44 protein-coding genes are annotated in these 43,395 nt (G+C 40.6%); 12 read left to right on the top strand and 32 right to left on the bottom strand.

The features are described from left to right. Positions 1-110: 110 nt before the first annotated feature. Positions 111-1,142: a DUF438 domain-containing protein gene (locus NR125_RS25010; RefSeq protein ID WP_009334635.1), complete on the bottom strand. Its 1,032-nt coding sequence runs from the start codon at positions 1,140-1,142 to the stop codon at positions 111-113. A gap of 209 nt (positions 1,143-1,351) precedes the next feature. Between NR125_RS25010 and NR125_RS25005 the strand changes: the two genes are divergently transcribed. Then, entirely contained in the window at positions 1,352-2,515 is a 1,164-nt protein-coding gene (locus NR125_RS25005) for a glycosyl hydrolase family 18 protein (protein WP_251175503.1), read from the top strand. A 47-nt stretch (positions 2,516-2,562) separates the two neighbouring features. On the opposite strand, the gene NR125_RS25000 is transcribed toward NR125_RS25005, so the two are convergent. The 3 genes from NR125_RS25000 to NR125_RS24990 all read right to left on the bottom strand — a co-directional run bounded on the left by NR125_RS25000 (position 2,563) and on the right by NR125_RS24990 (position 5,082). Further along, positions 2,563-3,474: a CBASS cGAMP-activated phospholipase gene (locus NR125_RS25000; RefSeq protein ID WP_034297065.1), complete on the bottom strand. Its 912-nt coding sequence runs from the start codon at positions 3,472-3,474 to the stop codon at positions 2,563-2,565. Between the two features lie 128 nt (positions 3,475-3,602). Further along, positions 3,603-3,869: a DUF1292 domain-containing protein gene (locus tag NR125_RS24995; protein ID WP_019379948.1), complete on the bottom strand. Its 267-nt coding sequence runs from the start codon at positions 3,867-3,869 to the stop codon at positions 3,603-3,605. A 115-nt stretch (positions 3,870-3,984) separates the two neighbouring features. After that, positions 3,985-5,082 (bottom strand): branched-chain amino acid aminotransferase, encoded by a 1,098-nt coding sequence (locus tag NR125_RS24990; protein ID WP_009334631.1) that lies wholly within the window; start codon positions 5,080-5,082, stop codon positions 3,985-3,987. Between the two features lie 434 nt (positions 5,083-5,516). Between NR125_RS24990 and NR125_RS24985 the strand changes: the two genes are divergently transcribed. Then, positions 5,517-5,822 (top strand): hypothetical protein, encoded by a 306-nt coding sequence (locus NR125_RS24985; RefSeq protein ID WP_009334630.1) that lies wholly within the window; start codon positions 5,517-5,519, stop codon positions 5,820-5,822. A 37-nt stretch (positions 5,823-5,859) separates the two neighbouring features. Here the strand turns inward: NR125_RS24985 and NR125_RS24980 are convergent, their stop codons facing one another. The 3 genes from NR125_RS24980 to desA all read right to left on the bottom strand — a co-directional run bounded on the left by NR125_RS24980 (position 5,860) and on the right by desA (position 8,731). Continuing rightward, the gene (locus NR125_RS24980) at positions 5,860-6,459 is read right to left on the bottom strand and encodes a response regulator transcription factor (protein ID WP_009334629.1); all 600 of its coding nucleotides are present in this window, start codon (positions 6,457-6,459) and stop codon (positions 5,860-5,862) included. After that, on the bottom strand, positions 6,456-7,592 hold the full coding sequence (locus NR125_RS24975; RefSeq protein WP_251157023.1) for a sensor histidine kinase: 1,137 nt from the start codon (positions 7,590-7,592) through the stop codon (positions 6,456-6,458). The genes NR125_RS24980 and NR125_RS24975 overlap by 4 nt, the downstream gene beginning before the upstream one ends. 95 nt (positions 7,593-7,687) lie before the next feature. Then, positions 7,688-8,731, bottom strand: coding sequence for a Delta(5) desaturase DesA (desA, locus tag NR125_RS24970; protein ID WP_019379944.1), 1,044 nt, complete (start codon positions 8,729-8,731; stop codon positions 7,688-7,690). 257 nt (positions 8,732-8,988) lie between these two features. On the opposite strand from desA, the gene NR125_RS24965 reads away from it, so the two are divergent. Further along, entirely contained in the window at positions 8,989-9,273 is a 285-nt protein-coding gene (locus tag NR125_RS24965; RefSeq protein ID WP_256816337.1) for a hypothetical protein, read from the top strand. A 55-nt stretch (positions 9,274-9,328) separates the two neighbouring features. Here NR125_RS24965 and NR125_RS24960 read toward each other — a convergent pair whose 3' ends face one another. The 4 genes from NR125_RS24960 to NR125_RS24945 all read right to left on the bottom strand — a co-directional run bounded on the left by NR125_RS24960 (position 9,329) and on the right by NR125_RS24945 (position 12,714). Continuing rightward, positions 9,329-9,985 (bottom strand): spore coat protein, encoded by a 657-nt coding sequence (locus NR125_RS24960; RefSeq protein ID WP_192908589.1) that lies wholly within the window; start codon positions 9,983-9,985, stop codon positions 9,329-9,331. Positions 9,986-10,098: 113 nt separating this feature from the next. Next, a complete protein-coding gene (locus NR125_RS24955; RefSeq protein ID WP_009334624.1) occupies positions 10,099-10,680 on the bottom strand; it encodes a hypothetical protein in 582 nt (193 codons plus the stop codon). 22 nt (positions 10,681-10,702) lie between these two features. Beyond that, positions 10,703-12,094: a DEAD/DEAH box helicase gene (locus NR125_RS24950; protein ID WP_009334623.1), complete on the bottom strand. Its 1,392-nt coding sequence runs from the start codon at positions 12,092-12,094 to the stop codon at positions 10,703-10,705. 176 nt (positions 12,095-12,270) lie between these two features. Next, a complete protein-coding gene (locus tag NR125_RS24945; RefSeq protein ID WP_009334622.1) occupies positions 12,271-12,714 on the bottom strand; it encodes a YndM family protein in 444 nt (147 codons plus the stop codon). 206 nt (positions 12,715-12,920) lie between these two features. Between NR125_RS24945 and NR125_RS24940 the strand changes: the two genes are divergently transcribed. Continuing rightward, positions 12,921-13,445: a ribonuclease H-like YkuK family protein gene (locus tag NR125_RS24940; RefSeq protein WP_009334621.1), complete on the top strand. Its 525-nt coding sequence runs from the start codon at positions 12,921-12,923 to the stop codon at positions 13,443-13,445. A gap of 46 nt (positions 13,446-13,491) precedes the next feature. Here the strand turns inward: NR125_RS24940 and NR125_RS24935 are convergent, their stop codons facing one another. Both NR125_RS24935 and NR125_RS24930 read right to left on the bottom strand, forming a co-directional pair. Continuing rightward, positions 13,492-13,953, bottom strand: a complete 462-nt coding sequence (locus NR125_RS24935; protein WP_009334620.1) for an SRPBCC family protein — start codon at positions 13,951-13,953, stop codon at positions 13,492-13,494. Positions 13,954-14,039: 86 nt separating this feature from the next. Continuing rightward, positions 14,040-15,032, bottom strand: coding sequence for an LLM class flavin-dependent oxidoreductase (locus NR125_RS24930; protein WP_256816332.1), 993 nt, complete (start codon positions 15,030-15,032; stop codon positions 14,040-14,042). Between the two features lie 209 nt (positions 15,033-15,241). Here NR125_RS24930 and NR125_RS24925 point away from each other — a divergent pair, with 209 nt between their 5' ends. Next, on the top strand, positions 15,242-16,375 hold the full coding sequence (locus NR125_RS24925; RefSeq protein ID WP_009334618.1) for a zinc-dependent alcohol dehydrogenase: 1,134 nt from the start codon (positions 15,242-15,244) through the stop codon (positions 16,373-16,375). A gap of 45 nt (positions 16,376-16,420) precedes the next feature. Here the strand turns inward: NR125_RS24925 and NR125_RS24920 are convergent, their stop codons facing one another. Together NR125_RS24920 and NR125_RS24915 are read right to left on the bottom strand one after the other, a co-directional pair. Next, positions 16,421-17,278 (bottom strand): deoxyribonuclease IV, encoded by an 858-nt coding sequence (locus NR125_RS24920; RefSeq protein WP_009334617.1) that lies wholly within the window; start codon positions 17,276-17,278, stop codon positions 16,421-16,423. A 3-nt stretch (positions 17,279-17,281) separates the two neighbouring features. After that, the gene (locus tag NR125_RS24915) at positions 17,282-19,858 is read right to left on the bottom strand and encodes a DEAD/DEAH box helicase (protein WP_251175501.1); all 2,577 of its coding nucleotides are present in this window, start codon (positions 19,856-19,858) and stop codon (positions 17,282-17,284) included. Positions 19,859-20,065: 207 nt separating this feature from the next. Between NR125_RS24915 and NR125_RS24910 the strand changes: the two genes are divergently transcribed. Then, the gene (locus tag NR125_RS24910) at positions 20,066-20,599 is read left to right on the top strand and encodes a YceI family protein (RefSeq protein ID WP_009334615.1); all 534 of its coding nucleotides are present in this window, start codon (positions 20,066-20,068) and stop codon (positions 20,597-20,599) included. A gap of 185 nt (positions 20,600-20,784) precedes the next feature. Here the strand turns inward: NR125_RS24910 and dacB are convergent, their stop codons facing one another. Beyond that, on the bottom strand, positions 20,785-22,269 hold the full coding sequence (gene dacB, locus NR125_RS24905) for a D-alanyl-D-alanine carboxypeptidase/D-alanyl-D-alanine endopeptidase (protein WP_009334614.1): 1,485 nt from the start codon (positions 22,267-22,269) through the stop codon (positions 20,785-20,787). Positions 22,270-22,530: 261 nt separating this feature from the next. Between dacB and NR125_RS24900 the strand changes: the two genes are divergently transcribed. Then, complete coding sequence (locus tag NR125_RS24900) at positions 22,531-22,788, top strand: YpbS family protein (protein WP_009334613.1); 258 nt, start codon at positions 22,531-22,533, stop codon at positions 22,786-22,788. Positions 22,789-22,837: 49 nt separating this feature from the next. On the opposite strand, the gene NR125_RS24895 is transcribed toward NR125_RS24900, so the two are convergent. The 5 genes from NR125_RS24895 to NR125_RS24875 all read right to left on the bottom strand — a co-directional run bounded on the left by NR125_RS24895 (position 22,838) and on the right by NR125_RS24875 (position 26,243). Further along, positions 22,838-23,155 carry an MGMT family protein gene (locus NR125_RS24895; protein ID WP_009334612.1) on the bottom strand — a complete coding sequence of 106 codons (318 nt, stop codon included), beginning with the start codon at positions 23,153-23,155 and terminating at the stop codon, positions 22,838-22,840. 66 nt (positions 23,156-23,221) lie between these two features. After that, entirely contained in the window at positions 23,222-24,031 is an 810-nt protein-coding gene (locus tag NR125_RS24890; protein ID WP_251175499.1) for an endonuclease I family protein, read from the bottom strand. Then, positions 24,028-24,993, bottom strand: a complete 966-nt coding sequence (locus NR125_RS24885) for a S8 family peptidase (RefSeq protein ID WP_019379936.1) — start codon at positions 24,991-24,993, stop codon at positions 24,028-24,030. The genes NR125_RS24890 and NR125_RS24885 overlap by 4 nt, the downstream gene beginning before the upstream one ends. A gap of 199 nt (positions 24,994-25,192) precedes the next feature. Next, a complete protein-coding gene (locus NR125_RS24880) occupies positions 25,193-25,705 on the bottom strand; it encodes a mismatch-specific DNA-glycosylase (protein ID WP_019379935.1) in 513 nt (170 codons plus the stop codon). A gap of 100 nt (positions 25,706-25,805) precedes the next feature. Continuing rightward, a complete protein-coding gene (locus tag NR125_RS24875; RefSeq protein WP_019379934.1) occupies positions 25,806-26,243 on the bottom strand; it encodes a peptidylprolyl isomerase in 438 nt (145 codons plus the stop codon). 164 nt (positions 26,244-26,407) lie between these two features. On the opposite strand from NR125_RS24875, the gene NR125_RS24870 reads away from it, so the two are divergent. Continuing rightward, on the top strand, positions 26,408-27,064 hold the full coding sequence (locus tag NR125_RS24870) for an MtnX-like HAD-IB family phosphatase (RefSeq protein ID WP_251175497.1): 657 nt from the start codon (positions 26,408-26,410) through the stop codon (positions 27,062-27,064). Positions 27,065-27,410: 346 nt separating this feature from the next. Here the strand turns inward: NR125_RS24870 and NR125_RS24865 are convergent, their stop codons facing one another. The 5 genes from NR125_RS24865 to NR125_RS24845 form a co-directional block, all read right to left on the bottom strand. Further along, complete coding sequence (locus NR125_RS24865; RefSeq protein ID WP_009334606.1) at positions 27,411-27,935, bottom strand: HD domain-containing protein; 525 nt, start codon at positions 27,933-27,935, stop codon at positions 27,411-27,413. A 21-nt stretch (positions 27,936-27,956) separates the two neighbouring features. Further along, complete coding sequence (locus tag NR125_RS24860) at positions 27,957-28,151, bottom strand: hypothetical protein (RefSeq protein ID WP_071159139.1); 195 nt, start codon at positions 28,149-28,151, stop codon at positions 27,957-27,959. A 177-nt stretch (positions 28,152-28,328) separates the two neighbouring features. After that, the gene (locus NR125_RS24855; protein WP_256816328.1) at positions 28,329-30,407 is read right to left on the bottom strand and encodes a transglycosylase domain-containing protein; all 2,079 of its coding nucleotides are present in this window, start codon (positions 30,405-30,407) and stop codon (positions 28,329-28,331) included. 131 nt (positions 30,408-30,538) lie between these two features. Further along, positions 30,539-31,513 carry a ring-cleaving dioxygenase gene (locus NR125_RS24850; RefSeq protein WP_019379884.1) on the bottom strand — a complete coding sequence of 325 codons (975 nt, stop codon included), beginning with the start codon at positions 31,511-31,513 and terminating at the stop codon, positions 30,539-30,541. A gap of 231 nt (positions 31,514-31,744) precedes the next feature. After that, on the bottom strand, positions 31,745-33,982 hold the full coding sequence (locus NR125_RS24845) for a DEAD/DEAH box helicase (RefSeq protein ID WP_256816326.1): 2,238 nt from the start codon (positions 33,980-33,982) through the stop codon (positions 31,745-31,747). Between the two features lie 180 nt (positions 33,983-34,162). On the opposite strand from NR125_RS24845, the gene NR125_RS24840 reads away from it, so the two are divergent. Continuing rightward, positions 34,163-34,336, top strand: coding sequence for a hypothetical protein (locus NR125_RS24840; protein WP_019379882.1), 174 nt, complete (start codon positions 34,163-34,165; stop codon positions 34,334-34,336). A gap of 6 nt (positions 34,337-34,342) precedes the next feature. Here NR125_RS24840 and NR125_RS24835 read toward each other — a convergent pair whose 3' ends face one another. From NR125_RS24835 to NR125_RS24820, 4 genes are all read right to left on the bottom strand, one after another. After that, complete coding sequence (locus tag NR125_RS24835; RefSeq protein ID WP_256816324.1) at positions 34,343-35,605, bottom strand: glycoside hydrolase family 18 protein; 1,263 nt, start codon at positions 35,603-35,605, stop codon at positions 34,343-34,345. Positions 35,606-35,828: 223 nt separating this feature from the next. Then, on the bottom strand, positions 35,829-36,515 hold the full coding sequence (locus NR125_RS24830; RefSeq protein WP_009334599.1) for a hypothetical protein: 687 nt from the start codon (positions 36,513-36,515) through the stop codon (positions 35,829-35,831). Positions 36,516-36,667: 152 nt separating this feature from the next. Continuing rightward, positions 36,668-37,246: a TerD family protein gene (locus NR125_RS24825; RefSeq protein WP_009334598.1), complete on the bottom strand. Its 579-nt coding sequence runs from the start codon at positions 37,244-37,246 to the stop codon at positions 36,668-36,670. Positions 37,247-37,362: 116 nt separating this feature from the next. After that, positions 37,363-37,944: a TerD family protein gene (locus NR125_RS24820; protein ID WP_009334597.1), complete on the bottom strand. Its 582-nt coding sequence runs from the start codon at positions 37,942-37,944 to the stop codon at positions 37,363-37,365. Between the two features lie 246 nt (positions 37,945-38,190). Between NR125_RS24820 and NR125_RS24815 the strand changes: the two genes are divergently transcribed. Together NR125_RS24815 and NR125_RS24810 are read left to right on the top strand one after the other, a co-directional pair. Beyond that, complete coding sequence (locus NR125_RS24815) at positions 38,191-39,120, top strand: 3'-5' exonuclease (protein WP_009334596.1); 930 nt, start codon at positions 38,191-38,193, stop codon at positions 39,118-39,120. A 150-nt stretch (positions 39,121-39,270) separates the two neighbouring features. After that, positions 39,271-40,173 (top strand): aldo/keto reductase, encoded by a 903-nt coding sequence (locus NR125_RS24810; protein WP_251157013.1) that lies wholly within the window; start codon positions 39,271-39,273, stop codon positions 40,171-40,173. A 50-nt stretch (positions 40,174-40,223) separates the two neighbouring features. On the opposite strand, the gene NR125_RS24805 is transcribed toward NR125_RS24810, so the two are convergent. Continuing rightward, a complete protein-coding gene (locus NR125_RS24805) occupies positions 40,224-40,712 on the bottom strand; it encodes a hypothetical protein (protein WP_019379879.1) in 489 nt (162 codons plus the stop codon). 292 nt (positions 40,713-41,004) lie between these two features. Here NR125_RS24805 and NR125_RS24800 point away from each other — a divergent pair, with 292 nt between their 5' ends. After that, on the top strand, positions 41,005-42,042 hold the full coding sequence (locus NR125_RS24800; protein ID WP_251157012.1) for a coiled-coil domain-containing protein: 1,038 nt from the start codon (positions 41,005-41,007) through the stop codon (positions 42,040-42,042). Positions 42,043-42,082: 40 nt separating this feature from the next. On the opposite strand, the gene NR125_RS24795 is transcribed toward NR125_RS24800, so the two are convergent. Continuing rightward, positions 42,083-43,033 (bottom strand): LysM peptidoglycan-binding and 3D domain-containing protein, encoded by a 951-nt coding sequence (locus tag NR125_RS24795; protein ID WP_256816321.1) that lies wholly within the window; start codon positions 43,031-43,033, stop codon positions 42,083-42,085. Positions 43,034-43,395 lie beyond the last annotated feature (362 nt).

The following is a 43,395-nucleotide window of genomic DNA, read 5'->3' as shown; positions in this document are numbered from 1 at the left end:
CATTGTATTACTTCTATTTTAAAATAAAAAAGACTGCAGACAAGCACGATTTTCATCGAGTTTGTCGACAGTCTGAAAGCTAAGAGTGGACGCTCTTAGCTTTTTTATGATTATAAAAGAATTCTTTTTTCTCCCTCGATTTCCTGGATTGGATTGATATTCTGTGTGAATTCCAGGGTTCCTGCATAGCTTCCGTTTTCATCCCTTACAGCAAAATAACGGATATAAACATATTTATCTTTAAATTTTATCCAGAAATCTTCAGAGTCCTTTCGGCCTGCCTTAAGATCCTTCAGCAATTCTTCCACAGCATGGACACTGCGGGGAGGATGGCAATTCTGCACGGTTCGCCCTATCACGGCTTTGGTTCTGGCAAAGATTCTTTCCTTTCCGTGAGAGAAATAGCGGACTACGTCTTCATGATCAATAAATGTGATATCAACAGGCAAATGATTGAATAATAGCTCCAGCTGTTTCAATGATAAAATGCCAGTTTCCATTTTGATATAGCCTTCTGATATTGCTTTCCCAGCAATCCCTTTGCGTTCGGGCTTCCATTCTCCTTGCGGGCCGGTCAGGCAGAAGCCAATCTCATCGCTCTCATGGGCAATCTTAACCCATTCATCTTCTGTAAGATTCTTTAAGGCCATAGGGAAAAGGATATTTTCCTCCCTGTAAATCATAGCGCTTATTTCATTGAAAATGAAACGCACGGCATTGGTGACCTTTTGCTTGTCCCCATCGTAATCCTCGAGCAGGTTTTTGGCATCCTTGATTCCATCCCTGATATAGTCATCGATGCTCCACATATTATTTGTTGGTCCATAGATTCCGTACTTCTCCAAGTATGGGAAAAGCAGATTTTCCTTCCGGCTGTAATGCTTATCAAGATCAAGCAGCAGGATGCAGTCTTCCAATAGTTTATATGCATTTTCCCCGTTATCCTCCTGGATGAACGCTTCGAGATGGACTTTTACCTTTTCCCTCAGATGCTTATCAATTGCCTTATTCTCCCGGATAAATGTATGTATGGGGTGTCCGGGCTGTTCTTCCGGCTTGGGAAGAGCGGTTTCGCCATTATTGTCCTGAGCAGGACTGCTGTGATGGTCCTGATGTTCACGGTTATTAATCAATTCGCTCACTGTACATTTCCTCCTCTTTTTCCAGGCTGTATAAATTGCTTATAAGGAATGTACCATGGGGGAAAAGTTTGGGATGTGATGAGAATCATATTTTATTGAAAGTTTATTGGTTTATTTAAGAATGGAATGCAAGCAATAAATTACCACCCCCTCCTTGTTCTCTTTTTTGATACACTTTTAAAGGATTGAATGATGGAGGTTTACTATTTGTGAAAAGAATACACCAAATGCTGATATTGATTGTTTTTATATTTTCCAGCGGTTTTGCTGCAGGCATTTACTATACAAACATCACCGATCAAGGCCAGCCTTTAAAACAGTCTGTGCCGGTTTCACAATCCAGCAAACTTCTGGTCAAAAAAGGAATCCCGGAGCTTTCGGAGATTCCCGAAAAAGTGCTGATGGGTTATATCCAGGATTACCGTGATCCAAAATCGATCGATTATTCAAATCTGACACATATCCTATTTTCTTTCGCTCATCCTGAGAAGGACGGCAGCATTTCTTTAAATGGTGATTCAGCCCTGAAAAATCTGAGAAGTGTGGTAAGAAATGCACACCGGCAAGATGTAAAGGCTATACTTGCCGTAGGGGGATGGTTTCATATCAATGGCGGGGAATCTTATGATTATTTTAAACAAGCCATAGCTGATGAATCCTCGAGAGATAGGCTGGTAAAAGAACTGGCGGGACTGGCTCAAAACGAAAACCTTGATGGCATTGACATTGATTTTGAGCATCCGCGTTCTAAAGAGGATGCAAAATACCTGGCAGTCTTTATCCATAAGCTTAGCGAAATGCTTCATGCAAACGGCAAAGTGCTGTCTGTTGCGGTCCATGCCAAAATTCATAGTGTAACCGGGACAGAGACGGGCTATGTCGTATATGAGCCTTCTATGTTCATGAAGGTTGATTATGTAAATATTATGGCTTATGATGGCCAGTGGGATGGCGGTTACAATGCTCGCAATCTTTCTCCGTACTCCTTTACAGAGAATATAGCAAACTATTGGGGACAATTATTTGATTCACAGGGTATTCCAAAAGATAAGCTGGTTCTGGGGGTTCCGCTTTATGCTCAGCCAGCAGATCCTGCTATTAAGCCGGTATCATATAATGCAGTCATAAACGATAACCCTGAAAACGCAGAAAAGGATAAGATCAGCCTAAATGGCACCGACTACTACTATAATGGTGCCAAAACGATGAAAAAGAAAACAGCCCTGGCTCTCAATCACGGATTCGGCGGAATGATGATCTGGGAAGTGGGCCATGACGCCAAAGGACCATACAGCCTTATGGGAACGATTGCTGAAGCTCTCCAAAATACAGAAGAACCCGTGAAGTATTATTCCTTGAAAAATACCAAATAAGAAAAAAGAGCATGGGCAGCACCCATGCTCTTTTTTCTTATTTCAAATCACGATAGTATAAACTTTTTTATTTCCTCCCGCCGGTCCTGATAGACCTTCTCTCCAAGCATAACCAATTCCTCCACAAACTTTATTTCATCAAATGGCATTTCTTCCCCCAGTTCTTCATTTATGCGCAAGTAATTTTCTCCGAGCAGATGCTTGCAATGGTAGGTAACAGATTCGGAGGATAAATGAAGGGCCAGGTCCAAAAGCTTCGGCGTCACTTTCATGGACGGGAGCTGGAAAGGCAGCCAATGTTTTACACCCCAGTATTTATTATTGTCAATCGTAAAGTCAATTTTTTGAAGACCGGTTCCAAGGGAAAGGATTTTTATTTTTTGCAGCTCCTCCTTGAAGTGATGCATAGCCTCCGTAATGCAGACGAGTGATGGATTATTCGCCCAAAGCCCTCCGTCTATCGATAAATAACTGTTGCTGATGTTATTAGGAGGGAAATATACAGGTGCTGAACAGGAGGATAGTACTGCGTCCCAAAGCTTCATTGATAAACTTTCATTTCCAGTACTGCCGTAATTGGAACGGTGGATAAATGGCTTGCCATGGGTCACATCGACAGCAGGAATTAAAAGCGGCTTTTTAATATCGGAAAGCTCTGTTTCACCAAAAGCTTTGCGGATAAAACGCCGCAGGTACTTATCACTGTATACACTTTTAAAGAGGCCAACCTTTGCCTGTTTTACAAATATTTTTTTCCCGAATGACTCGTATCCTTTCAAGACCTCGCTCATATCTTTCTTCAGGATCAGTGAAGCGGCAATTATAGATCCGGTGCTTGTGCCAGCAATCATATCAAAATAGTCGCCGGCTTGCAGATTCAGTTCCTCTTCGAGAGCTTTTAAAATGCTGACAGCAAAGACACCGCGTATTCCACCGCCATCGATGCATAATATTTTCATTGGATCACCTGCTGTTTCATTCCTTTTGTGATATTTGCCCATTACTATTGGGGAAATTACGTTATCTGAAGAATAGGAGCTTATGCCTTTTCCTATGTAAAAAAAGAGAAGGAATCATTCCTTCTCTTCTATTCCTCGTTTATCATTTCCTCGAATACAGCAGAGACCTTGTTAAATTCTTCGTCGCTTTCAATGGGGGTAAAGTCGCCGTCTTCATCCAGTTTTAAGAAGAACACGTCGATATCTTCTTCTGTGTCTTCTTCAAGATCTTCTACGAAGCTGACAGCAGCATATTGATGGCCATCCACCTCTGCAGAAGCGAGGACCTCCACTTCCATTTCCTGATCATTTTCATCACTGATTGTAAATACTTCTCCAACTTCTATCTTGTCCATTTTTTATCTCCTCTCTATAGTAGGTTCTTTCTATATTTTCCCGTTTTAGCAGATTTTCATGCCTAAAATAAAAATAGGATCGGCTTTATGTGCCGATCCTTGCCTGCATTGAGGATTACTTAATGCCTGCTGCCTCTTTTTTTTCCACTTTTACACTCCATCCAAACGGGTCTGGCGCGGTTCCTTTTTGGATGCCTGTCAAAGTATCATAGATTTTCTTAGATAATTCGCCGGTGATCCCGCCGCTGATTTCAATTTTCTTATTGTCCCAGAAAAATTCGCCAATTGGAGAGATAACAGCAGCAGTGCCAGTTCCAAATGCTTCTTCAAGCTGTCCATCCGCATGTGCCTGGTAGATTTCTTCAATGGAGATTCTGCGCTCTGCCACTGGGATATTCCAGTATTTCAGCAACTCGAGTACAGAGTTTCTGGTGATTCCTTCTAGGATGCTTCCATTAAGCTCAGGTGTTACAACTTCACCGTTAATTTTGAAGAAAATGTTCATGCTTCCCACTTCTTCAATATATTTATTTTCTTTTCCGTCCAGCCATAGAACCTGTGAATATCCAGTTAAGCTGGCAAGCTCCTGTGCTTTCAGACTCGCTGCATAGTTTCCTCCGGTTTTAGCGGTGCCTGTTCCCCCTTTTACGGCACGGACATATTCGTTTTGAACAGCAATTTTAACAGGGTTGATGCCTTCCTTATAGTAGGCGCCTACTGGAGAAAGAATAATGATGAATTTGTATTTCTTTGATGGTGCCACTCCAAGGTATGGCTCAGTTGAAATGACAAATGGACGGATGTACAGTGAAGTTCCTTCAACATTGGGAATCCAGTCACGATCGAGTGATATTAATTCTTTTAAGGCATAAAGAGCAAGCTCTTCATCAATTTCAGGAATGCATAATCTGGAGTTGGATTTATTCAATCTCTCCATATTCTTTTCTGGCCTGAACAGCAATACCTCATTATCGATTGTAAGATATGCTTTTAACCCTTCGAAGACACTTTGCCCATAATGGAAAATCATTGCAGCGGGATCAAGTGAAAGCGGCTGATAAGGTACAATTCTTGGATCATGCCATCCCCTGCCGGCAGTATAATCCATTTCAAACATATGATCGGTAAAATTTTTGCCAAACTCCAGGTTATCAAATGCAGGTTTTTGTTTTTTCTCAGGTGTGCGATTGATTTCAATTTTAAATTCATTCATTGTCAAAACTCCCTATCTGTAGATGATTTAAAAACCTCATGCCTGCTTTTCCTGCTGCTCTTAATAGAGGATAAATAAAAACGCCCAGTCATCCTCCGAGCGTGGACGAAAGGGCTTGCTTCCCGGCAACAACCAATATGGATGTTCAACAGCTGCTTATAGTCATTATATTAAGACTCATATGCTGTTTTTGAAAAGGTTGCCTTTCGCTCTTTTCTACTTCAAGGCAGTAGTGCAGTTATCTGTTAAAGTTTTTATAAGTTTTTCTAATATTATGATATTCTCCTATTTAATTGTCAATATGAATTAACAATAAATTTAGAATTAATTCGAATTACTGAAAATTCTATTTGCAAAAGAAATGGCAATTTAGATGAAAAATCATGGATTTAAATCTATAATCAATATATAAATACATAAGGAGATTTATGAAGATGAACAGCAAAGAGCTAGAAGAAAGAATTATTCAAAACTATCAGGGCGAAGAAAAAATGATGATTCTCGTTTTTGCCCAGTGGTGCATTAATCACAATTTAGATCCCGAGGAAATCTATTTAAAGGCATATCCTGATCAAAGCAAAAATAATTCACTGCAGGAAGCGCTGGAGCTGACAGTTCCAAAAGAAGAAGCGGGCGATGTGCCTGATGAGACATTGCTTGGTGTTCTCTCAATGTTCGGAAATGATGATTTGGCCTTCGTCGTTATGGAAGAATTAAAGAAAATGAAAAAGGACAGCTAAGCCAATTGGCTGCTGCCCTTTTATGCAAGAAACACTTTTATTTAAACCAGCCCTTCTCTTTGGACTGGGTAATGGCTTCAATCCTGTTCGTAACTTCGAGCTTGTCTAGAATAGCAGAGATATAGTTACGGACGGTTCCTGTTTTAATGCTGAGCTGGTCGGCAATTTCTCTGGTGTTTTTGCCGTCGGCAATCAGCTCAAGCACCTCTTTTTCACGGTCGGTCAGCGGGTTTTCTTCTCCATATACATCATCCATTAATTCAGGTGCATAGATGCGCTTTCCTTCTACGACGTTTCTGATTGAGCTGGCGAGCTCTTCACTTGGGCTGTCTTTTAATAAGTACCCCCTTACACCGGCCTTAAGGGCACGCTGAAAATACCCTGACCTTGCAAAGGTTGTCAGAATAATAACTTTGCAGCCTATGCCCTTCAATTCTTCCGCCGCCTCCAAGCCGCTCTTTTCCGGCATTTCAATATCCATGATGCATACATCCGGTTTGAGCGTTTGGACAAGAGATATGGCTTCCTTGCCATTCGATGCTTTGCCAATGACCTCCATATCGTCTTCGAGATTTAACAGGGATCCTAAAGCACCAAGCACCATCCGCTGGTCTTCAGCTATGACGATTTTAATCATGCCTTTTCCTCCTTATTTGTTTCTTTTACGACTGTTGGCACCTTCATTGTAATCGTTGTTCCATTTTCAGATTCGATATCAAGACTTCCATTGACAAAGTCGAGCCGCTCTCCTAATCCAAGCAGTCCTGACCCCTTGCCGACATCTGTTGCGGGATTCATGCCGACCCCGTTATCCTGGACAGTAATGCTAACTTCATTCCAGGTTTGTTCAATGCTGATGCGGCATTCTGTAGCATTACTGTGTTTTACTACATTTGTCACAGCTTCTTTCATGCACATGCTTAGAATATTCTCAAGGAATAGCGACACGTTCTTTAATTTGATATCTTCTTCCCCGATGAATTCGATTGAGGCTGCCTTTAAGATTTGCTTAACAAGTATAATTTCTTCCTTCAGCCTGATTCCTCTCATCTGGGAAACCATTTTTCTTACTTCGTTTAATGCTGTTCTGGCCGTTTGCTGAACGTCTATAAGTTCTTCCTTTGCCTGGTCAGGATCCTTGCTGATAAGCTTACGGGCCAGATCGCTTTTTAACCCGATCAGAGACAATTTTTGTCCGAGTGTATCATGAAGATCTCGGGCAATCCGCTGCCTTTCTTCCTGTTTGACAAGCTCCGCAATCCTTTTGTTGGCATCTTCGAGCTGTTCTTCAAGCATTTCCTGCTTTTTCTTATTGTGAATGTTAAAAGGAAGCAAAATCACACTGATCCAGATGATAATGATAAAAGGTATCTGCTCGAGAAATAATGGCTTCTGTGTGACAAAATTAATGTTTATTGAGATGGTGGTTGCAACAAGATGGATGACATATAACGTTAAAAATGCAATCCTGTTTTTGATATGGCCATTGTAATAAGCAATATAAAAAGCAAAATAAATAAACGAAAACAGAATGGTCATCGTAATCGATATGCTGATTAAGATGCCAGTCCATAGATAGACAGGCCACTTCCGCGATATAAAGGCAAAACGCAATGATATAAAAAATAAAATGGTCAGGATAATGCCTACGGCTATGGCGATTTTAGAGGTGGACCTGAAGATGAAATAAAACGGCAAAATGCTGAATACACTCCATATATAAGGAGAAATGCCTGAACTTTTCAATGTGGTGAAATACTTTTTAAACATGTGAGGTACCCTCTTTTTTATTCGTAAAATAATGAAACAGCTCCTTTGTTATCATATCACAAAGGAGCTGTTCTTCAGTAGATTATAGACTTAGTTTATGGCTTCACAGATGCCGTTTTCGCTCTGCTCTGTTTTTTGCTGAGGGCAGACTGCCTGGCTGCTCCATATCCAGTGAAGTCCTGGGCATCTTCATCCCATAAGCGGAATCGAAGTGACTTTAGACTGGTCGAAAAAGTAATCGTCGGTACATTCTGAAGCTCAGCTGTATTATAATGTGCGCTTTCGAGATTATAGTTAGGCACGCGCGGGCTTAAGTGATGAATATGATGGAACCCGATGTTCCCGGTTAGCCACTGAAGTACTTTTGGAAGCTTGTAAAAGGAGCTTCCTTCTACTGCCGCTTTTACATACTCCCACTTATCATCTTCTTCAAAATAGGAGTCTTCAAATGTATGCTGTACATAGAAAAGCCAAATCCCCGCTGCTCCGGAAATTAAAAAGATAGGTCCCTGCACCATCAGGAATGCTTCCCATCCGATGGCCCAGCACATGAACGCATACAAACCAGCGATGGCTGCGTTTGTAAGATAAGTATTGATGCGTTCATTCTTTCTTGCCCCTTTTCTGTTAAATCGATTTTTTAACAAAAATACATAAATCGGGCCTAAACCTAACATGACGAACGGATTGCGGTAGATGCGATAGGCTGCGCGTGTCGACCAAGCCGCATCCTGGTATTCTTTCACTGTCAGTGTCCAGATATCTCCTGTACCACGCTTGTCCAGATTACCGCTTGTTGCATGGTGAACATTGTGGTCATGCTGCCATTGGTGATAAGGGAAAATGGTAAGTATCCCTGTGAATGTGCCAACAATTTTGTTTGCTTTGCGATTTTTGAAAAAGGAATGGTGGCAGCAATCATGGAAAATGATGAAGATCCTGACCAGGAAGCCAGCTGCAATGACAGATATGCCAAGCGTCAGCAGGTAAGAAAAGCTCAGGCTCTTATAAGCAAGGAACCATAGCAGGAAAAAAGGTCCCAGAGTATTGACCAGCTGCATGATGCTGCGTGTTAAATCGGATTTTTCATAGGGTGCCATTTGTTTTTTTAAGTTGAGTTGTTTTTGTTTAGAAGTCATTTTTTAATTCCCTTCTTCATGACGTTAACTTTATGATAAAGGGTTTTCAGAAGGTTTTGTAGACATGAGTGTCATGTCCAAACCATGATAAATGTCATGGTTTGCAGAAAAAATTAAGATGAGATCCTATAAACAGGCTATAATTTTTATGTTTCCCTAAAAATTTTTTTATTTTATAGGATTATTTTGCCTTACACATGACTTCTAATTCCTTAGGACATCATGAAATTGATATTAAATTAAAAGGAGAGTTTTGTATGAATCAACACGGCAAAACAGATATCGATTCACCCATCCAAGCTTCAATTGAGCAGATTTGGCAGAATATATGCAGAGGCTGGGATCAATTCAATCAATTAGCCGTACTGGATTTCTTAAGTCAATGTGAGGAAAAAGGCATTGATTCCCAATTCGCAATGAGCTGGGTTGAGAAATATAAAGATAAGATTCCGGATTGGCAGGCGGTTTCCAGAGTGTCTCTTGATTGGATGAATCAGCATACAGCTGCTGGCTCTCCATTATCGAATGAGACCTTTAAATAACCACATATGCAAAAGAATGCAAGAGCCCCTTGGCATATTACCAAGGGGCTCTCTTTTAATGAGGAATATTAGAATTTGGCATTTGCCCTTGAGCAGCATTTGGCATTTGCCCCTGTGCAGGAGCATATGCATTTAACATTTGCTGCATATCCTGCTGTGTAAACTGAGGTACCTGGTAATAATGATGTTTGTTTTGATAAATCGAAAGTTCATAAGCCATCTCAATGCAATTTGGGACAGAATCAGCCAGTACTCTCCGGACAACTGGATTTGTTGTTTCGAGTGCAGCCATTGTTTTCATGGAAGCGGCCGATTTTAATGCTCCCAGAAGGCAGCCGGAAACTGTTTCTTCATTCATTTCGGAGACAGATTGGATTGGCTTTTTTGGCTGAGAAGGCTTTAAGCCATAAATAAAATCATTATCCTGGTTCATTTTATAGCTCTGTGTTGGTTTAGAAGGATCTTTACCTGTCTGGAAGCATTCCAGTGTAGTATTGTATTCCTCTTGCACAAATTGATATTGGCGGTCCATTATACCTGCCAGTTCCTGATCTTGTACGTGCTGCCGCAATAATGAGTATGTGTTTAAGGTGCCGACTGTACCTGATAAAACCTCTTGAACATCAAGAACTTCATGTGCTCCATGGTTGAGCTGCTGGGGTATATTTCCTGTATGCATATTTTGATGCATCTGGTTAGGCTGATTTTCCATTTCGATTCCTCCTTTTTTAATAACAATCTTTATCATGCAGATTTTTAAATAGAAATATCCATGGGATGGTAAAAAAAATAAATAAAAAAAAGCAGTTCGATTGAACTGCTTTTTTAGTTGACTTCCTCAATCGTTTCTGCCAGTAAGAATAGATATCTGTAAATTAGAATGTAAGCATCGTTTATGGTCATGTCTTCTTTAAAGCCCTCCAAGTCATCCAAAGCAAAATTGAGTTCCCATAACCCATCTTGCTGGTTAAACATTAGGTCAAATGTTGCTGAATCACCTTGTAATGTTCTTTTTAAATATGACCTTATTGTTTCTGCTTTCTTTTTAGGCAATTTAAGTCCAAGCATGACATCATAGGTTCGGAACAGATCATCGAATTCAAAAGAGATGGCGTCTGCACCAATAATCCCAAACCATTCAGACTCAAGGTACATAAACTCTTTAATATTTTTCACAAAATAATCAATAGGCTGGTTTAGAAATTCGGGTGTCTCCTGTGAGAGGACTTCTTCTGTTTCCTTGTTTCCTCTCTCTATATAAGCATTTGCAAAGCGGGTTTCAGGATTTTTGACTATTAAAGATTCAGCATTTGATAATAGCTGATGCTTTTCAGCAAATTCTTTTTCTTCTTTGTATATTTCGTTTCCTGGTTCCTTGAGATGGTTTTCAATCCGTTCTTTTAACATTTCGCTACTCCTTTAATTATGGTTACCTTCCGCGTCTTTTTGACCTATTACTCACAGATTTAGGCGCTGAAGTCTTCTTTTTTGATGGTGATTTACTGCGGTTTACATGACCAGCTGAATTCAATGGTTTTGAGTTTTTCCTTTGCCCTTTTCTGCCCTTTGCTGGGGAGGTTTTGCCTTCAGTCTTTTTTCTGTCTGCATCTTCCCGATTATCATTTTTCTTTCTTCCGGATGAAGCTGGGATTTTTTGCACTTGAGAGTTTTTTTCTGATGACCTGGAAGGCTTTTGCCTTTCCTGGCTATTGCCAAGGTTCTGCTTGGAGATCGTAATGTTCAGTCCTTTTTCAATTGCTTCAAGAAGCGGTTTGTCTGCGGATGAATAAAAAGTGATTGCCATCCCCTTCATGCCAGCCCTTCCCGTTCTTCCGATTCGGTGAACATAGCTTTCCGGATCCAGTGGAATATCATAATTAAATACATGTGTGACACCTTCCACATCAAGTCCCCTTGCTGCTACATCAGTTGCTACTAATAGCTGTAATTCGGCATCCCTGAATCGTTTCATCACTTGTTCCCGTTTGGACTGAGACAAATCTCCGTGAAGCTCATCACATTGGAAGCCATTTGATTTTAGTACGTCATTAAGCTTGCTGACCCTGCGTTTGGTCCGGCAAAAGATGACGGCTAAATAAGGTCTATGAGTTTGAATTAATTGCATGAGTGTGGCCTGCTTGGCACGGTCGATCGTATGTATGGCGATTTGCTTGACTGATTGTGCTGGCCCTTGTGTTTTTTCGATTTGCATATACTCTGGTTCTTTCATATGTTTCCTTGCCAGATTCCTGATCTCTGCTGGAATCGTTGCAGAAAATAACATGGTCTGCCTTTTGCCTGGTGTTTCTTTAATAATATCTTCCACTTCATCCAAAAAGCCAATATGGAGCATTTGATCGGCTTCATCCAATACTAAAAAATCTGCTTGTGATAAATCAATTGTTTTCCTCTTAATATGATCGAGAAGCCGGCCAGGCGTACCAACGACAATTTGAACCTTTTTCTTAAGCTTATTAAGCTGCTTGTCCACATCTTGGCCCCCATAAACGGCTAATACCTCTAAATCATCATCGCCTGCAGTCAGTTTTTGAACTTCATCTGTAATCTGCAGAGCTAATTCTCTTGTCGGTGTCACAATGAGAGCTTGAATATGGACAGCATCCGGGTCAAGCTTCTCAAGAATCGGCAGAATAAAGGCAAATGTTTTGCCAGTTCCAGTCTGTGCCTGTGCAATAATATCCCTGCCCTCCATCACGGCGGGTATTGCCTGCTCCTGAATAGGAGTTGGTTTTCCAATGCCATGGCTCAGCAATATATTTGTTAGTTTTTTTGAAATACCCAGTGTTAAAAAATCCTGCAAATAATTCCCTGCTTTCTTCACTTTCTTTATTAGAGGCTCAGGTGAAGTTTTAAAGAAATTTCACCCTTATTAATATTGGATGTTTGATGGCAAAATAGCAAGGTATTCTTATTCTGTTTTAAAAAACCCAATACCGACGGATAAGTCTGCATTGGGTTTAGTTGCTTATTATTCAGTCAATCCCAGTCCCTTGTTGGCTCTTTTTCTTCGGCCATTTCCATTCCATACGCCAGACGCGGATTCAAGGCCGCTTCTTTGCGATTTTCCTCCTGGCTGACATCGGCCCCTTTCTGCAGATAGCGGTGCACAAAGACTTCGGAAAGAGTGATAATTCCTGCTGCAATGACACTTCCCCACGCTATTTGCAAGTAACTGTTAAGCAATACACTCCCAAAAACCCATACAGATGCATAAACCAGGAAAAAGTCAGCAATGAGGGCATTCCGGTTTCCCAGGCGGGGGAGAATAATCCGATCACCAAGCATATATGACATAACCGTTACCAGCAGGCTGAAAGAAACAATATCGGCAAATGCTGCATCGAAAAATAAATCAAGTGCTATGGCAAAAGCAATCATGCTTGATACAAATTTAAGTACAAAAATTAATGTTTTATTCATATGTGATCCTCCTTTGCCCATAGTTTTTATCAATCTGCGCATTCCCATTCATCCAGCCTTTAAACAATGCTAAGTATAATTTTTTCAAAAAATAAACAACTTGTTCGGAGCCTCTCAATATAATGGTAGTAAAAGTCTAACATCTTAAGTTAAAGGTTGTGGAAGAGTGTTACTCCCAGACAAATTACTTAATGTGGTGATAATAAGTGAGTGCTGAATATAAATTTCAAAATCTCCAGGAGCGCAATTTGACGTTTGAGCAGGTATTCGATCGTATTTTACTTTTTATGAGGCGAAATCCTGATGGGAACTTCCGTTTAATGATTGGGACTGATTCACAGGTTCATTGCAATCGAACAGTGTTCATAACCGGAATAGTTATTCAAAATGAACGGAAGGGCGCCTGGGCATGTATTAGGAAAACCATCATTCCAAGGAAAATGGTGCATCTGCATGAGAGAATCTCATTTGAAACCTCGCTGACGGAAGAAGTCGTCTCTTTATTTACTGAGGAATGCAAAGATAAAATGTTTGATATCGTACTTCCATTTCTTTATAAAGGCGGTTCCTTCTCCATGGAAGGACATATGGATATCGGTTCTGGGAAAAGGAATAAGACCAGGGAATTTGTAAGTGAAATGGTATCGAGAATAGAATCGATCGGTCTCGAGCCAAAAATTAAGCCGGAAGCATTCGTTGCATCCAGCTATGCCAATCGATATACGAAATAAGGAAAAAAGAACTCAAGTTAATGAGTTCTTTGCATTGCACTTAAAACTATACGCCTGCATGCTCTTTATAATTCTGTTCCAGCTTCAAAGCAACAGCTTCTGTAAGCTCAGCAGTAATTTCCGGAAGAGATGTATTAAGCAATGAATTGGCCACTTTAGCCATCATACCCTCAGCGGTAATTTGAAGAGCGCCTGTCATCAAGTTAGTATTATTCCTTCCTTTGGAAGCAAGAAAATACCCATCGCCGGTAAATTTCTCATTAAGCCCTGTTAATTGAAAGGTTACCTTGGTTGGTTCCTGCCAGCTTGTTATATCCACCTTCAATTCGATTTTTTTCTTAATGATCCCCATATCGCTTTTAAAGCTCCAGGTAGACTCTTTTTCACTTAGTACCTCATGTGTAATATAGCCGGGTACTAAGGGAGCCCAGTTTCCAATATTACTGACAAAATTCCATATTGCCGTTATTGGAACGTTCACTTCTGCCTGATGTGTGCAGCTTGCCATTTTTACCGCCCCTTTTGAAAAATTTCATAGTTGGTTTCCATGAATATGTATTCAAATTTATAGGGCAAGATTCATTAATTTTATATTTATTTGATCAATTCTTTGGCGATCAATTCATATGAACGCAAACGGTCCTCATAACGGTGAACAATGGTAACAATCATAATCTCATCTGCTTGGTACCGCTGCTTCATATCTTTCAGCTGCTCGGAGACTTCTTTCGGATTTCCAATAATAACGCGGTTTCTATTGTTAAATGGCTCCACATCCAGGCTGCGGAAATAGTGTTTTGCTTCTTCAATCGAAGGAATCCCCTCATTGCGTACCCTGCTTTCTGCTCTTATCTTCCAAAGCATACTGCTGAGTGCCAGCTCCTTAGCTTCCTGTGTTGAGTCAGCGCATATAGCAGAGACTGTTAAAATGACTTTTGGTTTCTGTATAATTCCCCTTTCAATGAAGTTTTCCCTATATTGTTTTATGATGTCGTCCCCATCTTTTTCACTCATGAATTGGCCAAATGCATAAGCAGTTCCAGACTCAGCAGCCATTAAAGCACTTTTCCTGCTTGTTCCCAATAACCATGGTTCCGGGCTAATTGCAGGTAGAGGTGAAGCGGATATTTTAGCAAACATGTGATCCTCAGGAATATGATTATATAAAAATTGAAGAAGTTCCATCACCTTATCCGGCATTTTGCGGACACCTTCCAAGAAATTATCGGAAAGTGCCATAGACGCTTCTGCTGATCCTCCTGGTGCCCTTCCGATTCCCAGATCCACTCTGTTAGGAAATAATGTAGCAAGCATATTGAACGACTCCGCAATTTTGTATGGTTTATAATGCGGCAGCAATATGGCACCTGCACCAATCCGTATATTTTTTGTTTTAGCACCGATATAGCTCAACATGATTTCAGGAGCTGAACAGGCAAAGCCTGATAAATCATGATGTTCTGCAATCCAATATCTTGTGTAGCCCAGCCTCTCTGCTGACTGTGCCAGCTGTACAGAGGCTTCCAATGCTTCTTTGGGTGAATATCCCGATGAAATGGGAGCCTGATCCAAAATGCTTATTTTCAAGGTTTATCCCCTCTTTCAAATGTGCTTGTTTCCTAAGACTGCGGCCATTTTAAAATGTAAAACGAATAATAAAATGCTGATGAGTGAAACTTATATTATGGCCTCTTTGTATAAGATGAATCTTTAAAAAGTATAACAAACCAAATTTTCTTTATCGTTTTTTTGATATTTTATACTGCTAAAAAATCTTAATTAATGGAGTGTTGAATATGAAGGCGGTCACCTATCAGGGCCCTAATCGTGTAGCTGTTACCAATGTGGATGACCCTAAGCTAGAAAAGAAAGATGATATTATCGTTAAAATTACATCCACAGCGATCTGCGGTTCTGACCTGCATTTATATCAGGGCAACATGCCTCTTCCAGAGGGTTATATTATTGGCCATGAACCAATGGGCATTGTGGAGGAAACAGGACCGGATGTAACAAAAGTAAAGAAAGGGGACAGAGTCGTAATCCCTTTCAATGTATCCTGCGGCCAGTGCATTTATTGTCAGCAGAATCAAACCAGCCAATGTGATAATTCCAACCCCCATTATGATTCAGGGGGATACTTTGGATACACAGAGAAATTCGGAAATCATCCAGGCGGGCAGGCGGAATATTTAAAAGTCCCTTTTGGCAATTATACGCCGTTTCTGGTTCCTGAATCCTGTGAATTGGAAGATGAATCTCTATTATTTTTGTCAGATGTACTTCCGACTGCCTATTGGAGTGTTGTTAACGCCGGTGTTAAAAAGGGTGATACAGTAATTGTCCTTGGCTGTGGCCCTGTTGGGTTAATGGCGCAGAAGTTTGCATGGATGGAAGGCGCGGAGCGTGTTATTGCAGTTGATTACCTTGATTATCGGATCAATCACGCAAAGGCAGCAAACAAAGTGGAAGTCTTCGAGTTCACCAAATATCCTGATATGGGGGAGCATTTAAAGGAAATTACCCATGGAGGCGCTGATGTAATAATCGATTGTGTAGGCATGGACGGGAAAAAGTCGCCCCTTGAGTTTATAGAGCAAAAATTAAAGCTTCAAGGCGGCACTCTTGGTCCCATTCAAATTGCGACAAAGGCTGTAAGAAAAACAGGAACAGTCCAAATAACCGGTGTCTATGGAGCAAACTATAATATGTTCCCTCTCGGTGCCTTCTTCACCAGAAACATTACACTTAAGATGGGACAGGCACCTGTCATACCATTTATGCCAATGCTCTATGAGAAAATTGTTAATAAAGAATTTGATCCGAAAGACATTATTACTCATAAGATTAACCTGGAAGAGGCGAGCCATGGCTACAAAATTTTCAATGGACATGAGGACGACTGCATCAAGGTAGTATTAAAGCCTTAATTGACACGACTAAAAAGCCTGCTGTATAATAGCAGGCTTTTTTAGTCATGGCTGTTTTCCCCATCTTTTAATTAGAAGTTCAACTTCTTCATGATGTTCAATTCCTTCACCAGAAGGTGTTTCCAGAATTAATGGCAATCTTTGAAATGGTTCGGTATTGACAACCTGATCAAATTGTTTCGCAGTAATATGACCTTTGTTAAATATATTGGCATGTCTGTCTTTACCTGAGCCTGCAGGATATTTGGAGTTATTTAAGTGAATGGCTTTAAGATGATTGAAATAGCCCAACTCTTCCCCTTTTTTAAGAAAATCATTTAGATTTTCTCCATTCCAGAGATTGCTGGCAAAGGCATGGCAAGTATCCAGACAAAAACCAATCTGATCCCGGTGTTCACACAGGCTCCGAACCTGAACAAGCTCCTCCATCGTTGTACCCATTGACCCGGGGTGGCCAGCAGTGTTTTCAAGCAGGATCAAGCAAGGGTCTTCCCAGTGAGAGAGGATTTGATTAAGCATCTCGATCATTAAATGATATCCTGCAAGCGGATCCTTTTTGTTGATTGGGTTTCCGAAATGTACAACCACTCCTGCCGAGCCACAGGCACTGGCAATTTCCAGATCATTCAGCAAAGACTTAATCGTCAGCTCTTGCTTCTCCGGCTGCGGTGTGAGGCTGGTTGGATATGGAGTATGTGCAATCGAAAAGATTTCATGCTCTTTGCAAAACGCCCTGCAAAGAGCTGCATCCTCCCGATTAAAATCCTTTACACTCAAGCTTCTTGGATTCTTCGGAAAGTACTGAAAGGCAGAAGCATTCATGGCCTTTGCAGCTTTTGCAGCTCCTAAATATCCTTCCCTTATGCTTACGTGACAGCCAAATAACATCCTGATCCCATCCATTCATTACCTTCTATAATAATTATATCTTCTCCTTGAACGTGAAGAATGACATTCATCACAGATTTGATATTCGTGTTCCCAGGGCAGTTTTTTGCCGCACTTTCTGCATTTTCTTGAGAGCTCTTTTATATCGGTTTTTAGTCTTTCGTGAACATGATCGCTGATTTCTTCCCTTAATCTTTCCCAATATAACGCTTCTGTTCTCTGCTCAAGACGATACAGGAACAGCAAATGCAGGCCTATTGCTTTATAAGTCAATTCCAGCTCTTCCAGATTACGGTTCTTAATTCTGGGCTCTGGAAGCTCCTCGCCATCAATAATGGCATACATGGTCTCTTCCCATTGACGGACAAGATCATGTTCTTTTTTTGAGAATGGCAGATGGAGAAAACCATACAGGTCCATTAGTCCAAGCTTTGCTTCAATTTCTGTTCCGCGTATCCTTTCATATAGGTCTCTCTCCTCTGTTAATGCCGCTTTTTTGGTTCCTCTGGGGCTCTCAAACTTATCCCAAAGCTCAAAGAATGATCCGAGATCGCGGTAATACCTTTGGAATCTTTCAAATACTGTATTTGTTGGGGCTATGGCAAAGCTGTGGACCGGGGCATCCTCCATTTCAAGCAAGGCCTTCATTCTTTTGATATCTTTTGTAAAAGCAACTTTTCCAATGTTATAAAGCCCTTTTCGCCCTGCCCTTCCAGCAATTTGCTTAACCTCCTGTGAAGTAAGGGTTCTCCTTTTCGTTCCGTCAAACTTATCATTTTCCAAAAAAACAATTCTCCGGATAGGCAGGTTGAGTCCCATCCCAATGGCATCAGTGGATACGATGACGGAAGTTTCTCCCTTTGTAAAACGCTGGACTTGTTTTTTTCTGGTTTCAGGAGGCATCGCTCCATAAATCATGCTTACTGAGTGCCCTTCCTGCTGAAGCCTTGAGGCAGTTTCAAGCACTCTCTTTCTTGAAAAACAGATGAGTGCATCGCCTTTTCGTACATGACTGAATTTGAATTCCTTTGCTTCGACTTCAAGAGGTATATCCCGGCTGTATTCATTCAATTCAATATCTGCTTCGCCAAGAAGCTGGAGCATCATGCTTTTAGCGCTGCGGCTGCCAATGATATGGACTTCATTTGCATTTGCCTTGGTAATGGCTTTATACCAAGAGAAGCCTCTGTCCTTATCCGTGATCATTTGGGCTTCATCAATGACAATGACGTCGTAATAGTCCTTTTCGTAGAACATTTCAACCGTGCTGGAAAGATGCTCAGAACCGGCAACTGCCTTTTCCTCTTCACCGGTTTTCAAAGAACAGGGTATACCTTCGCGGTTCAGTTTATCATATACTTCCAGTGCCAACAGCCTTAAAGGTGCCAGATACATGCCGCTTTGGGCTGATTTCATTCCTTCAAGGGCATGATGTGTTTTCCCTGTATTGGTTTCACCAATATGAAGTACATACCTTTTGGCCCGTTCCACAGAGGGGCTGTATTCCTGCCCGAATATATATTCGAGCATGCGTTCCTCTTCTTCTTTCTTCCGCTGCTGCTCAGCCAATTCTTCTGCTATTTTTCTTTCTCTGTCAGCAATATCCTTCTCGAGCAGATCTTTATGGACTTCAGGGTCAAACGGTATATCCGCAAGCCTCAGCAGATCTTCAATATATTCCTCCTGAATGCTTTCAAAAAAGCTTTCATCAAGATCCTGAAGGGTATGGGCCATTAACTTCTTCACCGACTTACCGGTCAGCGGTTTCTGATAAGCGTCTTCATATTCCTCGAATAAATGATGCGGAAGGTTCTGCAGGACGAGCGATTGCAGAGAATCGGACAGATATCCTGATATATGGTTCTTATAGACATAGTAATAGGCTTCATATTCAAAGTAACCTTTACCTCCATACAATGCTTTATGGATATTTCCTGTCAGCTCATCAAGGAATTCCCCCATTACAGTATAATCACCTGCATCAAAGCTGCCTGTCTCTTCAAGCTTTTCCTCCAGAGCAAAGGTATCCGCTTTTTGATATCTTATCTTGTTTCTAAAATCGGAAACCAGCTGCTTTGAAGCCATATGTCTGACATGAAGATAAAGAAGGCTATAATCTCTTTCAATAATTTCATCAATATTCTTTTCAATATCTTCGCGGATTCGATACTTCTTTCGCTGAAGCAGCTCCTCTTCTGCTTTATGCAGATAATGAGCCCGTGCATTCTCATAGCGCCCAGCCCATGCTTCATTATTGTTTTCAAAGAGGTCATTAAGCCAGTCCAAACTGTTAAAAGGCTGATAATCCCTCATTTCAGTCCGGAATAAGTGATTGATTATTTTCCTGTCAACATTTTCGGTGTCGTACCCTTTTTCACTTAGATATTTCTTTTTTTCATGCTTGGATATTTTGGCAGTGATTTTATTCAGCCATACATTTACCCAGATTTGATCGATATAATGAAATCTTTCAGAAAGATATTCCTTATAGGAGGGCATCGACTCTTTACTGCCCAGATAGCGGTCGGCATCCTCCAGGATTTTTATTTTTGTATGCTCTGCAGCATTATTGTAAATCTGTTCAAGCTGATTCATGGTTCGTTCCCCTTTAAACATCACTAAACCGTAATGTAATGATTATGACTTAGGTTATGTATGATATTGATAATTTAAGTAGTCTTCATTTTACCATCTTTTGAAAAAATATCATTGACATAAAACTTAAACCGGCATATAATTTATCTAGAATTAAAATATCTTGAATTCAAAACAAATGAATTCGAACTATTGGAGGAGAAAAATATGGCTAAAACAAAATGGGCAGTTGATCCTGCGCACAGCAGTGTGGATTTTTCTATCAAGCATATGATGATCGCAAACGTGAAAGGCAGCTTTAATAGCTTTGATGCAGAAATAACTGCAGATCCTGCAGATTTAACAACTGCTGATATTACATTCAATGTTTCACTTTCAAGTGTTGATACACGCAATGAAGATCGTGACAACCACCTGCGTTCTGCGGACTTCTTTGATGTTGAGAACCACCCGAAAATGACCTTTAAATCAACAAGCATTGTAAGCAAGGGTGATGATGAATATGATGTTACCGGCGATCTTACAATTCATGGTGCAACAAAAACAGAAACCTTCACTGTGACATATGAAGGATCAGGCAAAGATCCATGGGGTAATGAAAAAGTCGGCTTTACTGCTGCTGGAGCAATCAAACGAAGCGATTATGGCTTAACCTGGAATTCAGCCCTAGAAACAGGCGGAGTACTTGTTGGAGATAAAGTGAAAATTGACCTGCAGATACAGGCAGCAAAAGCAGAATAAGACAGAAAAAGGGCAGGTAAACCGGCGAAATGGTAACCTGCCCTTTTTCTTAATAGTTAAGAATGTGCAAATTCTGAAGTTAGATAATTGTCTCGGCTCCCGGGTCTAAGCGTGTCTAGTTTCGGGCTCTTAAAAGCTTGAGGTCATAAGCCGGTAGGCGGACGGCTTCAGCTTTTCTATACTGTTTATTGATCGGCTAATAACGTGGCAATTTTGTCTTCTATAACCTTACCTTGACCGCCATCAGTTAAGTTATTCAGAATAACAGAAAAGATAAGTTCTTCCCCGCTGGCCGTCTTAACATATCCTGATAATGAACTGACTGTTGAGATGGAACCTGTTTTTGCTTTGACATTTCCGTCGGCATTGGTGTTTTTCATGCGATTTCTAAGAGTTCCCCCCACCATCCGGTCTGTATTGCCGGCAATCGGCAATGAGTTCAAATAGGAGCTGAACCATTCTTCGTCCTGGACTTCGAAAAGAAGTTTTGAGATTTCATTTGCCGGAATTAAGTTTACATGTGAGATTCCGGAACCGTCCCGGAGCACGAGGGTTTCCTTATTCATTCCAAGGGCTTCAGCTTGTTCTTCTAATACCTCGAGCCCTTTTTCCCAGCTGCCTTCTCCTTTTACAGCTTTGCCCATTTCCTTGATTAATGTTTCCGCATGGCCGTTATTGCTTAATTTCATAAATGGTATGAGCAAATCTTTGATAGGCATGGATTTATGCTCAGCAAATAGTTTTGCGCCTTCTGGAGCAGTGCCAGCTTCTGTTTTCCCTTTGATTTTAATGCCTTGTTCAGCGAGAGAGCGCTTCAATAGATCCAATGCGTAGCCAGTAGGCTCCCATACAGCGATCCATTCCCTTGAACGGCTGCCTTCAACTGGAATTTCTCCTTCAATTGTAACTGTGTTCGTACCGTGATCTCTTTCAATATGGATATCCTTCTTTTCGTCTTTAGAGACGGTTTTAGCCTTATTGACGATCTTTATGTAATCTGTTTCCGGCTCCATTTTTACAATCGGTTCCTGCCCGGCTTTTTCTCCGGGATAAACCTCTACAATTACTGTGCCTGCGTCATAGTCCTCGTTGGGGGAGGCTGTAAGTGCCGAAACTTGTCCGCCATAATACCATGATTCATCGCTCCATGATAGATCGGTGGAATAGCGTATATCATCATACCACGTGTCATCACCGATCAGGCTGCCATGAATAACTTTAATGCCTGCTTCTTTTACTTTAACGGCAAATGAATCAAAATCCTTCTTTAAAAGGGTTGGGTCTCCTTTTCCTTTTAAGATCAAGTCACCTTGAAGTGTCTTTCCCTTTATTGAACCTGTATGAAGAAGTTCTGTTGTGAACTGATAATTTTCTCCCAATGTTTCTAGAGCCGCTGCTGCTGTCAGAAGCTTCATATTAGAAGCCGGTCTTAAACGTATATCCCCGATATGGTCGTATACCAGCTCGCCTGTTTCTGCATTGCGGATACTGACTCCTGCAAGCCCCCCCTGAAGAATTGGATCATTATTAAGCATTTGGTTTAACTGCTGTACAAGTTCGCTGCCTTCTTCCGTTGCTTGGACTTGAGGCGATTCAGGCTGAGCAAAAGGAACAAGTGCCAGCATAAATACCAGCAATAAACTGATATTTATTTTTACACTCTTTTTCATATGTATTAAACCACCTTCCATTTTTGTTTCTTAACCTTTTCTCCTTAGAAAGGTGTGTTTCCTTTATTTCCATAATGAGGAAAAAGAATCAATTTTTAATTTACTTAACTATTTTATTCTCCACTGCAGAAGTTATGAGGACTGGCTATTATTTCTAATTTTTTCTAAAATAAATATTATGCTACTAAGAAGATTTATTCTTAAAATGGTATTAGAAAATGGTATGATAAAAGCAGGTGAATTTTTTAAGGGGTGGAAAGTATGAGTGTACATAAAGCAATTTCAGAACATGTAGGAAAGCAGAATAAGATTATAACGAAATTTGCTGCCCTGGAACAGCAGCGCGAATACTATATTGAGCAAGCATTGGATCTATGCAGGCGAGGACTTCCTTTTTCTGCGGATAAGATAAATGAAGTAACTGCTGAAATCAATGAACTTTCTAAACAGGGAATTATACCTGCTAGAAAGTATGTAACAATTGAGATGATTGAGGAATATGCATCAAAGACAAAATAGGTACTTATGATCATAAAGAAGCGTGACTTCTAATTGAATGCACGCTTCTTTATTTTTGCTGTGAGGATTCGTGGGCAAATTCCTGCAAATCAAGTCTTTTATTTATATTAAAATGTATCCCCTCATTTTCTAATAGTTCTCTCTGAATGTCATGCAAATCTCCGTCTTTAAACCCAATTTCCCCTTTCCCATTCACAACCCGATGCCACGGAAGCTGATGCTTTTCACTTTGGGTATGAAGGATCCGGACCACCTGTCTAGCTCCTCGGGGGCTCCCGGCCAGCCTTGCGATTTGCCCGTATGTCATGACTTTTCCTCTTGGGATGTTTTTAATGATTTTTATAACTTTTTCTGTGAATGGCTGCACATGATTGCTCCTTTTTTATTTTATATTATAAAACAAACCCGCCTGAGTTTCAGGCGGGCTCTCTTATTATCCTAACATTTTCTTAGCATGTTCCGGAAAATCAATAAATGGGTTGCGGTTTCCCTGGAGTTCTTGAATGGCAGCGTTTCTATGCTTTTCATATACAGTCACTGGATATTCTGCATGCCATCTCAGTAAAATCTGCATATCCATCTTTTCTTCGATTTTAATTACTTTTTTATATCTGACAGCAAAATAGAATACTGCTCTTGCGGCAATACCCTTTCCATATTCAGGCTCAAACTTTTCCTGTTCTGCCATTCCGCATCCGTTCCTGATACTCTCAGCCTCGAAATCCGGAGCATAGGTTTCAAAATCAAAGTAGGGGAAGTTGCTTCTCATACTGTTGCATGCCGGTTCACAGGCAAACAGGTGATGGAGATCCCCTCTCATTGGCTGCCTTTCCTCAAACCAGGATTGTGGAACGACATGTTCGGTATTAAAAATTACTCTTTCAATGCTGCTATAGCCGCTTTCCTGAATCGACTGCAGAAGCTTGAGATCCTGGTCAATGGCTTTAAGCGGGTCCATCCCTTTCCCGGAATATAAACTTTTTAGCTTGAGATTTTCCTGCAGATCCACCCATGGATATACATACTGGTGGGGTGAGTAATCCAATTGCCGGTTATGGGTACGAACCACCAGAGTATGGATTTGTTCTGGGATGTCTTCTTTTTCTAAATCAAGGGTGCTGTAGTAATCCTCCAGATTGATTTTATCCTTCTGAGCATCGTAATAGGGTTCATTCTGAGCATTTTCAATATACTTTGACTGAGCCTCTGCCCATGCGGCTGAAATATTGTTCACTTTAATCATATAGCATTATGGACCATGGATTTGAATTTTTGGTCAAAGATCCCGGCTAAATGCTCAGGTACGGTTAAATAAACAAGACCGTTTCCTTCCAGTTTAGGCGAATTGCCTAATGGAACTGTCCTTCTGATTAATTGTGCATATAGTTCTGGTTCTGAAAGCTTTCTTTCAAATTGCTTGTTTGCTAAATCTTTGATTAGGGCCAGCGCACCTGAAACGTGTGGTGCTGCCATTGAAGTGCCGCTAAGCGTTGCGTATTTCCCGTTTAAGAAGGTAGATAATATCTCTTCACCAGGTGCCACCAAATCAATTTCATTATGTGAGTTTGTAAATTCGGAAGAATCCCTCTCAAGGTTTACAGCACCCACACTAATCACCTCATTGTAGCAGCCAGGATAAGCAAACTCGTCTGTAGAATCGTCCCCATCCCCTTCATTTCCTGCTGCGCAGACGACAAGGATATTCTTTTTAACAGCCGCTTTTATCGCATCATGCAGTTCAGGAACATCGGCTGGTCCGCCAAGTGACATGGAAATGATATCAGCATTTTGTTCGATGGCATAATGAATGCCATTGATGATCCATTCATATTGGCCGGAACCATCCTTATTTAAGACCTTCACAATAAGGAGATCTGCTTCAGGAGCTACCCCAATGACACCAGCATCGTTTTCATGCGCAGCGATAGTTCCAGCAACATGTGTGCCGTGGCCATTATAGTCTTTGAAAATATTTGGATCGCTGTTATCGTCATCTGTAAAATTCCGTCCTCCTGTTATTCGATCCTTCAGATCAGCATGGCTTAGGTCGCATCCGGTGTCCAAAACAGCAATTTTAATTCCTTTTCCTTTTGTTTCGTTCCACATTTTTGGCGCCTGTATTAAATCCACGCCTTTTGGAACTTCCAAAACTTCCTCTTCCTGACGAATCACCTTAAAAGGAATAACACGAACATATTGCTCCATTTCTTTCCCTCCTTAAGAGATTAAATTGAAGCTGGTTCTTGCTGTTGAATCTATTTTAACAATTCTGAATATTAATTAACAGTACCGTTGGTAGGGGAAATTACTAGAATAATGTTTGTGAAAAAGGAAGAATGTGTGCTATTTGCCCTATGAAATGGCATTAGGCTGACCAGGCGGCAAACCATTCAAGTAACTGGTTTTATATGAGAGTTTTTAATAGCTTCGGAATCTCCGCATAGATTTGAATGATTTCATCCATTTTCATTCGGACCAGTCCAGAAGACGAAGGAGCAGCAAAATCAATTGTTCCGGGAACCACAGATTCCTCCTGTACTCCCCATGGCAGCTTCTTTTTGCGGCTGTATTCCTGATATACTCCTTTTCCAACAAAGCAAATGACTTTTGGCTTAAGTTCAACTACTTTTTTAATCAGTTCTTCTCTGCCTTCTTTATATTCTTCCTTTGTTATTTCGTCCGCTGCTTTAGTTGGCCTGGAAACAATATTTGTCATCCCATATCCCAGATCCAATAATTTATAGTCCTCCGCTGCGCTGTATCTTCTGGGAGTTAACCCCGATTCATGGAGAATTTTCCAAAACCGGTTATTAGGATTTGCAAAATGATGACCTGTTTCTCCTGAACGGATACTCGGATTGAAGCCGACAAAAAGCAAATCAAGATTTTCTTTTAAATGATCTTTTATAGGCTCCATATAATCATCCTTTCATTATTGGCAAGGTACTTTTATATTATATAAAATCACCTGGGTATAAAACAAAAAAGAGCCATTTCGGCTCTTTTTGCTGAACTATTTATCCTTCAAAAATTTCAACTTTCTCCATAACATCGCCATTTCTCATCGCTTTGACTGCTTCAATGCCTGAAGTTACTTTTCCAAAAACAGTGTGAACACCGTTTAGATGAGGCTGTGGCTCATGAACGATAAAGAACTGGCTTCCGCCTGTATCGCGGCCCGCGTGTGCCATAGATAGTGAACCTTCTTCATGCTTATGAGGGTTGCCTTCTGTTTCACATTTGATTGTATATCCAGGTCCGCCAGTTCCTGTTCCATTAGGGCAGCCTCCTTGGCTTACAAACCCAGGAATTACACGATGGAAAGACAAACCATTATAAAAGCCTTCGTTCGCAAGCTTTTTGAAATTTTCAACTGTCCCTGGTGCCGCTTCAGGATATAGTTCAAATTCAACCTTTTCACCGTTTTTCATTAATATGTATCCTTTTTCTGCCATACTAATCATCTCCTTATGTAAAAATCAAATTAATAATACCATTAATCTCTCCAGGAATAAAATTAAAAGACGTTTTTTCACTGATTGAAAATAAATAACAAAGGGTAAAGTTAAAATAGCATAGCAGCATAAAAAGCAGAAATGTCTTATTGGAGGTTTATAGAATGAAAAAGTGGGCTTTTGTCTCAGATTTTGACGGAACAATATCAAAAAGAGACTTCTATTTGATTATGATGGATAAATATTTTCCGGAGGGGCGCAAGCTGATGCCCAAATGGAAGGCTGGGGAGATAAAGGATATCGACTTTTTGAATAAAGTCTTCACTTCCATCAATCAGGATGAAGAACAAATTATAAACGATATTTATTCAATAGAAATTGATGAATATGTACCTGACTTTATCAAAAAGGTTCAGCAGAACGGCGGAGATTTTTATATTTTGAGTGCTGGCACAGACTATTATATTTATCACCTATTAAAAAAATATGGAGTGGAACATGTAAAGGTTTTTTCGAATGAAGGGCATTATCATGAGAAGAATGTGCACATGAATATAGATGAGAATCATCAGCATTACTCTGAAAGATATGGCATTGATAAATCGAAGGTCATTCAGGACTTAAAGAAGGAATATGAAACTGTGTTTTTTATTGGGGACAGTGAACCGGATTCCCACCCGGCGGAGTATGCTGACATTACTTTTGCCAAAAATGGGCTTCAGGATCTTCTTCGGAAAAAAGACATAGCATTTGTGCCGGTAGAAGAATTTAGAGAAGTGGAAAATTATTTAAAGGAAAAAGGCATATTGCCAAATCCATAATCTTCACGCCAGGGCAAATCCGCTTTTATTGCCCTGGCATGTTTGTATGTACTTAACCAAATAGCTCCAAGAATAATATTAGGATAAATATGATAAATGCATAAAATGAGAGATGCAGAAATACAGTTGTTAATTTAAATTTGATTTCTTCCACATTAAATGACTGTTGTCTTCGAGTCCTTGCTCTCACTGCCGCAACACCATCCCTGGACATAATAATATTGATAATCGGATTATTTCTATCATAAATTATATTTCTTCATGAAATAGGCGCTTCCCTTCAAAAAATAACAGTTCATAAGTAACGGATTTCCTGGGGAAGCGCATAACATGACAGAAATTTAGGTTATTCTTCTTTTTTCTTAAGGTAATCATCAATCTTATTATCGAGTATTTCGAGGCTTTTCATAGCCCGCCCAAAATCGAGTTCACGATAATGATGCGCTCCTCCGGGTTCTTCATCTTTTTCATCTGCCAATTTGACTATGGATTGCAGCGGAGTTCTTACAACCTCACCGCCAGGCAGAAATGAATCCGTGTGAAAAAGGATGGCTAAGGCTATTTCTTTAGCTTTAATCGGGTTTTCTCCAAGCCTGATTAGGAGTTTGTGTGCCCGCTCAGCACCTTTAATGGCATGAATGTCATTCAGCCGGTAAAGGTCGTAATCCCACTTTCCATTTTTGTACCAGGTATAATGGCCAATGTCATGCATGAAACCTGCTTTAGCCGCGGAATCAACGTCTTCTCCGGATTCTTGTGCAAGCTGGAAAGCATGATAGGCAACTGCAATAGCATGAGCGATGCCGGAGCGTGTAATATATTTCTGTGCGATCCGATGCTGATATATGTCGGTTAGTTTTACATCTCTCATGTAATCCCCCTCCAATCAGGATTAAAATTTCTTATTGAGCTTTTTTTGCTTATTCATTACTTCATATGATTTTTCAATAATATCTGTTAAAACGTCGCCTTTATAAATCCTGCCGAGTTTCGTGTTTTCCTGATAATAATCAACAATTTCATCGAGCATATTTGAAGTCTCTCTTGTTATGCGGACGTTAAGCTGAATACGGGTTTCTCCACTCATTTGAATCCTCCTAGCCATTAATATCTGAAAGCTAGCAACGCGCTAGCATATGCTGTCGTTTTGTTAGTGTGTGCTATAAATATTTAGATTACACTGTTTTCCTGAATTATTCCAGTATAAAGTTTACTTGAGGCACAAAAAGAGAGAATGGCTATTTTGGCCATTCTCTCTTTTCTTTTAATTGCTGAATTGATCCCATTTGTCTTTCAGGTATCTGCCGAATTCCTCAAGTTCCTGCTTGCCTTCGCTCAATTTTTCCTTCCAAATGGGAAGATCCTCCCTCAATTTGCCTTCAAATTTTTCGGCCTGTTCTTTAAAGGTTTGTCCAATTTCCTCTGTTAATTCCTTTTTTTCCAGCTTTTCATTTATCGATTTAGTAGTAAATTCCTCTTCCTGCATATATGGCAGGCTTGATTCCATAATCGCTCTAAATACAGGTACTGCTGTTTCAGAGCTGCTTTTTGACAGATAATGTTCCCTGTCAGTCTGGTCATACCCCAGCCAAACGGCGCCAACCAAATTCGGCGTATAGCCAACAAACCACTGATCTTTCGTTCCGTTAATGTCTTTATATGGGAGCTGGGTTGATCCCGTTTTTCCGGCAATTTGAACTCCTTCTATCTTTGTTGCGCTTCCTGTACCCGTTTCAACCACATTTAACAGCATGGAAGTCATTTGATTCGATACTGTTTTTGTCGTAACCTTAACTGTTTCTTTGTCGCGTTCGGCAATGATGCTGCCTGTTGGGCCTACTATTTTCGTAATTAAATGGGCATCCTGCCGCTTTCCGCCATTTGGAAATGCAGCATATGCTTCTGCCATCTTTAAGGGTGAGACGCCTTTTCTCATCCCGCCTAAGGCAATCCCTAAATATTCATCTTCTTTTTCAAGCGGTATGCCGAACCTGTCAAGTGCATCCAGACCTTTATCAAGTCCAATTTCATTAAGGAGCCAAACCGCTGGGACATTGATAGAGTCTTCCACAGCTTTATACATGGACACTTCGCCCGCGTATTGTCCGGATGCATTAGCTGGTGTGTAATCTCCATATGTCACTTTTTCATCTTTAAGCATGGATGTTGGTGAGTAGCCTTCTTCAAGTGCTGGTGTGTAGACAGCTAGTGGCTTAAGTGTTGATCCAGGCTGGGCCTTGATGTGTGTGGCCCTGTTGAATCCTCTGAATACATGTTCACCTCTGCCTCCGACAAGCCCTCTGACACCCCCTGAAGCAGGATCAAGAAGGACAGCTCCACTCTGGACGATCTCTCCGTTCATTCCTGGAGGGAAGATTGAGTCCTTTTCATAAACATTTTCCAGGCTTGATTGCAGATTTTGATCCATTTCCGTATATATTTTGTATCCTCTAGTAAAGATTTCTTCCTGGGTTAATCCGTACTTATTTATAGCTTCATCCAGTACGGCATCAACATAGTAGGGGTATTTTCTTTCTTGCTTGCTTCGTGTCCCTTCCTTTAATTGGATCTTTTCATTTACAGCGTCCTTATACTCTTCGGCTGAAATCATCTTGTGCTCTTTCATCTTTCCAAGTACAACATTTCTTCTTTTCATTGCCCGTTCGTAATGATTGTAAGGATCGAGCGCAGAAGGCGATTGGAGCAGCCCTGCAAGCAGTGCGCTTTCGCTTATGCTCAGTTCCTTTGGGGTTTTGCTGAAATATTTATTGGATGCTTGTTCGATTCCCCATGAACCGCTTCCGAAGTATACCTGATTTAAATACATTTGCAGGATTTCATCTTTTTTATAATTTTTTTCGATTTCTACGGCCAGAAACAGCTCTTCAGCTTTTCGCTTATACGTCTGTTCAGGGGAAAGCAAAGCATTTTTGGCCAGCTGCTGAGTAATCGTACTTCCCCCGCCCGTTATGCCACCAGCAAATAAATTGCCAAAAAAGGCTCTGGCAATTCCTTTAATATCAAATCCGTTATGCTTATAAAAGCGTTCATCTTCAATCGCAATTACGGCATTGCCTACATGATCCGGCAATTCTTCAATATTTGCACCCTCTGCCCTATTCTCGGCAAGTCCTGCAGCAGCATCGCCATCTTTATCGTAAATAACAGTTGACTGCCTTAAACCTTCTTTTAAGGTCTCCACGTTTGCTGTAGCTGCCAGAAATGCAAAAAATAGAATGGTTAAAAGTATTATTGTTAGTGTTAAAAGAAGCAGGATTTGTGTCAGGTGTTTTTTTCGCCAAAACCCAGCAAAAGCTTCTTTGAAACGCTGAAATTTTTCCATGATGACTCCTTCTCTATTCTTTAAGTTCCATTATTATATCCCCTTATTATATATTAAACGAACAAACTCCATAAAAAGTTTCAACTTCAAAAGGAAGGGACGAACACTTTTGTTCATCCCTAAACACTATTCTATTCACTTTTCGTGTCCAGTGGTGTAATCTTTGCCTCGATTTCCTCCCGGCTGTCTTCAATATATGGGGGTAGTGCCAGCTTTTCTCCCAATTGCTCGAAAGGTTCATCTGCTTCGAATCCAGGTCCGTCTGTTGCCAGTTCAAAAAGAATACCGTTTGGTTCCCGGAAATATAAAGATTTGAAATAATACCTCTCCACAAAACCGGAGCTTGCAATCCGTAATTCTTTCAGTTTTCGTACCCAGTTTCTTAATTCATCTTCATTTTCCACCCGAAAAGCAACATGGTGGACACTTCCGCGGCCTGGACGCTGCTTGGGCAAGTCATGGCTTTCTTTAATATGAATTTCTGCCCCGTTTCCTCCTTCACCGGTTTCAAATACAACTACAGTATCTTCATCCAAAGAATATTCTCCTATTCTCCGATATTCCATTACTTCTGTAAGCAGATTTGCGGTGGGTCCGAGTTCAGAGACGGTGAGCATTACGGGTCCAAGCCCGATTATACCGTGGTTTGGAGGAACAGCAGCTCGATCCCATGGCTTCCCGCCTTTTACTCCTTTATTATTTTGATCGGAAATCAGGGCCAAACGCTGCCCTTCGAAATCTTCAAAGAACAGCATCTTCTTTCCGTTTGCTTCTCTTATTTCTCCATGTAAAACTTCTTGTTCTGATAGTCTCTTTTTCCAATAAAGAAGCGATTCATCAGATGGCACACGCAGAAATGTACAAGTTATACTGTCAGTCCCCCTGTAAGTGCGGCCAGCATTTTTGATTTCAAAAAACGTTAAGTCAGTGCCAGGGTTACCCCTTTCATCCGCATAAAATAAATGATACATCGTGGTATCATCCTGGTTTACTGTCTTCTTAACAAGCCGCATTCCAAGGATTCTGGTGAAAAATTCATAGTTCTTCTGAGCATTGGCTGTTATGGCAGAGACATGATGCTGGCCTTTTAATGGTTTCATATTCATATGATCACAACCCTAATCAATGTATTTTAGGTATATTTTGATTGAACAATGAAAGGAATGCAACGGAAGAGCACAAAAAACTCTTGTTTCTTTTATAGAATAATGCTATATTAGTAAAGCGATGAGCTAATTGCATAAGACGACTGACAAGCCTAACTGGCAATGCACTATGTGGAGTGCAGTCGGGTCGCCGCAATACGTATAAAAAGACGCCTCTCTGGGGCGTCTTTTTTATTTTAATTGAGATGTAAGATACGAGCATACAGCTGTTGATTGAAGCCTTGCAGCTACATATGGGGGCCGTGCGCTATTATGGCTCTCTGCCGGCATGCCCAGCCACAAAATATGTCCGTCAATTATGACGCCGGGAAATGGAATGCCGTTTGGCAATATTTCATCAGGAGCAGCGGAAGGGATAGAATGCTCGGCAAGCATGGTAAGCTTCGTTTGCGGAGGCCTCCCTGAAAGTGCCTGACCCCACTCATTCCCCAGTTCCTTGCCATCAGGCAGGGAAATAATAATCTCCTTTTTAGCTTTAGAAATATCCTCAAACACTTTTTCCAGCTTTCTTGCATGCACCCATTGGAGGCGTGGATGCTGATTTTTGATCCATCTGCCAATCTGATCAGGATGAATGGCCTGTCCATTGTGCAGCTGGTGGTCTGCCAGCTTCCGCCACGTTTTGTTTTTAAATACGTTGTTGTGTATAAATTCCAAATCGCAAATATGAATAAATTTCCCCTTGGTTCTAGTTATGGCAACATTCAATAATCTTTCGCTTTCTTTCCCGATTAATAGCATTCCAGCTCTCTCATGGGTCGGAGCATCTACAGAGTCAAAAATCATGACATCCCGTTCACTTCCCTGAAAACGGTGAACTGTTGCAGCGATAATATCAGCTGCAGACCTTTCCTGCTCGTATAGCTCACCCAGAAGCTGTTCCATTAATAATGCCTGTGCCCGATACGGGGTGACATAACCTATGGACCTGCTTCCTCCTGTATAAGCTTCATGTATTAACTGAAATCCCAGCAAAAGATCCCATAAATTGATTCTTGAATTCGAACTGCCATCTTTCATGCCATATTCACCTGATCCGGCTGTATTGAGCAGGATCGAGGCTTTGGCGGGAAAAGGCGTGCAGGCAGCGATATCAGCTCTTGCAGCCAAAACATCCGGATGGTCACCAACAAGAGAATGATAGATATGTTTATTCGAAAATGCTGAAATGTCCGGGTGCATACGGCGCTGCTCTTTTAATAGAAAAAGGTGCGGATGCAAGTGTCCATCCTTAACTGCGTCTGACACGCCAGAGTGATGAAAGATATCCTCCCTTAGCCATTTTTCGGACAATTTATGTCTTGATGCAGCAATAGGAGGAAGCTGTTTGAAATCCCCGCAAATGATGACTCTTTTGCCAAGTGAAGCTGCAAAGGCAGCCTGTGGAACATAAGCCATGCTGGCTTCATCGATGATGACTAAATCAAAATTTTTCTCGTAAATTGACGGATCACTTGCGGCTTTTGCCAGTGTTGTTCCAATAATAGAAGCATTTTTTACAAACTCTATTTCTTTTTGCCTGATCTTTTCAAGTACTCCAGATAGCTTCTTTTCTATTTCAATAAGATGGTCGGAATCTCTCTTGCTGAAGGATCGGGATAAATCCTGTTTAAGCAGGCGGCGTTCCTCAAATAGAGCAGCTTTTTGCTCCGAGAGATTTGTATGCTGCTTATTTAAAAGATATTCGGCTGTTAATGAATGATGATCGAATAGTGCTGGACCGACTTGTGACCCGTAACGAAGCAGATCTCCATCAGGAATTTTTCGTTTGCATGATGCAAAGGATGAAATTTCTGCCATTAGGACATCTATTGCCTGATTTGAGTGGGCCAGAATGAGAACACTTTGTCCTTTAAAGTATTTGTTAGCGGCCACACGTGCCAGTGTATAGGTTTTTCCTGTGCCTGGCGGTCCCCAGACATAAGTGGCTGGATTGTACTTAGAACGCAAAATCAATTCATGGGCACCAGTCTTTACCTTATCGGCAGGGTGCTTTGGTGGCATGGAAGGATTCATCAATTTTTTTATCCTATTTCTTTTTCTTTTACTGTCTTTTATGTCCTCTAAGCGCTGAAAAAGCTGATCCAATAGCTCCCAGGGATCATGAAGCAAATATGCTTCCGATAGCTCGATTCCAATATCCTCTTCTAATGCCACTATGACATTATTTCCTTCCGCAGATAGGACTCTTCCTTCCACTCTCTTTCTTCCCCATTCGATTTTTATGGACGATCCAGTTGGAATTTTAATGGCAGAAAGTGTATCAAAAAAATAGGTATATGCATCTGATTTTGAAAGCTGCCGTCCATTTATTATTAAGTAGCGGGAACTCCCATATTTTTTTAAATGTAAGATCTCAGCCTGGATGGCTTTTTGCCACTCTCTTATAAAGCCAAGTGTTGATGTCATTTTGTATCTTCCTTTGTTCACTATGGTATTCAATTAGACTAATATATCATTTACTTGGCGATATGCAAAAAAAAATAATGGAACCTGAATGATTCCATTAACATCAATAGGGTTAATTCCACAAAAGTATGAGATAATGTGTTAATAACACTTTATATGTGTAAAGAAAGAGGGATCAGTGTGAAGCGCAGAAATAAGTTTGAGCATAATGATATTGTTATTCTGATTGACACGGGAGAGAAAGTTACGATCAACAAAACCTGTTATGTGGCGAAAATGAAGAAATACACATATACGATTAAAGAAAAACCAAAAATGTTTTATTTTGAAGAAGAAATGAAGGAGCTTCTTTAAAAAGGGCTATAGAATAGTAAAATTTTTATCCGCAAATGCCCAGTTCTGAGGAAATCGCAAGCTTAATTGCCAGTATGTCATCCCTAAAAGATTATACTGGTCAATTAATTTATATTTTTCAGTAATGCTGCGGATATCTTCAAACCAGACCACATGTTCTTCTTCTCCGTTCCAATATCGGAACCATGGGGATGCTGCATAAGCATCGAATTGAATAACTGCTCCTCTGCTTAATGCTAAATTCTGAATGGCTTGCATGGAAAATGAGCGGGTTAGATTATCCGCAGTTCTCCAGTCATATCCATATAACGGCAAAGCTATTTGCAGTTTTTTCGGGTCAATCTGGGTGATCGAATATTGAATGACTTCTTCAACCCACCATAGTGGAGCGACGGGATTAGGAGGACCAGTGGGATAACCATAGTCCATGGTCATGACTGCAACAATATCGGCGCCCTCCCCAATTGCTTTATAATCATATGCCCCTATTATCCGGTTTGCCGGGAGATCTTCTGTCTTAGCATGTACATTGACATGAAGCACTTTTGGACCTAAGGCATTTTTTAATTCTCTAATGAATGAATTGAAATCCTGGCGCTTTGGCGGCGGGATAAATTCAAAATCCAGGCTGATGCCTCCATAACCTTTTTGAGTGACAAAATTCATCAGGCTTAAGATTAAGTTCCTCCTATTTGCCGGACTTTCAAGCACCCCGCCAATCAGTTCTGCATTAAATTCACCTTGTGCAAGATTTCTGATCATCAGCAGCGGAATGACATCCAGCCGGCGGCTTTCTGCCAATATGGCTGAATCGTCAAGTTCAATATATGCGTAACCTTCCCTTGTTAAAGAATAGGCAGAAATGGCGATGTAGGTTAAGTTCTTTGCTGTTTCCCTGAAAGCGGGTAAAAAAGTATCAGGAGAATACGGGACTATGAACCCTAATGTTTTCATGACTAATCTGCTTGGTGATGGAATATTTAACTTCTGCCCGATATATAGACCCTCCGGCCTTATTTCCGGGTTTGCTGACAGGATAAGATTAATTGTAGTTTGAAAACGCTGGGAAATGCTCCATAATGTATCTCCCGGCTTTACCAGATAAGACCTGATAACTGGTCCGCTTTCAGGAATGTACAGCGCTAAACCAGGGATGATACCAGGTCCGTTCTCAAGGCCATTAGCCGTTCTTATATCCAGGGTAGGAACATTATACTTTTGAGAAATGGCCCAAAGGCTATCGCCTGCCTGAACGATATGAATCCCCATGATGCACCTCTTTTCACCTGCTTTTAATCAGTTTATGGGGGAGTCAAGCCTGATTAGTACCAACAGAGAAATACAGTCAATTGTAAAATTTTAAAAGATTTTTATTAGGGGAGTGATTCGGTGCTGGCTGAAGGGTGAACGAGTTATTTCTTTTTCTGCTGATGACAAAAACAAGTGGCTTCAAGAATTCTTGATAGCCACTTGTTCATTTCGGTATGAATAATTACTGATAATCAGCCTCATGCCCGCTCAGGGAATCCATGTGGCTGGCGATCATGGCAATGATTGTGCTTGCCTCTTCTTTGCTGAAGATAAAGTGATCTTCATCTTTGATCATTTCTTCGTCATCTGTCCAAATGCGGTTAACCCTGCGAAGGACTCCATCACCGGTTTCCTGGACCACTCCAAACTGATAGGATACCTCCACTTCGTCTTCCTTGAAAAAGGCAGTTACTTCAGGAGTTTCCCACTCTACATCTACTTCTTCAAAGATATCATCTTCGCCATCAAGGTCATATTCGTCGTCAATGTCGAAATCTTCCTCTTCTGAAACATATATTTCTTCATCATCTTCAAATGCAAAATGATCTTCATCCTCGCCATTCATATAATCGTGAAGGCTTTCGTGGACTGTATCGATTATGTCTTCAATATCAAAAAGCATGGTTTTAGAAGTATGTCCCAGCTCAAAATCAAAGTCTTCTACATAGAATTCTTCATTATGCGGATCAAAGAATAGAGTGCAAAAATACTCTCTGTCATTATCACTGGTTTCAATAAAAAACTCCATTCTGGGATGCTTGGCACCCCGGTCAATCGACATATGGCCAATCTGATCATATTTACTGCAAATCGATTCAAGATGGTCCTGCAACTCACCGCTTACCCTGTCAAACCATTCAAGTGACATACTGCATCCCTTCCTCTCAAGGTTTTTCTCACACCTATTTTGCCCATTCGCAATTTTTTAAGTATGGGATTAATAACCATCAGCATTGGCTGAGGGTTCTCACTTGACAAACAAAATAGGCACCCAAACCATTTGGGTGCCATGAAGGAAAATTAAACCTGCAGTCCATAGTTGCGGCAAAGAGCTGCCAAGCCGCCTGAGAAGCCGCTGCCAATGGCATTGAACTTCCAGTCATTCCCGTGGCGGTATAATTCACAGAAAACGACTGCTGTTTCAATTGAAAAATCTTCTCCTAGATCAAAACGCAGCAGCTCCTGATTATTGGATTCATCCACTAATCTTACGAATGCATTGGAAACCTGGCCGAAATTTTGCTGCCTTAATTCTGCATCATGAATAGTTACAGTTATGCCAATACGATGAACATGTGAAGGTATTTTGGTAAAGTCGACAACAAGCTGCTCATCGTCTCCGTCTCCTTCACCTGTACGATTGTCTCCTGTATGTATAACTGCTCCGCTTGGATGCTGCAGATTATTATAGAAAATAAAATCATGGTCATTTACACATTTACTGGTTTCATCTGCAAGAAATGCAGATGCGTCAAGGTCAAAATCATGACCGCCGCTATATTTGTTCGTGTCCCAGCCCAGCCCGATAATGGCTCTAGTGAGGCCAGGATTTGTTTTAGTCAGATCAATTCTTTGACCTTTTGATAATTGTATACCCAAGATAATCACTCCTTCATAACACAGGTCCTTTTTTTAGGCAGGTCATCAATATGAGGGGAATACACCCTAAAGAGAAAGCCAGGGAAAAGCTGCTGCTCTGCCTGGAATAATGGAAGTTAACCTACCTGCAAACCGAAGTCTGTCGCAATACGGGCAAGTCCTCCCTGATAGCCTGAACCCACGGCAGAAAATTTCCATTCGCCATTATGACGGTATAATTCTCCTACAACAATGGCAGTTTCAATGGAGAAATCTTCTCCTAAATCATAACGGATTAACTCTTCATTTGTTTCTTCATTAATGATTCTTACAAATGCATTTGAGACCTGACCAAAGTTTTGACCGCGGCCTTCCCCATCATGGATCGTAATGACAAAAGAAATCTTCTCAATGGAGGCAGGAACAGCACTAAGGTTAACTTTAACCTGCTCGTCATCGCCATCGCCCTCACCTGTTCTGTTATCACCTGTATGCAGGACTGAGCCATCGCCGCCTTCAAGCTGGTTGTAGAAAATAAAATCTTTATCAGATGCACACTTGCCATTTGCATCTAATAAAAACACACTGGCATCGAGGTCGAAATCCAAGCCACCATCATATTTATTCGTATCCCAGCCGAGTCCTACTATTACTTTAGACAACCCGGGGTTAGTTTTTGTTAAATCAATTTTTTGCCCTTTCGATAAAGAAATACCCATCCTTCATCCATCCTTTCAAGTTCAATAATTTTTAGAGAAATCGCTATCATATTTGCGACTGAAAACTATGTACCCTTTAAGTGTAAACGTTTCAAAAGAAATCGTAAACCGATTTGCCATTGCACTGGGAAAAAAGTTTCATTCCTGCCAAATATCTTGATGGATAATTCTGTTCCTTCCTTTTTTGCCCGTCATTCTTTATAATATCTTGTTGGATAGCTGGATATTATAAAGGGGGGAAGGCGTATGGCCGAGCTAAAACAGCTGATATTCTTTGATTTTGAAATGCTATGCAGCAAAAATGGTATGCTTTTTGAAGATATGGAGGCCATTCGCCTTGGTGCTGTAAAAGTTGAACTTGAAACAGGTAAGGTAACTGGATTTGACAGGTTCATTCGTCCGCAGCAGGACTCGCCGCTTAGCCCATTCTGCAAAGAATTGACGGGGATATCCGATTCTGATTTAAAAACAGCAGATGACTTTTCTGAGGTGTTTAAAGATTTTCTCTTTTGGGTCGGCGGAGTTAAAAAAGCAAGATTCTATTCCTGGTCGACCAGTGACATCTTAAGATTAAAAGCCGATGCTTTCAGGCATAATCTTCCCCAAGCTACGATTGATAAGATTACCAAAAGATATGTCGATTTTCAGGCTATTTTCACAAAAAGAGCTTCCCGGACTGCAGCTTCAGTGGAAAAAGCATTGTCTTTCTATGACCTTTCTTTTATTGGAGAACCCCATCATCCCATGTATGACGCCTATAATACTTTACGGATATATCAGTCATTTGAAGAACAGAATGTAAAGACCGATTTCATTATGCTGCAGCAGTTTATATTTCAGGAAGCTGAACTTCCTCCTATTGAAAGGCTCAGCCAGGAACTTAAGAATATTTTCCAAAAAGACTTGATAGAATTCTATTCCCATTTAAATGATGCTTTTCGTATGAAAGATGCTTGGAAATTGATAAAGAAAACTAAAAAGCTTGTTGAAAAATATGAGAATATCCTTCTCAGCCGGTCAGGCGTTTTTGATAAAGAATTGATTTCCAATGTTGAGGAATTAACCACTTTTTATCACGAACTTCAAACAGCTTATAAAGAGCATTGTTCATACCCATCAAAAATTATGATTCTGCATGAACAAATGGTTGAACCGCTGCAGAAAATATGCGGATAAAAATGAGGTGACAAAACAGTTGCCTCTTATTTTTATGCCTCTAATTTATGATGATCCAGCACCCTTTGCAATGCCGAAGAACGTTTAGCTTGGTATTCTTTGCATTTTCAGAGATAATAACAGTGCGAAAAAAATTGGGAGATGATACTTTTGGATAGAGTGCAGATGGCAGAGGATCTGTCGTTTTCAAGAATCGTACATGGTCTATGGAGACTGGCTGAATGGAAATTATCAGATGAAGAATTAATCACCTTAATAGAAAAGTGTTTGGAGCTGGGAATAACGACATTTGATCATGCCGATATATATGGCAGCTATACATGTGAAAGCCTGTTTGGAAGGGCTCTTGAGAAAAAGCCGGAGCTCCGCAAAAAAATGGAGATTGTAACGAAATGCGGGATTGTACTCCAGTCACCAAATCGCCCTGAGCATAAATCCCATCATTACAATACAGGAAAAAAACATATTATTGCTTCGGTTGAGAAATCTTTGCAAAATCTGAGAACAGATTACATAGATACCCTGCTCATTCATCGTCCTGATCCTTTTATGGATCCGGAAGAAGTTGCTGAGGCATTTTCAGTTTTAAAGGCTGCTGGTAAGGTAAAGCATTTTGGGGTATCCAATTTTAAACGCCATCAGTTTACGATGCTTCAGTCATATCTTGATATGGATCTGATTACAAATCAAATTGAACTTTCTGCCTATCATCTGGAGAACTATGAGGATGGCACATTAAATCTGTGCATGGAAAAAAGAATCGCACCGATGGCCTGGTCCCCTTTGGCTGGCGGGAAAATTTTCAGCGGTACTGAAGAAAAACCGGAACCCCTTAAAGCGGCATTACATAAAGTCGCAGAGGAAATCGGGGCAAGTGATATTGATGAAGTTTTATTTGCTTGGCTCTTAAATCATCCTGCCCGAATCATGCCAATTGTCGGGTCCGGCAAGATTGAAAGAATTGAACGTGCAGCCGGTTCATTGTCTTACAAACTTAACAGGGATCAGTGGTTTGAGATTTTTCAAAGTTCAATGGGGCATGATGTGCCTTAATATATACAAACAGCCCTATTCAAAATCGAATAGGGCTGTTTGCTGGGCATTTATTGGAAAACGCTGTTAAAAGCTGGAGCAGATAGTTCCACTTCTTCAAAAACTTTAGTCATTGAATTGATATATTCCTCTTTAAATGGCTCTGCTTCCGACATATCCTGGGATCCTGCTTTTACCAGCTCAGCTTTTTTAGCATAGTATTGAGAAAGGCTATCAACCGCCGCCTCAATATCCTTAGTGTAGTCTGTTAATTCTTCTGGTACAGACACGGCTTTCGCTTCCTTTTCAAAAGCTGCAGCTGCTTCAGCTGGATCCTGACCTTCAGCGGTCAAGTTTGCATCTGTGTTTCGAATTACCTTTGTCACTTCTCCCTGATAGCTTAAAAGAGCCGAGCGCACTTCTTTGCCTTCATCAGCGGCCTCTGTCGTCTCAGCTGTGGCCTCTTCCTTTTCATCCCCTTTAGAAGCCTCTTCGTTTGAGCATGCTCCAAGCATTAATGTCAGTGCAGCTGCCGAAATCAAGAAAGATAATTTCTTCATGTGATGGTCCTCTCTTTCTTTTTGTTTTAGAGGTAGTTTTGGTTGACTCCCTATGTATTCAGATCCATGACATCGCCTGCCAATTTACTGACAATTAATAATTTACCTATTTTTTCAATTTTTTGCAACACTTTTTAGTACGATTTGCGAAATTTCGTGGAATCGGGACCCTCATGTTCACTATGCTTATCAGCATCAAATTTGAATTGTTCAGGTTTTATAGGATAGTGCCCATCCCTCTCAAAAGGGCTGGCATAGGCTATTATAAAAGTTAAAACTGAGGAGTGTTCCTATGGCCAAACAATCAAATGCGGATGGAAACCCTAAGCTTTATCTAAGCCATTCTGACACTGTTTCCAATCAGGGTACTTATCGGCTGAACTTTCTCCAGGAAGTACTGAAAGAACAGCAAACTGTTAATACCCGTATATCCGAAACATATGAAAATATGAAAAATCAGCTCGATGATTCCTTTTCTGACTTGAGTAAACTTGTAAAAAAAGCAGCTGGAAAACAAAATTATCATATTGAGCATTTGACAGCTAAGCTTGAAAAGCAGGATGCTTTTTTAATAAGTTTTATGGAAATGATGAACCAGCGCGAAAAGGAAAATGATACTTTGAATAAAAGGCTGGCTGCACTGGAGGAACTAAATAAAGCAATAATGGAAACTCTTGAAAATGAAGAGCAGGTAAATCAGAAGATACTAGAACAAGTATCATTCCAGGAAGCGGCAACTCAGGCACTTTCCCGGAAGTTTGATAAATTTGACGCTTTTACTGAGGAAGCTGTTTCAAATTTTAAAGCTCAGGAAGAACTGAAAGAAGAATTAAGCAAAAAGCTTGATGTTCAGGAAGTATTTCATAATACAGTAATGGAACGTTTAGAACAGCAGTTCTCTGCATTTTCGGAGGAAAAAGCTGAGAATTATGGAATACAGGAGCAAATAAAAGAAGAAATAAATAAAAACTTTGGTTTACAGGAAGTTTATCATAATAAGGTTATAGAACGTCTAGAGCAGCAGTTTGCAGCATTTTCAGAGGAAGCTGAGAAAAAGTTAAATACACAGGAGCAAATGAAAGAAGAATTAAACAAGAAGCTTGGTGTACAGGAACAGGCCAGCAAGTCGATAATGGAACGCTTAAACCGGCAGGAAGCAATCACAGAAAAAATCAGCAGGCAATTAGACAATCTTAAATCGGTTGTTTACGAGCGGGCCTCTCACCTTTCTGAACGATTTGAAAAAAGCTTTAAACAGCTGGCAAAACCAGTCCATAGTTTCTTTGTAAATCAGGAGGAAAAAGCAAGAGGAAGCAATGATAAAGAGTAAAGAAAAGAAGGCACCCAAAAAGGTGCCTTCTTTTCTAGTATTAATCTAGAATTGTAACTTTAACTGTTTTTCTGCCGAAATTGATTGCGTCTTCCTGAGATGGCATGAAGATATCGATCTTGTTGCCTTTAATGGCTCCGCCAGTATCACCTGCTACAGCATTACCATAACCTTCAACATGGACTTTAGTTCCCAGTGGTATCACATTAGGATCCACAGAGATTACTTTTTGATCCGGATTCTCTTTTAAATTGATTCCTGTAGCAGTAATTCCTGAGCATCCTTCACAATCGGCTGTGTAGGCTGTTGCTTCCATATTCAGCACATTTTGAGCTGTTTCATTATTTGCAGTTTCAGCGGGTGCTTCTGCTTCAGCCTCGGCAGCAGGCTTGGATTCCGCTTCAGCCTTGGCCGGCTCTGTTGCAGGCTTAGCTTCCGCAGCAGGTTTCGCAGGCTCTGGTTCTGGATTTGACTTTGCTTGTGGCTTTGCTTCTGGCGCCGCTTGTGCAGCTTTTTCAGCTGGCTGTGTTTCTTTTGCTACAGTCTGTTCAGACTTTTGCACAGGAGCTGAAACCGTTTTTGCAGGTTTAGCTGATGTTGATGGAGCCTCAGCAACTGCAGCGTTAACAGCTTTAGCATTCGGGTAAAGGATTAATTCATTGTCAGGCAGAATTAAATCAGAGCTTAAGTTGTTCCATTCTTTGATTGCCTCTGCTGTGACGTTATGTTCTCTTGCTATATCCCAAAGAGTATCGCCTTTTGATACTATGTATTTCTTTTCCGGATATACATTAAGTACATCTTCTGGATGGATGATATGAGAAGACAACCCATTCCATTCTTTTATCATATCAACTGGTGTATTATATGTTTGGGAAAAATCCCAAAGAGTATCGCCTTTTTTGACTGTCACTTCTTCTGCTTGTACATTAGCACCTGCTGTTCCGGTGATTGCCGCAGCAGCTACAAAAGATAAAATTGATTTTTTCATGTTGTAAAACCTCCCGTATAGCTCGTTTTTAGCTAACGGGATTAATAATAACATGGAATCTTTACTAAAAAAGAACAAACAGATAATAATCCCGTTACACACATAACAGAACGATAACAAACATATTTCAGAGAAAAGGGCACTATAAAGGCAAATTCATGTTTTTCCTTGATATCATGGGAATCTCTCCAATGTTATGATATTTTTCCTATATATTGGAAAATCAATTATTAAACAGGACAGGAATTATTTTCTAACAAAAAAGCCAATCCTTTTGGGATTGGCTACAGACTGTCGACAAACTCGATGAAAATCGTGCTTGTCTGCAGTCTTTTTTATTTTAAAATAGAAGTAATACAATG

The sequence above is a fragment of the Cytobacillus sp. Bac17 genome, assembly GCF_024519925.1.
GTDB classification, from domain to species: domain Bacteria; phylum Bacillota; class Bacilli; order Bacillales; family Cytobacillaceae; genus Cytobacillus; species Cytobacillus pseudoceanisediminis.
This window is presented reverse-complemented; position numbering and strand designations above follow the sequence as displayed.

Excerpts from the sequence above, each read along its gene's own strand:
- NR125_RS25000 (WP_034297065.1), bottom strand. The coding sequence starts at position 3,474 with ATGAAAATATTATGCATCGATGGCGGTGGAATACGCGGTGTCTTTGCT.
- NR125_RS24995 (WP_019379948.1), bottom strand. The coding sequence starts at position 3,869 with ATGGACAAGATAGAAGTTGGAGAAGTATTTACAATCAGTGATGAAAAT.
- NR125_RS24990 (WP_009334631.1), bottom strand. The coding sequence starts at position 5,082 with ATGAATGAATTTAAAATTGAAATCAATCGCACACCTGAGAAAAAACAA.
- NR125_RS24985 (WP_009334630.1), top strand. The coding sequence starts at position 5,517 with ATGAACAGCAAAGAGCTAGAAGAAAGAATTATTCAAAACTATCAGGGC.
- NR125_RS24980 (WP_009334629.1), bottom strand. The coding sequence starts at position 6,459 with ATGATTAAAATCGTCATAGCTGAAGACCAGCGGATGGTGCTTGGTGCT.
- NR125_RS24975 (WP_251157023.1), bottom strand. The coding sequence starts at position 7,592 with ATGTTTAAAAAGTATTTCACCACATTGAAAAGTTCAGGCATTTCTCCT.
- desA (WP_019379944.1), bottom strand. The coding sequence starts at position 8,731 with ATGACTTCTAAACAAAAACAACTCAACTTAAAAAAACAAATGGCACCC.
- NR125_RS24965 (WP_256816337.1), top strand. The coding sequence starts at position 8,989 with ATGAATCAACACGGCAAAACAGATATCGATTCACCCATCCAAGCTTCA.
- NR125_RS24960 (WP_192908589.1), bottom strand. The coding sequence starts at position 9,985 with ATGGAAAATCAGCCTAACCAGATGCATCAAAATATGCATACAGGAAAT.
- NR125_RS24955 (WP_009334624.1), bottom strand. The coding sequence starts at position 10,680 with ATGTTAAAAGAACGGATTGAAAACCATCTCAAGGAACCAGGAAACGAA.
- NR125_RS24945 (WP_009334622.1), bottom strand. The coding sequence starts at position 12,714 with ATGAATAAAACATTAATTTTTGTACTTAAATTTGTATCAAGCATGATT.
- NR125_RS24935 (WP_009334620.1), bottom strand. The coding sequence starts at position 13,953 with ATGGCAAGCTGCACACATCAGGCAGAAGTGAACGTTCCAATAACGGCA.
- NR125_RS24925 (WP_009334618.1), top strand. The coding sequence starts at position 15,242 with ATGAAGGCGGTCACCTATCAGGGCCCTAATCGTGTAGCTGTTACCAAT.
- NR125_RS24920 (WP_009334617.1), bottom strand. The coding sequence starts at position 17,278 with ATGGATGGGATCAGGATGTTATTTGGCTGTCACGTAAGCATAAGGGAA.
- NR125_RS24915 (WP_251175501.1), bottom strand. The coding sequence starts at position 19,858 with ATGAATCAGCTTGAACAGATTTACAATAATGCTGCAGAGCATACAAAA.
- NR125_RS24910 (WP_009334615.1), top strand. The coding sequence starts at position 20,066 with ATGGCTAAAACAAAATGGGCAGTTGATCCTGCGCACAGCAGTGTGGAT.
- dacB (WP_009334614.1), bottom strand. The coding sequence starts at position 22,269 with ATGAAAAAGAGTGTAAAAATAAATATCAGTTTATTGCTGGTATTTATG.
- NR125_RS24900 (WP_009334613.1), top strand. The coding sequence starts at position 22,531 with ATGAGTGTACATAAAGCAATTTCAGAACATGTAGGAAAGCAGAATAAG.
- NR125_RS24890 (WP_251175499.1), bottom strand. The coding sequence starts at position 24,031 with ATGATTAAAGTGAACAATATTTCAGCCGCATGGGCAGAGGCTCAGTCA.
- NR125_RS24885 (WP_019379936.1), bottom strand. The coding sequence starts at position 24,993 with ATGGAGCAATATGTTCGTGTTATTCCTTTTAAGGTGATTCGTCAGGAA.
- NR125_RS24880 (WP_019379935.1), bottom strand. The coding sequence starts at position 25,705 with ATGGAGCCTATAAAAGATCATTTAAAAGAAAATCTTGATTTGCTTTTT.
- NR125_RS24875 (WP_019379934.1), bottom strand. The coding sequence starts at position 26,243 with ATGGCAGAAAAAGGATACATATTAATGAAAAACGGTGAAAAGGTTGAA.
- NR125_RS24870 (WP_251175497.1), top strand. The coding sequence starts at position 26,408 with ATGAAAAAGTGGGCTTTTGTCTCAGATTTTGACGGAACAATATCAAAA.
- NR125_RS24865 (WP_009334606.1), bottom strand. The coding sequence starts at position 27,935 with ATGAGAGATGTAAAACTAACCGACATATATCAGCATCGGATCGCACAG.
- NR125_RS24860 (WP_071159139.1), bottom strand. The coding sequence starts at position 28,151 with ATGAGTGGAGAAACCCGTATTCAGCTTAACGTCCGCATAACAAGAGAG.
- NR125_RS24855 (WP_256816328.1), bottom strand. The coding sequence starts at position 30,407 with ATGGAAAAATTTCAGCGTTTCAAAGAAGCTTTTGCTGGGTTTTGGCGA.
- NR125_RS24850 (WP_019379884.1), bottom strand. The coding sequence starts at position 31,513 with ATGAATATGAAACCATTAAAAGGCCAGCATCATGTCTCTGCCATAACA.
- NR125_RS24845 (WP_256816326.1), bottom strand. The coding sequence starts at position 33,982 with ATGACATCAACACTTGGCTTTATAAGAGAGTGGCAAAAAGCCATCCAG.
- NR125_RS24835 (WP_256816324.1), bottom strand. The coding sequence starts at position 35,605 with ATGGGGATTCATATCGTTCAGGCAGGCGATAGCCTTTGGGCCATTTCT.
- NR125_RS24830 (WP_009334599.1), bottom strand. The coding sequence starts at position 36,515 with ATGTCACTTGAATGGTTTGACAGGGTAAGCGGTGAGTTGCAGGACCAT.
- NR125_RS24820 (WP_009334597.1), bottom strand. The coding sequence starts at position 37,944 with ATGGGTATTTCTTTATCGAAAGGGCAAAAAATTGATTTAACAAAAACT.
- NR125_RS24815 (WP_009334596.1), top strand. The coding sequence starts at position 38,191 with ATGGCCGAGCTAAAACAGCTGATATTCTTTGATTTTGAAATGCTATGC.
- NR125_RS24805 (WP_019379879.1), bottom strand. The coding sequence starts at position 40,712 with ATGAAGAAATTATCTTTCTTGATTTCGGCAGCTGCACTGACATTAATG.
- NR125_RS24800 (WP_251157012.1), top strand. The coding sequence starts at position 41,005 with ATGGCCAAACAATCAAATGCGGATGGAAACCCTAAGCTTTATCTAAGC.
- NR125_RS24795 (WP_256816321.1), bottom strand. The coding sequence starts at position 43,033 with ATGAAAAAATCAATTTTATCTTTTGTAGCTGCTGCGGCAATCACCGGA.